The 57,671-nt window shown below is 47.3% G+C and carries 51 protein-coding genes, 1 pseudogene and 1 other annotated feature (2 of these 53 cut by a window edge); of the genes and pseudogenes, 44 read left to right on the forward strand and 8 right to left on the reverse strand.

From position 1 onward, the window contains the following. On the forward strand, positions 1 to 95 hold the 3' portion of the coding sequence (locus C7R56_RS01545; RefSeq protein WP_107994870.1) for an ABC transporter ATP-binding protein. Its footprint begins 820 nt before the window's first position; 95 of the gene's 915 nt are visible here — the last part of the coding sequence; the start codon falls outside the window, past its left edge; its stop codon occupies positions 93 to 95. Beyond that, the gene (locus tag C7R56_RS01550) at positions 92 to 946 is read left to right on the forward strand and encodes an ABC transporter permease (RefSeq protein ID WP_107994871.1); all 855 of its coding nucleotides are present in this window, start codon (positions 92 to 94) and stop codon (positions 944 to 946) included. The genes C7R56_RS01545 and C7R56_RS01550 overlap by 4 nt, the downstream gene beginning before the upstream one ends. 47 nt (positions 947 to 993) lie before the next feature. On the opposite strand, the gene C7R56_RS01555 is transcribed toward C7R56_RS01550, so the two are convergent. Then, positions 994 to 1,995 (reverse strand): nucleoid-associated protein, encoded by a 1,002-nt coding sequence (locus tag C7R56_RS01555; RefSeq protein WP_107994872.1) that lies wholly within the window; start codon positions 1,993 to 1,995, stop codon positions 994 to 996. 144 nt (positions 1,996 to 2,139) lie between these two features. Between C7R56_RS01555 and C7R56_RS01560 the strand changes: the two genes are divergently transcribed. Together C7R56_RS01560 and pyk are read left to right on the forward strand one after the other, a co-directional pair. Beyond that, a complete protein-coding gene (locus tag C7R56_RS01560) occupies positions 2,140 to 3,069 on the forward strand; it encodes a DMT family transporter (RefSeq protein ID WP_107994873.1) in 930 nt (309 codons plus the stop codon). 145 nt (positions 3,070 to 3,214) lie between these two features. Continuing rightward, positions 3,215 to 4,636 (forward strand): annotated as a pseudogene (pyk, locus tag C7R56_RS01565) (pyruvate kinase); the annotation flags it as partial. 104 nt (positions 4,637 to 4,740) lie between these two features. On the opposite strand, the gene argH reads toward pyk, so the two are convergent. Further along, the gene (gene argH / locus C7R56_RS01570) at positions 4,741 to 6,132 is read right to left on the reverse strand and encodes an argininosuccinate lyase (protein ID WP_107994875.1); all 1,392 of its coding nucleotides are present in this window, start codon (positions 6,130 to 6,132) and stop codon (positions 4,741 to 4,743) included. A 619-nt stretch (positions 6,133 to 6,751) separates the two neighbouring features. On the opposite strand from argH, the gene C7R56_RS01575 reads away from it, so the two are divergent. Then, positions 6,752 to 7,501, forward strand: coding sequence for a gamma-glutamyl-gamma-aminobutyrate hydrolase family protein (locus tag C7R56_RS01575; protein ID WP_086987268.1), 750 nt, complete (start codon positions 6,752 to 6,754; stop codon positions 7,499 to 7,501). Positions 7,502 to 7,646: 145 nt separating this feature from the next. After that, complete coding sequence (locus tag C7R56_RS01580) at positions 7,647 to 8,195, forward strand: CDP-alcohol phosphatidyltransferase family protein (RefSeq protein ID WP_107994876.1); 549 nt, start codon at positions 7,647 to 7,649, stop codon at positions 8,193 to 8,195. A 39-nt stretch (positions 8,196 to 8,234) separates the two neighbouring features. Here the strand turns inward: C7R56_RS01580 and C7R56_RS01585 are convergent, their stop codons facing one another. Further along, on the reverse strand, positions 8,235 to 9,404 hold the full coding sequence (locus C7R56_RS01585) for a pyridoxal phosphate-dependent aminotransferase (protein WP_107994877.1): 1,170 nt from the start codon (positions 9,402 to 9,404) through the stop codon (positions 8,235 to 8,237). 287 nt (positions 9,405 to 9,691) lie between these two features. On the opposite strand from C7R56_RS01585, the gene C7R56_RS01590 reads away from it, so the two are divergent. Continuing rightward, on the forward strand, positions 9,692 to 10,336 hold the full coding sequence (locus C7R56_RS01590) for a hypothetical protein (protein WP_107994878.1): 645 nt from the start codon (positions 9,692 to 9,694) through the stop codon (positions 10,334 to 10,336). Positions 10,337 to 10,648: 312 nt separating this feature from the next. After that, positions 10,649 to 12,346 carry a dihydroxy-acid dehydratase gene (gene ilvD, locus C7R56_RS01595; protein ID WP_107995075.1) on the forward strand — a complete coding sequence of 566 codons (1,698 nt, stop codon included), beginning with the start codon at positions 10,649 to 10,651 and terminating at the stop codon, positions 12,344 to 12,346. A 58-nt stretch (positions 12,347 to 12,404) separates the two neighbouring features. Here ilvD and C7R56_RS01600 read toward each other — a convergent pair whose 3' ends face one another. Next, a complete protein-coding gene (locus C7R56_RS01600; RefSeq protein WP_107994879.1) occupies positions 12,405 to 13,826 on the reverse strand; it encodes an MFS transporter in 1,422 nt (473 codons plus the stop codon). A 460-nt stretch (positions 13,827 to 14,286) separates the two neighbouring features. Between C7R56_RS01600 and C7R56_RS01605 the strand changes: the two genes are divergently transcribed. The 14 genes from C7R56_RS01605 to C7R56_RS01670 all read left to right on the forward strand — a co-directional run bounded on the left by C7R56_RS01605 (position 14,287) and on the right by C7R56_RS01670 (position 28,754). After that, a complete protein-coding gene (locus C7R56_RS01605; protein WP_107994880.1) occupies positions 14,287 to 15,060 on the forward strand; it encodes an IclR family transcriptional regulator in 774 nt (257 codons plus the stop codon). A gap of 256 nt (positions 15,061 to 15,316) precedes the next feature. Next, positions 15,317 to 15,964, forward strand: a complete 648-nt coding sequence (locus C7R56_RS01610) for a bifunctional 2-keto-4-hydroxyglutarate aldolase/2-keto-3-deoxy-6-phosphogluconate aldolase (protein ID WP_107994881.1) — start codon at positions 15,317 to 15,319, stop codon at positions 15,962 to 15,964. A gap of 43 nt (positions 15,965 to 16,007) precedes the next feature. Next, positions 16,008 to 17,423 (forward strand): glucuronate isomerase, encoded by a 1,416-nt coding sequence (uxaC, locus tag C7R56_RS01615; RefSeq protein WP_107994882.1) that lies wholly within the window; start codon positions 16,008 to 16,010, stop codon positions 17,421 to 17,423. Between the two features lie 33 nt (positions 17,424 to 17,456). Then, the gene (gene uxuA, locus C7R56_RS01620) at positions 17,457 to 18,512 is read left to right on the forward strand and encodes a mannonate dehydratase (RefSeq protein WP_106448980.1); all 1,056 of its coding nucleotides are present in this window, start codon (positions 17,457 to 17,459) and stop codon (positions 18,510 to 18,512) included. A gap of 18 nt (positions 18,513 to 18,530) precedes the next feature. Next, complete coding sequence (locus tag C7R56_RS01625) at positions 18,531 to 19,376, forward strand: SDR family oxidoreductase (RefSeq protein WP_106448979.1); 846 nt, start codon at positions 18,531 to 18,533, stop codon at positions 19,374 to 19,376. 99 nt (positions 19,377 to 19,475) lie between these two features. Beyond that, a complete protein-coding gene (locus tag C7R56_RS01630) occupies positions 19,476 to 20,324 on the forward strand; it encodes an HAD family hydrolase (protein WP_107994883.1) in 849 nt (282 codons plus the stop codon). A 54-nt stretch (positions 20,325 to 20,378) separates the two neighbouring features. Then, the gene (locus C7R56_RS01635) at positions 20,379 to 22,121 is read left to right on the forward strand and encodes a glycoside hydrolase family 3 protein (protein ID WP_107994884.1); all 1,743 of its coding nucleotides are present in this window, start codon (positions 20,379 to 20,381) and stop codon (positions 22,119 to 22,121) included. A 474-nt stretch (positions 22,122 to 22,595) separates the two neighbouring features. Next, on the forward strand, positions 22,596 to 23,459 hold the full coding sequence (locus C7R56_RS01640) for an AraC family transcriptional regulator (RefSeq protein WP_107994885.1): 864 nt from the start codon (positions 22,596 to 22,598) through the stop codon (positions 23,457 to 23,459). 5 nt (positions 23,460 to 23,464) lie between these two features. After that, the gene (locus C7R56_RS01645; protein WP_107994886.1) at positions 23,465 to 24,640 is read left to right on the forward strand and encodes a Gfo/Idh/MocA family protein; all 1,176 of its coding nucleotides are present in this window, start codon (positions 23,465 to 23,467) and stop codon (positions 24,638 to 24,640) included. A gap of 19 nt (positions 24,641 to 24,659) precedes the next feature. Further along, positions 24,660 to 25,673 carry a Gfo/Idh/MocA family protein gene (locus C7R56_RS01650; protein WP_107994887.1) on the forward strand — a complete coding sequence of 338 codons (1,014 nt, stop codon included), beginning with the start codon at positions 24,660 to 24,662 and terminating at the stop codon, positions 25,671 to 25,673. Further along, complete coding sequence (locus C7R56_RS01655; protein WP_107994888.1) at positions 25,666 to 26,529, forward strand: sugar phosphate isomerase/epimerase family protein; 864 nt, start codon at positions 25,666 to 25,668, stop codon at positions 26,527 to 26,529. The genes C7R56_RS01650 and C7R56_RS01655 overlap by 8 nt, the downstream gene beginning before the upstream one ends. A gap of 78 nt (positions 26,530 to 26,607) precedes the next feature. Beyond that, positions 26,608 to 27,690, forward strand: coding sequence for a Gfo/Idh/MocA family protein (locus C7R56_RS01660; RefSeq protein WP_107994889.1), 1,083 nt, complete (start codon positions 26,608 to 26,610; stop codon positions 27,688 to 27,690). Positions 27,691 to 27,840: 150 nt separating this feature from the next. Then, positions 27,841 to 28,545: an NAD(P)H-dependent oxidoreductase gene (locus C7R56_RS01665; protein WP_107994890.1), complete on the forward strand. Its 705-nt coding sequence runs from the start codon at positions 27,841 to 27,843 to the stop codon at positions 28,543 to 28,545. Positions 28,546 to 28,571: 26 nt separating this feature from the next. Beyond that, positions 28,572 to 28,754, forward strand: a complete 183-nt coding sequence (locus C7R56_RS01670) for a hypothetical protein (RefSeq protein WP_107994891.1) — start codon at positions 28,572 to 28,574, stop codon at positions 28,752 to 28,754. 60 nt (positions 28,755 to 28,814) lie between these two features. On the opposite strand, the gene C7R56_RS01675 is transcribed toward C7R56_RS01670, so the two are convergent. Both C7R56_RS01675 and tyrS read right to left on the reverse strand, forming a co-directional pair. Next, complete coding sequence (locus C7R56_RS01675; protein ID WP_107994892.1) at positions 28,815 to 29,354, reverse strand: GNAT family N-acetyltransferase; 540 nt, start codon at positions 29,352 to 29,354, stop codon at positions 28,815 to 28,817. 1 nt (position 29,355) lies between these two features. Further along, on the reverse strand, positions 29,356 to 30,618 hold the full coding sequence (tyrS, locus tag C7R56_RS01680; RefSeq protein ID WP_107994893.1) for a tyrosine--tRNA ligase: 1,263 nt from the start codon (positions 30,616 to 30,618) through the stop codon (positions 29,356 to 29,358). A 70-nt stretch (positions 30,619 to 30,688) separates the two neighbouring features. Then, positions 30,689 to 30,904: a binding site (T-box leader), on the reverse strand. Positions 30,905 to 31,223: 319 nt separating this feature from the next. Between tyrS and C7R56_RS01685 the strand changes: the two genes are divergently transcribed. From C7R56_RS01685 to purR, 12 genes are all read left to right on the forward strand, one after another. After that, positions 31,224 to 32,561, forward strand: a complete 1,338-nt coding sequence (locus tag C7R56_RS01685) for a C40 family peptidase (RefSeq protein ID WP_107994894.1) — start codon at positions 31,224 to 31,226, stop codon at positions 32,559 to 32,561. Between the two features lie 451 nt (positions 32,562 to 33,012). After that, positions 33,013 to 33,780, forward strand: a complete 768-nt coding sequence (locus tag C7R56_RS01690; protein WP_107994895.1) for a MerR family transcriptional regulator — start codon at positions 33,013 to 33,015, stop codon at positions 33,778 to 33,780. A 189-nt stretch (positions 33,781 to 33,969) separates the two neighbouring features. Next, positions 33,970 to 35,988: a methionine--tRNA ligase gene (gene metG, locus C7R56_RS01695; protein WP_107994896.1), complete on the forward strand. Its 2,019-nt coding sequence runs from the start codon at positions 33,970 to 33,972 to the stop codon at positions 35,986 to 35,988. A gap of 114 nt (positions 35,989 to 36,102) precedes the next feature. After that, positions 36,103 to 36,885, forward strand: coding sequence for a TatD family hydrolase (locus tag C7R56_RS01700; protein ID WP_107994897.1), 783 nt, complete (start codon positions 36,103 to 36,105; stop codon positions 36,883 to 36,885). Beyond that, positions 36,882 to 37,481, forward strand: a complete 600-nt coding sequence (gene rnmV, locus C7R56_RS01705; RefSeq protein ID WP_107994898.1) for a ribonuclease M5 — start codon at positions 36,882 to 36,884, stop codon at positions 37,479 to 37,481. The genes C7R56_RS01700 and rnmV overlap by 4 nt, the downstream gene beginning before the upstream one ends. Continuing rightward, on the forward strand, positions 37,478 to 38,377 hold the full coding sequence (rsmA, locus tag C7R56_RS01710; protein WP_107994899.1) for a 16S rRNA (adenine(1518)-N(6)/adenine(1519)-N(6))-dimethyltransferase RsmA: 900 nt from the start codon (positions 37,478 to 37,480) through the stop codon (positions 38,375 to 38,377). Before rnmV ends, rsmA begins: the two co-directional genes overlap by 4 nt. A 264-nt stretch (positions 38,378 to 38,641) precedes the next feature. After that, positions 38,642 to 38,899 (forward strand): Veg family protein, encoded by a 258-nt coding sequence (locus C7R56_RS01715; RefSeq protein WP_086987295.1) that lies wholly within the window; start codon positions 38,642 to 38,644, stop codon positions 38,897 to 38,899. 194 nt (positions 38,900 to 39,093) lie between these two features. Next, a complete protein-coding gene (gene ispE / locus C7R56_RS01720; RefSeq protein ID WP_107994900.1) occupies positions 39,094 to 39,954 on the forward strand; it encodes a 4-(cytidine 5'-diphospho)-2-C-methyl-D-erythritol kinase in 861 nt (286 codons plus the stop codon). Positions 39,955 to 40,099: 145 nt separating this feature from the next. Continuing rightward, complete coding sequence (locus tag C7R56_RS01725; protein WP_107994901.1) at positions 40,100 to 41,053, forward strand: metal ABC transporter solute-binding protein, Zn/Mn family; 954 nt, start codon at positions 40,100 to 40,102, stop codon at positions 41,051 to 41,053. An 18-nt stretch (positions 41,054 to 41,071) separates the two neighbouring features. Further along, a complete protein-coding gene (locus C7R56_RS01730; protein ID WP_107994902.1) occupies positions 41,072 to 41,779 on the forward strand; it encodes a metal ABC transporter ATP-binding protein in 708 nt (235 codons plus the stop codon). Then, a complete protein-coding gene (locus tag C7R56_RS01735) occupies positions 41,725 to 42,534 on the forward strand; it encodes a metal ABC transporter permease (protein ID WP_107994903.1) in 810 nt (269 codons plus the stop codon). The genes C7R56_RS01730 and C7R56_RS01735 overlap by 55 nt, the downstream gene beginning before the upstream one ends. 158 nt (positions 42,535 to 42,692) lie before the next feature. Then, on the forward strand, positions 42,693 to 43,520 hold the full coding sequence (gene purR, locus C7R56_RS01740) for a pur operon repressor (protein WP_107994904.1): 828 nt from the start codon (positions 42,693 to 42,695) through the stop codon (positions 43,518 to 43,520). Positions 43,521 to 43,626: 106 nt separating this feature from the next. On the opposite strand, the gene C7R56_RS01745 is transcribed toward purR, so the two are convergent. Further along, positions 43,627 to 44,160 (reverse strand): cupin domain-containing protein, encoded by a 534-nt coding sequence (locus C7R56_RS01745; protein WP_107994905.1) that lies wholly within the window; start codon positions 44,158 to 44,160, stop codon positions 43,627 to 43,629. A gap of 206 nt (positions 44,161 to 44,366) precedes the next feature. On the opposite strand from C7R56_RS01745, the gene glmU reads away from it, so the two are divergent. Both glmU and C7R56_RS01755 read left to right on the forward strand, forming a co-directional pair. Beyond that, positions 44,367 to 45,743 (forward strand): bifunctional UDP-N-acetylglucosamine diphosphorylase/glucosamine-1-phosphate N-acetyltransferase GlmU, encoded by a 1,377-nt coding sequence (glmU, locus tag C7R56_RS01750; RefSeq protein ID WP_107994906.1) that lies wholly within the window; start codon positions 44,367 to 44,369, stop codon positions 45,741 to 45,743. Between the two features lie 96 nt (positions 45,744 to 45,839). After that, the gene (locus tag C7R56_RS01755) at positions 45,840 to 46,820 is read left to right on the forward strand and encodes a ribose-phosphate diphosphokinase (protein WP_107994907.1); all 981 of its coding nucleotides are present in this window, start codon (positions 45,840 to 45,842) and stop codon (positions 46,818 to 46,820) included. Positions 46,821 to 47,074: 254 nt separating this feature from the next. On the opposite strand, the gene C7R56_RS01760 is transcribed toward C7R56_RS01755, so the two are convergent. After that, complete coding sequence (locus C7R56_RS01760; RefSeq protein WP_107994908.1) at positions 47,075 to 48,052, reverse strand: L-lactate dehydrogenase; 978 nt, start codon at positions 48,050 to 48,052, stop codon at positions 47,075 to 47,077. Between the two features lie 387 nt (positions 48,053 to 48,439). Here C7R56_RS01760 and pth point away from each other — a divergent pair, with 387 nt between their 5' ends. The 8 genes from pth to tilS form a co-directional block, all read left to right on the forward strand. Next, positions 48,440 to 49,009, forward strand: a complete 570-nt coding sequence (gene pth / locus C7R56_RS01765; RefSeq protein ID WP_107994909.1) for an aminoacyl-tRNA hydrolase — start codon at positions 48,440 to 48,442, stop codon at positions 49,007 to 49,009. 113 nt (positions 49,010 to 49,122) lie between these two features. Beyond that, complete coding sequence (mfd, locus tag C7R56_RS01770) at positions 49,123 to 52,668, forward strand: transcription-repair coupling factor (protein ID WP_107994910.1); 3,546 nt, start codon at positions 49,123 to 49,125, stop codon at positions 52,666 to 52,668. Next, on the forward strand, positions 52,658 to 54,280 hold the full coding sequence (locus C7R56_RS01775; RefSeq protein ID WP_107994911.1) for a putative polysaccharide biosynthesis protein: 1,623 nt from the start codon (positions 52,658 to 52,660) through the stop codon (positions 54,278 to 54,280). Before mfd ends, C7R56_RS01775 begins: the two co-directional genes overlap by 11 nt. A gap of 25 nt (positions 54,281 to 54,305) precedes the next feature. After that, positions 54,306 to 55,364 carry a MazG nucleotide pyrophosphohydrolase domain-containing protein gene (locus tag C7R56_RS01780; protein WP_107994912.1) on the forward strand — a complete coding sequence of 353 codons (1,059 nt, stop codon included), beginning with the start codon at positions 54,306 to 54,308 and terminating at the stop codon, positions 55,362 to 55,364. After that, a complete protein-coding gene (locus C7R56_RS01785) occupies positions 55,351 to 55,629 on the forward strand; it encodes an RNA-binding S4 domain-containing protein (RefSeq protein WP_086942198.1) in 279 nt (92 codons plus the stop codon). Before C7R56_RS01780 ends, C7R56_RS01785 begins: the two co-directional genes overlap by 14 nt. Before the next feature lie 107 nt (positions 55,630 to 55,736). Further along, on the forward strand, positions 55,737 to 56,171 hold the full coding sequence (locus C7R56_RS01790) for an FtsB family cell division protein (protein WP_199902959.1): 435 nt from the start codon (positions 55,737 to 55,739) through the stop codon (positions 56,169 to 56,171). An 87-nt stretch (positions 56,172 to 56,258) separates the two neighbouring features. After that, positions 56,259 to 56,738 (forward strand): S1 domain-containing RNA-binding protein, encoded by a 480-nt coding sequence (locus C7R56_RS01795; protein WP_086987310.1) that lies wholly within the window; start codon positions 56,259 to 56,261, stop codon positions 56,736 to 56,738. A gap of 88 nt (positions 56,739 to 56,826) precedes the next feature. Next, on the forward strand, positions 56,827 to 57,671 hold the 5' portion of the coding sequence (gene tilS / locus C7R56_RS01800; RefSeq protein ID WP_107994913.1) for a tRNA lysidine(34) synthetase TilS. Its footprint extends 553 nt past the window's final position; 845 of the gene's 1,398 nt are visible here — the first part of the coding sequence; the start codon lies at positions 56,827 to 56,829; its stop codon lies beyond the right edge, outside the window.

Genomic DNA, 57,671 nt, shown 5'->3' on the forward strand with positions numbered 1-57,671 from the left:
AACAATGCAAACCATACCTGACATACTTTGAGGTGGTGGCGGGTTCCATGGACGATGCCTTTATTGCGATCACAGGAAAGCAGGTGCAGGAATGATACCGATCATTGGCCGCAACATCAAAATATTTTTCAGGGATAAGGCGAATGTCTTCTTCTCCTTGTTGGCAGTGCTGATCATCATCGGACTCTATGTCTTTTTCTTGGGTAAAAATTTAACGAGCTCTCTGGGGGATACAGTAGGCGCGCAGTATGTCATGGACAGCTGGATCATGTCCGGTGTCATCTCGGTTTCCGGAGTGACGACAACGATGGGGGCATTCGCAGTCATGATCGATGACCGGGCCAATAAAATATTGAAGGACTTCACGGTCTCGCCGATCCGTTCGAGCAGATTGGCGGCAGGATACATCCTGAGTTCGGTGGTTGTTGGGTTCATCATGAGTATCGTTACGTTCGTATTGGCCGAAGCTTATATCTTCCTGAACGGTGGGGAATTGCTGGCTCCGCTTGCCATGCTGAAGATGATCGGCTTGATCCTACTCACCGTGTTGACAAGCAGTGCAATGGTCTATTTCCTGACTTCCTTCTTCCAAAGCCAAAACGCTTTCGCGACCGCCAGCACGATCCTAGGCACAATCATCGGATTCCTTGCCGGTGTCTATGTGCCGATCGGACAGTTCTCGGACAGTGTGCAGACGATCATCAAACTGTTCCCGATGACCTATTCGGCTTCCTTGATGAGGCAAGTGATGATGGAGGATCCTTTGGAAATCTCGTTCGAAGGGGTTCCGGCTGAAGGTTTGGATGCCTTTAATCTGATGATGGGGCATACCATCCGCTTCGGGGAAACTACTGTGACGCCATTCACCAGCATCCTCATCCTAATCGGCACCGCGCTGTTGCTCTACGGCCTGTCCATCCTGAACATCTCCAGAAAAGCGAAATAAGCAAAGAACCGATGGCGCTCAATGCGAGGCCATCGGTTCTTTGGTGTTTAGAACAGATTTTTGATTTTTTCAATATTTTTGATGATAACGGATGTTGTGCCGTCGGGATTGTTGATGAATTCCACGACATCCGGATCTTTGTAAAGCTCCAGCGGGATGCTGATTTCGATACCGTTATCGAGCCGGAATTTTTGTTTGGAATATTTCGGTCCGGCGATTGCCGCTTCCGCTGGGGAGCGATCGACATAGCCCAATTCCTCGACCTGTTCGAAATATTTCTGTTTTTTGGCGAAATTATCGCCGAACAAGGCTTCAGCTATTTTTTCGTTATCGATGAGGTTGTCTTCCTGCATGCTCGTGACGATGGCTTCCTTCGTTTCTGCCAATACCTGGAATTCTTCATCGTTGAAGGCTTTGCTTGTTTTTTGGACCGCCTTTTTGATGATCGAGATGTTCTCCTTCAGGCTCGGCTTTGGCGTGTCCTCGAGGAACATTTCCGTGAAGTAGTTCACCTTTTCGCCCAGTTCCGCGATTATGTGTTTTTTCTCGATGACATGGTATACCATCTGCTCCAGGTTCACCACAAGGCCTTCCTGGATTGCTTGCCGTTGCGAAGGCAGAATGGCACGGTTCAGGATGATTTGGTTGGTCAAAACGTCCCCTTCATACGAAACAAAGTGCGTATAGCTGTCTGAGTAATTCAATTTGAATACCCCAAGGCAAGGCACTTCGTCCAATTCAAAATGCGCGATCAGCAGATCAGCGGGCGGGATTTCGGGATTCAATTTGGTTACGTTGAAGAATTTTTCCGACAAGGCTTTCGTGCCTTCGACGAAATCACTTTGGCAATTCTTGAACAGGGCAGTCATCGGATTGTCCTCTTCCAAAATCCCGTCCTTCATGCTGTCGGAATCTTCGACCTTTGCGACCATCGCTTCGATGTATTCGATCATCATGCGTTCTGATGTATCCAATCCGGCATAGGAAAAAATCGGTTCATTCGTGTTGATGTCCAAAATGTGTAAAATAGCTTCTTTAATGCGTATCAAGTTTGTCGACCTCCGTTTTTCTTCACGTATATCAGTATCCCACAAAATCGCCTTTCGGACAAAGCAAAAATATCAGCTTTCTATTTGTCCAACCATCACATATAATGATGTTATTTGAAATAATTAAAGTAATGGAGGGATGAAATGTCTCAATATAAATCCGGCGTGCTGTTCACCGTCGTAGGGGCTCTGCTGTGGGGGATTTCGGGAACCAGCGGGCAGTTTTTGCTGCAGCAGCGCGGGTTGACCTCCGGCTGGCTGGTTGCTGTCAGGATGCTGATGGCCGGCCTCATCTTGTTGGTGCTGTGCTACAAAAAAGAAAAGAGCGCCATCTTTCGGGTCTGGAAAGAGAAGCGGGACTGCAGGGATTTGTTCCTGTTCGCGGCTTTGGGCCTGTCCTTTTGCCAATACACGTATTTTGCGACCATCAGCCATTCGAATGCGGGAACGGCTACAGTCCTGCAATTTTTGGCTCCGGTCCTGATTATGATTTACCTTTCTGTCAAGAACAGAAAATTACCGAGGTCAGCTGAATTAACAGCCATCATTTTTGCCGTCGCCGGTATTTTCCTGTTGGCCACACATGGCCGGTTTGACAGTCTGGCCATATCGCAGGAAGCATTGATGTACGGGCTCTTGTCGGCTGTGTCCGTTGTCATCTACAATCTGCAGCCTGCCCGACTGATCAAAACCTATGGGACGCTGCTCGCCTTGGGATGGGGGATGCTGATCGGGGGCGTTCTGCTTTCGGTCTTGTACCAGCCTTGGCGGATCGTCGGAACCTGGGATTTTGCAGCATTTGCTGCATTGCTGGTCATCATTCTGTTTGGGACGGTCATTTCCTTCAGTCTCTATTTGGAAGGCGTGCATCGCATCGGCGCAACAGTCGGAAGCCTGTTGTCATCGGCCGAACCGCTTTCTGCAACGTTCCTTTCCGTTTTTTGGCTCGGGACCAGTCTTCATTGGACGGATCTGCTCGGTATTGCTTTGATCCTGTCGACTGTATTCTTGTTGACGCTGAAATCAAAAACCTTAAAATCAAGCGATGCTATCCAAATCGAACCGAATATTTGAATTTTTCAAGAACGTGGCGCCGAAAAGCAACACGTTTTTGTCTTTTGACAGCGTCATAATTTCTAAACCAGAGCATTTGTTCTATAATGAAGACAGGTAAATGTCAGGTTATGAGGATGGTCAAATCAGAAATGAGGGGCTAATAGTGAAAAAAACGAAGATAGTCTGCACAATCGGACCAGCCAGCGATTCCGTCGATGTGCTGGTAAGGATGATGAACAGCGGCATGAATGTGGCGCGGCTGAATTTTTCGCACGGCGCACATGATACGCATATGGTCAGTCTGAATAATGTCAGGGAAGCTGCACGCTTGGCGAACAAAAACATAGGCATCATGATGGATATCCAAGGACAAAAAATCCGGACAAATAAAATGACTGATGACGCAGTTACGTTGGTTTCCGGGGAGTCGGTAATCATCAGTATGGAACCCGTACTAGGAACAAAAGAAAAATTCTCTGTCACCTATCCGGAGCTGATCAATGATGTGACGATTGGCATGCATATTTTAATCGATGACGGATTATTGGTTCTGGAAGTTACGGATATCAATTATGAATCCAAAGAAATCATAGCCATAGTCCAAGTGGACGGCATCCTGAAGAATTCAAAAGGCATTAATGTGCCTGAAGCCAAGTTCAGTATGCCGGGTCTGACGGAAAAGGATGCTGCGGATATCCGCTTCGGTGTCCAGCAGGGAGTGGACTTCATTGCCGCCAGCTTTGTCCGCAGGGCCAGTGATATCCTGGAGATTATCGAAATCCTTGAAGAAATGGACGCGACGCACACGCAAATAATCGCCAAAATCGAAAACCAGGAAGGCGTCCAGAACGCCGAAGAAATACTCAAAGTGTGCAGCGGCTTGATGGTGGCGCGCGGCGATTTGGGTGTGGAAATAAACGGTGCCGATGTGCCGATCGTCCAAAAAGATCTGATCCGGAAATGCAATTTGGCCGGCAAACAAGTCATCACCGCCACGCAGATGTTGGACTCCATGCAATGGAACCCACGGCCGACAAGGGCAGAAGCGAGCGACGTCGCGAATGCTATATTTGATGGAACAGATGCAGTCATGCTTTCGGGCGAATCGGCTGTCGGCCAGTACCCAGTCGAAACCGTAGCGATGATGGCGCGGATTGCGGAAAGGACGGAAGAAGCTTTGGAGGCAAATGGCGGTAACCTGTCCACATTGGCCTTGTTCGATAAGGCATCCGTTACCGAAGCAATCAGCCAGGCTGCTGCACGCACGGTCATGAACTTGGGTATCAAAACGATTGTAGCGGCAACCAGTTCCGGGCACACGGCCCGCATGATTTCCAAATACCGGCCGAAATCGAACATTTTGGCGGCAACCTACAGTGAAAGGGTTCAGAGAGGGCTGACGCTTGTCTGGGGAGTTCAGTCTTTCGTCATCGAAGAGCCTGAAAATGTTGATGATATGCTTAGCAAGGTAACCGCATTGGCGAAGGAAAAGGGATTTGCTCAACCTGGAGACGCCATTGTCATCACTGCCGGGACACCGATTAAAGAAAGCGGCACAACCAATCTGATGAAGATCGAACGCATCCCCGAGTGAATGCACTGAACTGAGCAGAACGTTTTTTGAAGGGACTAAAAAATGCGGGACCACCAAAAACTGGTGGTCCCGCATTTTTATGTTATTTTTGGTGATCAGGAAATAATCTGGTAGTCTTCCAATTTTGTTTTGACCGACTCGATGTGCTCTTTCACGCGTTCCGGTGCCGGTCCGCCGGCTACATTTCTGCGGATGACGCATTCTTTCAGGTCAACCTTCTTGTAGATTGTTTCGTCAAAAGCGTCCGAGTGTTTTTTGTACATCTCCAACGGGAAGTTTTCCAGCGTCAGGTTCTGTTCCTCGCACTCCTTCAGGATATTTCCGGTGATCTGGTAAGCGTCACGGAAAGGGATGCCTTTTTCGACAAGGAAGTCGGCACAGTCGGTGGCGTTCAGATAACCTTTTTGCGAAGCCTTCAGCATGGCTGATTCAATCACGTCCATATCGTTCAGCATTGCAGGCAGGATCTCCAGACAGAATGTGACCGTGTCGATCGCTTCGAACAGCAATTCCTTCTCTTCCTGCATATCTTTGTTGTAGGCAAGCGGCAAGCCTTTCATCAAAGTCAATACGCCAATCAAATCGCCGAAGACGCGGCCGGATTTACCGCGCAGCAATTCCGCGATGTCCGGATTTTTCTTCTGCGGCATGATGCTGGATCCGGAAGAGAATGTATCCCGGATTTTCACAAAGCCAAATTCTTGCGATGACCAGAGGATGACTTCTTCAGCCAGACGGGAAATGTGGACCATGATAATCGACATATCCGCCAACATTTCCATGGAATGGTCGCGATCGGATACGCCATCCAGACTGTTCCGGGAAAAATCCTTGAAGCCGAGTGCCTCAGCAGTGAAGGCGCGGTCCAAAGGAAGAGTGGTAGTCGCAAGCGCGGCGCTGCCCAGCGGCAAATAATGCAGCACCCGTTCTTGGGCATCATCCAGACGGGATTTGTCCCTCAAGAACATCTCCGTGTAAGCCATCAGATGATGGGCAAAAGTGATGGGTTGTGCACGTTGCAGATGCGTGTAACCAGGCATAATCGTTTCCAGATGCTGTTCGGCTTTTTCGCTCAAGGCGAGGGCAACATTGGCGGTAAGGCTGGAAAGATGCTCCAAGGCAGAAACGGAATACAACTTCAAAGCAGTCGCTACTTGATCATTGCGGCTTCTTCCCGTGTGGACTTTCTTGCCGATAGCGCCAAGACGACGCGTCAATTCCGCTTCCAGGAAACTGTGGATATCTTCCTCCGAAAAATCGATGGTGAGATCGCCATCCTGCAGCTCATCATTCATTTTGCCCAGTTCATTGACGAGGGCATCCGCTTCTTCGCGGGGAATGATTTCGGTTTTGCCCAACATTTTTGCATGAGCGATACTTCCGGCGATATCCGCATAGACCAGACGGGCATCAGCATCGATGGATGAATTGAATTCAAATGCCTTTTCATTCATGGAACCGTGATAATTATTTGACCAAATTGCCATAATTTCCTCCTTGGCAGGGTGTTTGTCTTGCAGTGGATGACCACACTCGACGCCCTGGCTCTTTACGATAGTATTTTATTACGCTTCATTATTGATTGCTGCTTTTTTCTTTTTGCTTCTGTCAATTGTACAATTGTTTCGAATGCGAGTTCAATCCCTTTTTGCAATTGCGTATAATCTGTCCGTTTTTAATACTACTCTTTCTCCCAAAAAATATGCCGATGCAACCATTCTCATTCTTTTTTAATTTTATTTTCTATATTGAATCCTAGAGCAAAAGTGTTCAAAAAGCAAGAAAAATCAAGGATATTCATGGAAAATAGAGAATAAAAATGAGATGCTGCAATGAGAAACGCCACAACTCGTCATTGACAGAGGCATGACAGCACGTTACAATAGCATTAATTTATTTTTAAATGTGAATTTGGTGAAAAAGTTTATCGAATAGCAATAATAGGGGTGGAGGAATGAGAATGATGGACAGCTGCCTGGACATGTATATGTGTTGCGGTAAAGTTAAGCTTGTGCATCGTGCGCTCGTTTGGACAGCCTTTTTGGGAAGTGTCTGCAGATCATGACCGCACTTCATTAGAAAAAAATGTGACGGGAGGAATAAGGGATGAAACCGATTATAGGAATTGGAGGCAACCATTTGAGCGCTGAACTCGGCAATCAGATGGAAAAAACCTACACACCGCAAGGCTTTATCGATGGTGTACAAGTAGCAGGAGGGATTCCGCTCGTGATTCCCATCAGCGATCCCATGGATGCAGAGCATTACATCAATGCTGTGGACGGATTGATTTTGGCAGGCGGGCAGGACGTATCCCCCATCCTTTATGATGAGGAGCCGACTCATCGCTTGGGTGTCACGCATCCGGCGAGGGACGCTTTCGAAATCGCTTTAGCGAGAGAGGCTTACAATCAGTGCAAACCGATTTTTGCGGTATGCCGTGGGATGCAGCTAATCAATGTCGCTTTTGGCGGCAGCCTGCATCAGGATATCAGCCAGCTGGAAGAGTATGATGTCCAACATGACCAAAAAACGAACATCCAGTATGCTTCCCATTCGATTGCGATTGCACCGAATAATTTCTTACGTTCCTTTTTAGGGGAGAAACATCTTGTCAATTCTTTCCATCACCAAGGCGTCAAGGAATTGGCGGAGCCATTTGAGGCAATCGCGTGGAGCTCAGACGGGTTGATCGAAGCCTTCCAAGCAAAAGAAAGAAGCCAAAACATCTTCGCGGTGCAGTGGCATCCGGAATTCATGCTGGCCTCTTCCCAGAAGATGCAATATTTCTTCGATGAGATTGTCTTCCTGGCGGGGACAGGCATCCATTATCAAGACAACGTCATGCATTATTGAAAATCGTTCAGAAATCTGCTGCCATCCGGCTGCTTGGTTTCTGAATTTTTTTGCGCGTGTGACTCTGCTAAAAATAGCTAAAGGATGCGGTATAGATTAAAATATATATAAGAAGAACGCCAATGGTAGCTGGGAGGCCAAATTTATGAAACGTGTACCGAACATCCTGACGCTGATACGCCTATTTTTGATCCCTTTTTATTTGATGGTCTTCTATTCCGATGTGGCGCACCCGGTCCGTTGGGCGATGATCATTTTTCTGGTCGCCAGTCTTACCGACATCATCGATGGCTATATCGCCAGGAAATATGATGCCATCACGAAATTCGGGCAGGTGGCTGATCCGTTTGCGGATAAAGTGATGCAGATTTCTGTTCTGTACACCTTGATGGACATCGGGTATATAGAAAACTGGTTTTTCCTGATCGTATTGATAAAAGACAGCCTGCAGATACTGCTGGGCGTGGCTTTGCTGAATGTCGAGCCGAAGATCATCGTGCCGGCGAATGTATTCGGAAAAGCGACGACTGTCCTGCTTTTTGTCACGATCCTGCTTTCCTTGTTCCGTCTGCCTGGGTTGATCTACCTGCAGCTGTTCGTCGGGGGATTGGCTGTCATCACCTTCTCCCAATATGCCTACCATGTCTGGCAAGCATGGAAAAAAAATAAGTCAGCCAAAATTGATAACCAATGATCCAAAAAAAACGACGAGGAGACTCGTCGTTTTTTTGTTCTATAAATGCGGATAAGCTTTTATGATATAGGCTTTGATGCGGTCAACGGCTTCCTGCAGGACTTCTTCCGATTCGGCGAACGGAATCCTCAAGTAGCCTTCGCCCATTTTCCCGAAAGCGGAGCCCGGTGTCAGCGCCACATGGGTTTCCGTTAAGATTTCCATCGCAAAATCATAGGAGGACTTGCCGAATGACTTGATGTTCGGGAAGGCATAGAAGGCACCTTCCGTACTCAGACAATGGAAGCCCGGGATTTGGTTCAAGCCATCGACGATAATGTGGCGGCGACGGTCATATTGTTCCAGAAAATAACGGACATCATCCTGCGGTCCTGTGATTGCAGCGATTGCGGCTTCCTGGATGAATGGAGGGACACAGAATCCGATACCTTCCCTGAACTCAGCCATCCGATCGATGGCCTCCGTATTGCCGACGACATAACCGATCCGCCAGCCCGTCATCGCGTAAGTTTTGGATAAGCTGTTCACGACGAAATGATTTTCCTTGGCCCCAGGTATCTGGAACAGGCTGAAATGTTTCTTCCCATCGTAAATGAGGCTTTCATAGACCTCATCAGACAGAATCGCAATCTGATGGCGATCGGCCAATGCCACGATGGCTTCCATATCGCACTGATCAAGGATCGAACCCATCGGATTATTCGGCGTATTCAGAATGATCAGGCGTGTTTTGTCGGTCAGGACCTGTGCGATGTCGGAAGCCTGCATCTTGAATGAATTTGCTTCGTAGACGGGCACAGGGACAACTTTGGCTCCCAAAAGCATGATCTGGCCGAGATAATTCGGATAGCTCGGGTCGGCTATGACCACCTCGTCGCCTGGATTGAGGATCGCCATCATCACGTGCAGAATGGCTTCCGTTCCGCCAAAAGTTGCCATGACTTCATTCGGATCGAAGGGGATGCCGATCTGGTCCGTATATTTATTCGCTACGGCTTGTTGGAAAGCGAACTCACCGACATTGGGACCGTAGTGCGTATGATTGGCGGCGATGGCGTCCTGCGCGGCTTTTTTTATGCTTTCCGGTGTTTCGAAATTCGGTTCGCCCATCGTCAGCATCAGCGTGTCATCAAATTGGGCCGCCAACTTCGCCATCTTTCGGATGCTGGATGCCGGATAGTTTTTGGATAGTTCAGACCAATGGTACATGTGTGTGTGCTCCTTTTAATCAACTTTTCTTCTATTTTTCTACTATCTTATCAGATATTCTTCGACTATCCTAGTATCGGGAGCGGGGAGACGAATGAAACAAAAAAGAAGGTAAAGATAATTTTCTGAAAAGTTGCATTCAGCTTAAATGTTTTTGGTATAATGAAAGGATGGGTACAAAAACAGAACGACTTTTCATTTGCTGCAACGGGATGGCCTATTTTAAGAGTAAACTCAAGAATAGGTGTGGAAGGCGGATTTTGTAATAACAAATTAGGAGCATCAGGATGTCAGATCAGAAGATTTATTTATTATTGACGGATACAGGATCGCTATTGACTCGGATCATCAAACTGTTCACGAGAAAAAAATATAACCATGTGTCCTTGGCGTTTGATGCAGAACTGGCGGATACCTTCAGTTTCGGCCGCAAAACAGCCAATAACCCTTTTATCGGTGGGTTCATACAAGAAGATGTGACATCCGATTTCTATAGCCGGGCAAAATGCGCGGTTTATGAGTTGACCGTGTCAGAGGAACAGGCGGCTGTGATGAGAGCCTATGTTTCTTCATTCGAGAAGGACAAAGAACAATACCATTATAATCTGCTGGGACTATTGCCGGCTCTATTCAATATGGAATGGAACAGAGAAAATTATTATTTTTGTTCCCATTTTATTTCGACTGTATTAGTGGAGGGGGACGTGCTGCAAGCCAACAAACCCGTGGCACTGATGAGGCCGACAGATGTTTTGGAAGCATTGCCGTTTGTGCCCTTGTATGAAGGAATCCTTTGTCATTTCAATGAGCTGTCCCTGCGTGAGGGCGAGCATGGTTTGGCGTACGCAACGGAAATGATCATCGATTCCATCGATGCGGATAGTGCGGATCTCTGCTTTCCGGAAAACTTTTCGCCTGTTCCTGTCCTTTAGTCGTAAGGATGCATGGAGACAGTTGATTGGATTATGAAAGAAAAATAAAAGCATTGACTTATTTCTAATTTAGATTTAATATTTAAAGAAAGATAATGAAAGGAGTTGCAGTATGATGAGAAAAATGAACGCACACAGTACGCCAACTTGCCATGCTGTAAACACATTATTAGTCATTATTATGCCCTAGGATTCAAACTATTCAATTAGTTGAGTCCTATTCTTAGTGAATCAGGGCTCGACGTAAGCTGGAGCCCTATGTCACATGAGGGCTTCTTTTTTATAAATACAATGGAAAAAGGGGAGACAGCAATGCGTAGTGATAAAATCAAAAAGGGAATAGATAAAGCGCCACATCGTTCCTTGTTGCGAGCGACCGGACAAATCAGGGAAGAAGGGGACATGGACAAACCGTTCATAGCTGTCTGCAATTCCTATACAGATATCGTGCCTGGTCACGTGCATTTGAGAGAATTAGGCGATATCGCCAAAGAAGCGATCCGTGAAGCCGGCGGGATTCCTTTTGAGTTCAACACTATCGGTGTCGATGACGGGATCGCGATGGGACACATCGGGATGCGTTACTCATTGCCATCACGCGAAATCATTGCCGATGCCGCTGAAACGGTCATCAACGCACACTGGTTCGACGGTGTCTTCTACATCCCGAACTGCGATAAAATTACACCGGGTATGCTGTTGGCTGCTGTCCGCACCAACGTTCCGGCGATTTTCTGTTCGGGCGGCCCGATGAAGGCTGGACTTTCCGCTACTGGACAGGCTCTGACATTGTCATCCATGTTCGAAGCGGTCGGCACTTTCAAAGATGGCAAAATGACCGAGGAAGAATTCTTCGATATGGAAGCCAACGCTTGCCCAACATGCGGCTCTTGTGCAGGGATGTTCACCGCAAACTCGATGAACTGTTTGATGGAAGTATTGGGATTGGCATTGCCATACAACGGTACTGCTTTGGCAGTCAGCGACGAGAGAAGAGAACTGATCCGCGAAGCGGCCTTCAAATTGATGGACTTGGTCAAAAAAGACATCAAACCGCTTGACATCATCACTGCTGATGCAATCGATGATGCCTTCGCCTTGGATATGGCGATGGGCGGCTCGACGAATACGGTGCTGCATACATTGGCTTTGGCGAAAGAAGCCGGAATCGACTATGACATGAACCGCATCAACGAGATTGCGGAAACAACGCCGTACCTGTCAAAAATCGCACCATCATCTGTTTACTCCATGCATGACGTGCATGAGGCGGGCGGTGTGCCGGCGATCATGAATGAGTTGATCAAACACGGCAACCTGCATCCGGACCGTATCACTGTCACCAGCAAGACAATCCGTGAAAATGTCGCAGATCACGAAATCAAGAATGAAGCAGTCATCCATAAATACGAAAATGCCTATTCTCCGGTCGGAGGCTTGTCCATCCTGAACGGGAATATCGCTCCTTTCGGCGGTGTTATCAAAGTAGGCGGCGTGGATGCCGACATCAAAAAATTCGTCGGAAAAGCGATCTGCTTCAGCAGCCATGATGAAGCGGTGGAAGCAATCGATAACCGCACAGTCAAAAAAGGCCATGTTGTCGTCATCCGCTATGAAGGCCCTAAAGGCGGACCCGGAATGCCGGAAATGCTGGCGCCAACATCTTCCATCGTGGGACGCGGCTTAGGCCGTGACGTTGCCCTGATCACGGACGGCCGTTTCTCCGGTGCCACTCGCGGTATCGCAATCGGACACATCTCTCCTGAAGCAGCTTCAGGCGGCCCAATCGGCTTGATTGAAGACGGCGATGAGATCGTCATCGATCTTGAGCACCGTACGATCAACGTAAGCGTCGCTGATGAAGTGCTGGAAGAAAGAAAGAAAAAACAGACGCGCTTTGTGTCGAAAGTGAAGACAGGCTGGTTGGCACGTTACGCCGCTTTGGTTACATCAGCCAATACCGGCGGCGTTCTGAAGACACCCGAAGAATTCTTTGCAGAACACGAATAAAAAAAAAATCCCAACCGGAAGTAATGATCCGGTTGGGATTTTTTTTGTCGTGGATGGGTTATTCTTCGTCGCGGCCTAAAGCGACTTGCATCTCTGCAACTGTTTTTCTGTCCAAGTTGAAGATGAACTTGAAGCAGATGAAGATCAGGATATAGCCAATCAATGGGAATAGGGCAGCCATATCCCGGATGGCCAGTGAGTTTTCGGCGGTCCAAGTCACCGGATTCTTGACATCCAATGTAGGAATCAGGATGGCGATGGCTGCAGGGATGAATGATTGGCCGAAACCTTGTGCGACTTTACGCAGCATGGAATAGGTTGCGTAGACCGAACCTTCATTACGGATGCCGGTCTTCCATTCTTGAAAATCGATCGCATCAGCAACCATACCCCACGTGTAAATCGTCAAACCGAATGCGAAGCTGTTTGCGATGATCTGCATCGCGATCCAAAGAATCGGGTTTGTGATTTCGACCAAGTAAAGGAAGGCATAAACTGCGATGGAGCCAATCAATGGCCAAGTGGATAATTCCTTTTTGCCTAGTTTTCCGACCAATACGCCACCGATAGCAGTACCCACGAACAATGGGATAACTTGCGTGAGGATGGAGTAAGAACTCAAGGTTCCGTCCCCGAAGTACATCTGGTAAGTCAATTGGTGCAATTGGTTCCCACCCATGATGAACAGGATCTGCGCGATGGAAGCAAGAGCGATACCCAGAATTGCGCGGTTGCGGAAGAAGTCTCTTAATGTCTTGAAATAGTTGAATTTCACTTCTTCGCCTTCAACCTCTACGTGTTGGATGCGTTCTTCCGTATTCAGATAAAGAAGCGCAAAGGCTATGATGGAAACCACACCCAAAATGACAGCAATCGGAAACATTCTTTCGCCGCGGAAAATACTGGCTGTTTGGCCGTTTTTTGTGACCTGTTCGTAAGCGAACATCGGAATCAGGATGCCTAGAGGAACACCGGCGATGATGTATCCCCAAGAACGTGCATTGGATAGAGCAGCGCGTTGTGAAGGTTTGGAAGTCATAACAGAGCTTAAGGCGCCGTAAGGTACGTTAACGACTGTATAGGTGACATCCCATAATATGTAGCCACCGATACACAAGCCAAGTTTGGCAGGATAGCTCCAATCGGCTGCGTCGATGAACATGACGGTTGCTGCCAATGCTAAGAAAGGAGCCCCGCGGAGAATCCATTGCTTGAATTTTTCGCCTTTTTTGTTTGCACCCATACGGTCGACGATCGCGCCGATGATCGGATCATTGATGCCATCGAGGATTTTTGTGATCAGAATGACGATGGAATAGTGGGCCAATGAAATCCCGATGTACTGTGTGTAGAAGATGAACATGTAGCTGGAAATTAGCGTGAAACTCATATTGCAGCCGAAGTCGCCCATGAAATATCCGAGTAGGTCACGGAATCCGAATGGACGTTTTGTAGCGCCGGTTAACTGATTTTGAGCCATTTTTAAAACTTCCTCCCATAAAAGATTATTTTTGATAAGAAGAGTGAAAATAATAATAACGGAAATAATATATCACAATATGAAACCACTTTTCTTAATCTGATATGAGTATAGTGAGAAAACGCATTCAAGTCAAAGAAGATGAGGAGAAATGATCCAAAATAAAGACAGGCTTGTCAAATTTCTGACATAATCCTCAGCGTTTGCTTCCATAAGAAGACACAAAAGCTGTCCGTCGTGAATGTGTGTATCTGTGCCTGGATATAAATATTTATGGAAATATCACTCAGGGGGCTTATCATGGTTTATTTTGTTTGCTATAATATCACAATATGAAACGGTTTCCCGTTTAGTGAATCCAAACGCTGATTTTTGATTAGACAAGCATGGAAAATGGAATGGTATACAAAGATTTTATAAGGTTTGAGACTATATTTTGAAAAAAAGGATGATCAGAAAAATGGTGCAAAAAGAAGAAACAAACACAAGCCCGAAAGTGCAATCGATAGATCGGGCCTTATCGATTTTGGAAACATTGGCGGACTATCCGAGCCTCAGCCTGATGGAGTTGAGCGAAAAAGTCCACCTGCATAAAGCAACGACCCATCGTTTGGTGAACTCTTTGATGGAAAATGGCTATATCGACCGCAATCCTGATACCAAGCAATATCGTATTTCCTTGAAGATGTTCCATCTCGGGAACAAACGTGTCCACAACATCGACTTCTTGAATGTGGCCAAAAGCATGATCCGTCAGTTGTCGGATGATACGAAACAGACCGTGCATCTGGTTGTGGAAGACAATGATGAAGTTCTCTACATCGATAAGTATGGTGAGTCCCGCGGCGTGCGGATGCAATCAAAGATTGGTACGAAAGCGCCGCTTTATTGCACTGCCGTCGGGAAAGCACTTCTGAGCACCCGTCAAAATGCTGCCGTCCGTGAATATTGGGACAGTATCGTGCCGGAACAGAAGACCGGACGCACAATCACCACTTATGAAGATCTCGTCAATGAACTGGATGAAATCAGAAGAAATGGTTACGCCCTTGACGATGAGGAGTTTGAAGAGGGTATCGTTTGCATTGCTGCAGCGTTTTCTAGCGCAAGGGAAGTTGCCGCAGGAGCGATCAGCATCTCCTTGCCATTGTCCGACATGGTTGATAAAGACTTCTACACCGGAAAAATTTTGGAGTATTCCACAAAAATTTCACAGTTGCTCGGTCACTTTTGATCCGTTCCGATCTGAGGCCGACACGGCAGTAACTCCCCACGAACCGCATGATACATGCGTTTGTGGGGAGTTTTTTGTATATCCTGTTGTTTTTTTATGGAGCCATTCAAGGGTACGCCACAAATTTTTCACAATTGGCCGCTCATTTTTATATTTCTGATGGAATTTCGTTGACATAAAAGATGGTAAATTCTATAATGAACTCGAGTTATGATACTGAGTTCCACAATGCGAAACCATGAATGGAGGATGACAAATGAGCGTCAAGAGAGATACCCTGGCTCAATTACAAGAGAATTACCTGTTTGCAGTCGTGCGCGGAGCTTCCGAAGAGGCAGGTTATGAAATTTCAAAAGCAGCTTATCAAGGAGGCATCAAGAACATCGAGGTGACATTTTCGACACCGGGTGCTGAAAATGTTATGCGCAAGCTGTCTGATGAATTCGCAGGAACGGATATGGTTGTAGGTGCAGGTACGGTATTGGATGAAGTCGCTGCGAGAATTTCAATCATGAACGGAGCGAAATTTATCGTAAGCCCTTCCTTTAATGAAAAGATTTCAAGAATGTGCAACCTATACACTGTTCCATATTTGCCTGGATGCGGTTCTGTTACAGAAATTCAAATGGCTTTGGAAACTGGCTGCGAAGTGGTCAAGCTTTTCCCGGGTGGTTTGTTGGGTCCTGGATTCATCAAAGACGTTCATGGTCCTATTCCTTGGGTTGACGTGATGCCATCAGGTGGCGTAAGCATTGAGAACATGGACAAATGGATCGCAAATGGAGCTTGGTCGGTCGGTGTCGGCAGTGCCTTGACACGGAACCTTAAAGAAGGCGGCTACGTGAGTGTAGCGGCTGCAGCTAAAGAATTTGCCGATCGATTGGCAGAAATTAAAGCACAATAATCAGTAGTATTTCAAAATAAAGCTCGGAAGGGGATTTCTTCACATGTCATTTATTCATGACGACTTTATGTTACAGTCCGAAACTGCCAAAAAACTCTACCACGAATATGCGGAAAACATGCCTATCTTCGATTACCACTGCCATTTGGTCCCACAACAAATTGCTGAAGACTATGAATTCGAAAACATCACGGAATTATGGCTGGGCGGAGATCATTACAAATGGCGCGCGATGCGTGCGATGGGAATTCCGGAAGAAAAAATCACCGGCAATGCTTCTCCTGAAGAAAAATTTGAAGCTTGGGCCTACACTGCTGAAAATGCAGTAGGGAATCCTTTGTTCCATTGGACAGCCTTGGAATTGAAAAAGTATTTCCATATAGAAGAAACACTTACCAGTGCCAACTGGAAGGAAATCTATGCGGAATGCAACCGCGTGTTGAAAGAAGAAAAGCTGACAGCGCGTACGTTGATCAAGAATTCCAACGTCACCTTCATTTGCACGACAGACAACCCTACGGATACATTGGAATGGCACAAAGCAATCGCTGAAGACGAGACATTTGATGTGGCAGTCGTTCCTGGTTTCCGTCCGGATGAAGCTTTCGCTATCCAAGACGCAGCTAAATTTGCTGGTTTCATCGGAAAAATGCAAGAGGCAACCGGCAAAGAAATGGCTACATTCGCTGAGTTGCTGGAAGGAATGGAAGAGCGGATCCAATATTTTGCGGATCATGGTTCGAACGTTTCCGACCACGGCTTATCCCAAATCTACTATGCTGAAGCCACGGATGAAGAGATTGAAGCCATCTACGCCAAAGCGATCGCAGGAGACAGCATTTCGGAAGCGGAATATGCAAAATACCAAACACGCTTGTTGGTGGAACTAGGCAAAATCTATGCTGCCAAAGACTTCGTGATGCAATTGCACTTCGGCGCCATCCGCAACAACAACAAGCGCATGTTTGCTGAATTAGGCGCGGATGCGGGCTTCGATTCCATCCAGGATCAACCGAACGTGTCCTACGCTTTGAACAATCTTCTTGGTGCAATGGACCTGACGAATGAACTGCCTAAATTCATCGCCTATAACCTTGACCCTACTTATTTCGACTTAGTGGGAACGGCAATCACGAACTTCCAAGTGAACGATAAAGGCATCAAGAGCAAAGTCCAGATGGGTTCCGGTTGGTGGTTCAACGACACCAAGTACGGCATGCTGAAACAATTGAAATCCTTATCCGAAGCAGGGTTGTTGATGAATTTTGTCGGCATGCTGACGGATTCAAGAAGCTTCATCTCTTATACGCGTCATGAGTATTTCCGCCGCATCCTTTGTGATTTCATCGGTGATCTCGTGGAACGTGGAGAAATACCGAATGATGCCAAGTTACTTGAAAAGCTGATCACGAACATATGCTACAACAACGCTGTAGCATACTTTGATTTTAAAAAATAAAAAAAATAAAAAAAGAAGAGGAAGTGTATTGCAATGGAAATGTCATTCAGATGGTACGGTCATGAGGACCCTGTTACACTGAAAAATATCCGTCAAATCCCTGGTATGAAAGGAATCGTTACTGCAGTTTACGATATCCCGGTTGGTCAATCTTGGCCATTGGAAAGAATCGAAAAATTGAAAGCGGACGTTGAAGCTGAAGGCCTATACATCTCTGTTATTGAATCTGTTCCGGTTCACGAATCCATCAAATTGGGTCGTCCAGACCGTGATCAATACATCGATGCATACAAAGAAACCTTACGTAACTTAGGCAAAGCGGGAATTCCTGTTGTATGTTACAACTTTATGCCAATCTTTGACTGGACTCGTTCCAACTTGGCATACGAATTACCGGATGGTTCAAATGCGTTGATCTTCGATGAAGAAGAAGTAAACAAAATGGACCCACGTACGCTTTCTCTTCCAGGTTGGGACGAAAGCTACACTTCTGAAGAATTGAACGCTTTAATGGATGAATACAAAGAAGTTGACGAAGAAAAACTATGGGAAAACCTAGAATACTTCATCAAAGCAATCATGCCTACAGCTGAGGCAGCCGGCGTGAAGATGGCTATTCACCCTGATGATCCTCCATACAGCATCTTCGGATTGCCGCGTATCATCACTGGCGGAGAAGCATTGAACCGTTTCATCAAATTGTACGACAGCGAATACAACGGCGTTACCCTTTGCGTAGGTTCATTCGCTTCAGATCCTAAAAACGATGCAGTGGCTATCCTGAAAGATATGCTTGCTAAAAAACGTGTGAACTTCGTGCATGCACGTAACGTGAAATTGGTCGGCGGACGTTCATTCCAAGAATCTGCTCACTTGTCCGAAATGGGATCCATTGATATGTATGAAGTAGTAAAAGCTTGTGTGGAAGGCGGCTTTGAAGGTGCAATCCGTCCTGACCATGGCCGTATGATCTGGGGAGAAACTGGTAAACCAGGTTATGGTTTGTATGACCGTGCGCTAGGTGCAACTTACCTGAATGGTTTGGAAGAAGCAGTGAAGAAAAACTTAAAAGCTCAAAAACAACAATAAGAAAGAAGGAACATCACCATGACAAGCCCATTCGTACATGATTTTACCGATAAAGTAGTAGTAGTAACAGGTGCAGGCGGCGTTTTATGTTCTTACTTCGCGAAAGAATTCGCCAGAGCAGGCGCTAAAGTAGCCCTTTTGGACTTAAACTTGGATAACGCACAAGCATACGCTGACGAAATCGTAGCTGCAGGCGGCATCGCTAAAGCATTCAAAGCCAACGTATTGGAATTGCCAAGTCTGCAAGCAGCTAAAGAAGCTGTCGTAGCCGAATTAGGCGAAGTGGATATCTTGGTCAACGGAGCAGGCGGCAACAACGCGCGCGCAACAACCGACAACGAGTACCATGAAACTGATCTGCCTGAAGGAACAAAAACATTCTTCGACTTGGAACAAAGCGGCATCGAATTCGTCTTCAACTTGAACTTCTTGGGTACTGTATTGCCTACACAAGTTTTTGCTAAAGACATGGTTGGCCGTCCAGGCGCTAACATCATCAACATCTCAAGCATGAACGGTTTTACACCATTGACCAAAATCGTTGCTTATTCAGGCGCTAAAGCTGCTATCTCCAACTTGACTGAATGGTTGGCTGTCCACTTTGCGCACGTAGGTATCCGCGTCAATGCGATTGCTCCTGGTTTCTTGGTTTCAAAACAAAACCAAGCGCTATTGTTCAATGAAGATGGCACACCGACACCTCGTACAGGCAAAATCCTGAACGGCACACCAATGGGCCGTTTTGGCGAACCGCATGAATTGATCGGCGGCTTGCTGTTCTTGGCTGACGATAAAGCTGCAAGCTTTGTGAACGGCGTTGTATTGCCGATCGATGGCGGCTTCAACGCATATTCAGGCGTATAATTTTAGGTAATTGAATAGGGCAGATAGAACGAAATGTGTTGCACAGTTCTTCTCTATCTGTCTTTTTTTCACGTTGATATCAAGTTAGGAGAGAAAAATATGTCTACACACCCAACACAATTTACGAAACAAAAAAAATTCCTAGTATGTGTCGACTCCGACGGTTGCGCGATGGATACGATGAACGTGAAGCATGAACGTTTCTTCGGTCCTTTGGCAGCGGATGAGTATGGCATCAAAGATCGCGAAACTTTCTTGGCTGACTGGAACCGCATCAACCTGTTTTCCAGCACACGCGGTATCAATCGCTTCAAAGCATTGGTATTGACGTTGATTGAAGCGCAGGAAAAAGGCGAAGACATCGGCGATATTACGGCACTGACCGATTGGGCAAACAATGCGCCATCCTTATCGAATGCTTCCCTTGAAGCGGAGATCGCGAAAGCGACTTCTGCTGATTTGGAAAAAGCTTTGGTATGGAGCAAGAAAGTCAACGAAGGCATCGAAACCGAATTGGCGGGCGAAGACAAGCCTTTCCCTGGCGTTCTCGAAGGATTGACAAAAATCCATGGCCTGACGGATGTCGCAATCGTGAGCTCAGCCAACAGCGAAGCTTTGAACAGCGAATGGAACAGACACAATCTGATGCCGCAAGTTGACGTAGTCTACGGACAGGAAGTCGGCAGCAAAGCGGACGCAATCGCTGATCTGTTGACGAAAGGTTATGCAGCGGACGAAATTTTGATGGTCGGCGACGCACCTGGAGATGAACAAGCGGCAGCGGTGAATGGCGTATTCTATTATCCGATTCTTTTCGGAAAAGAAGAATTCTCTTGGGAACGCCTGAGCAATGAAGCGATCGAGAAATTCCTGAACAAAGAGTATGCAGGAGCATACCAGGAAAAAGTTCTTGGGGAATTCCATGCCTTATTGGCTCAATTCGATTAACAGCCATTCCAAGATTTGCAAGTTAGGAACATTACGTTAACAGGAGGAAAAAAAGTGCCAAAATTAGTTGATTTAAAAGCAAAACCGTACAATCTGAACGACAAACAGGTCGGTTGGGTAAACGAAACGATCGCTGGTATGACGGATGAGGAAAAAGTGGGACAACTGTTCACGAATCTTTTCTTCTTCGGTAACGATGCCTTCTCAGGGAACGACTTCACAAACAAAGAAATCATCGAAAAATTCCATATCGGAGCTGCACGCTATCACGGCAATTCAAAAGAAGATATCCAAGATTTATTGAATGATTTGCAATCCATGTCCAAAATCCCTCTATTGGTGGCTGCCAACTGCGATGCAGGCGGAAACGGTGCTTGTGGTGAGGGTACGTACATCGCTTCTGGCGCACAGTGTGAAGCTGCAGGCGACCCGCAAGTTTCTTATCATGCAGGCTTGGTTTCTGCCCGTGAAGAAAAAGCTTTAGGCGTCAACGTCAACTTCGACCCATGTGTGGACATCCTTTACAACTGGAGAAACACAATTGTCAATACACGTGCTTATGGTACGGATGCAGAAACAGTCATCAAATACACAAATGCGTATTTGGATGGATTGACTGCTGAGAATGGCGAAAACATGGAAGACGGCGTTATCCAATGCATCAAGCACTTCCCAGGAGACGGAACAGAAGAACGCGACCAACATCTGGTGTTGGGAATCAATGAATTGAGCCCTGAAGAATGGCGCGCTTCATTCGGTAAAGTTTACCAAAACCACATCGATCGCGGTGTTGAAATGATCATGGCTGGACACATTGCAGTCCCTGCTTTGCAAAAAGAATTGAACCCTGCTTTGGAAGACAAAGACATTATGCCGGCAACGTTAGCGGAAGAATTGATCCAAGATGAATTGAAGGGCGAACTGAACTTCAATGGCCTTGTCATCACCGATGCAACGCACATGCTGGGCATGACATCGGCTATGCGCCGCGAAGACTACGTTCCAAAAGCAATCGCTGCTGGTTGCGATATGTTCCTGTTCTTCAACAACATCGAAGAGGACTTCGGTTTCATGTTGAAAGGCTACCAAAACGGCGTCATCACGGAAGAACGTTTGACTGATGCTTTGCGTCGTATCTTGGGCTTGAAAGCTAAATTGCATTTGCCTGAAAAACAAGCAAACGGCACATTGTTGCGTACGCGCGAAGACTTGAACGTCATCGGCTGTGAAGAACATCTGCAATGGAGAGCGGAAGCGGCTGATAAAGGGATTTCTTTGATCAAAGATACCCAAAACAACTTGCCGATCAACCCTGTTGATCACAAACGCATCCGCTTGTACATTTTGGAAGGCGAAAAGGGCGGAATCAACGATGCCGGTTCAGCAACGCAACAACTTTTCGTTGATGAATTGACAAGCCGCGGCTATGAAGTGACCGTCAACGAACGCGGCTCCCGCGTAAAAGGCGCCACTTTGAAATACCGTGATGAAGTGGATTTCGCTTTGGAAGTTTCTGACATCGTCGGCTACGGCGCTCAAAACAACTACCGTATCCAATGGAGCACGGCCATGGCCAACGAAGTTCCTTGGTTTGTTTGGGAAGTTCCGCATGCATTCGTATCATTGAATTTCACGACACATCTGCATGATGCGACAATGGTGAAAACATTCATCAATGCTTATCACAATAACCAAGAAACAATCAAACAAGTCGTGGACAAACTAGAAGGCAAATCCGAATTCAAAGGCGGCCACAACGACCTGGTTTGGACAGATAAATGGCAAGCAAAATTATAGGAGGATACGATGAATCCCGGGTAGAAACCGAGCACTAAGAGGACAACCACAAAGCGGACGTTTTTTGTCCGTGTGTGGTTGTCAGCTTAGGCGCAGGTTTCTGGGATTCAGAGTTCAACTAAAACAGAGTGTGATGATTCGCGTTTAGATACCCGGAAGTTGGAGTGAACAGTGGATGTCCACCTCTCTTGTGGACATCCACTGTTTGCGAAACGGGAGCGGTATCTGCGAATCAGAACCGTTCTACAGGATACGATGATTCGCATTCAGTGACTATCCAACCAATGTGCCATTTTGTTCACAAATCACCCAAAACACTGCTGCACCAAGTGAAGTCGAGAAAATTTTTTCTCGACTTTGTTTTTTCGAACAACAATAAGCACTCTCAGTCAATTATTTTAAAAATGTAAGCATTTCAGGACATTGAATTGTAACCGCTATTATTTTATACTCTAAAGTGTCAAAGAGAGGGAGGTGACACGTATCATTGAAAAATTGTTGATCGGATATCACGTCAAAGGACAAGCCTATGCCCTTGACTTCCATACACATCCGCAATATGAAATTTTCCTGTTCCACGGCGGAAATTGCCGATTCCTGGTCGGCAATAAAATCTATTACCTTCAGCCCGGCGACTTGCTGATGATGGATGGGATGACGGTTCACCGTGCCTACGTAATCGGCGACAAGGATGCCTATGAACGCAGCATTGTCCATTTCGATGCCGATTGGATTGCACCTTTACTGAATGACCTGAACATTGACTATCTTTTGCGATTCTTTACTGAAAATCGCAATGGTCTCATTCGGACTTTCCGAAAGAAGGATGAACTCCTATTGGAAAATGCTATCCGGGAAATGAATCATTTGCAGCAATTGGACCAATCCTATGCAAATGAAGCGAAACGCAAACTGGCTTTAATCCAGTTGCTTCTGATGATAGATTCTTCAACGGATAAGATTGTAGAAAAAGGACAAGCCTATGTCGATGAAAAGACACAGATAGCGGAAAAGGTTTCGGAATACATTTTCAGGCATTACCGTGATTCGTTCAATATCGATGATATCGCCCAAGCCCTTAATTTGAGCAAATCCTATTTGTCCCATGCTTTCAAAGAAATCACAGGAAACACTATCATGGCTTATGCGATGGGATATCGGCTATCACAAGCGTGCACGGCATTATTGATGGAGCCATCCAAATCCATCAAAACGATTTCCGGCGAATGCGGTTTTGAAAGCGATGCCCATTTCAGCAGATATTTCAAACAGAACATCGGCAGTACACCCAGTAATTACAGAAAAAACAATAGAATCAGCATACAAAAAGGAGAATGATGAGAATGACAGAAAAAGTGAAATTAGGAATTATTGGTTATGGTGCAGAAGGCGGCATGTACGCAGGGTTCTTCAAGAACAACGATGAGCGACTGAACGACAACATCGAGTTGGCAGCAATCTGCGACAACGATCCGGCTAAAAAAGCGAAAATCGCCGAAGATTTCCCTGGAATGCCTTTCTTCGACAACTACCTGGATCTTTTGGAATCGGGTATTGTAAACGCAATCGTAACGACAGTCCCGCACTATGACCACTGCATGATGGGCATCGCGGCACTTGAACGCGGCATCCATTTGTTGGGCGAAAAGCCGGCAGGTGTTTATACGAAAGATGTGGAACGATTGATCGAAACATCGAAGAAATACCCGGAAACGACTTTTGCGATCTTCTTCAACCAACGCACAAACCCGCTTTACCGCAGAGTGAAACAATTGATGGATGAAAAAGCGATCGGCGAGTTGCAGCGCGCCACTTGGATCATCACAACTTGGTGGAGACCGCAAGGCTACTACAACCAGAGCGCATGGCGTGCAACTTGGGGCGGAGAAGGCGGCGGCGTACTTGTGAACCAAGCTCCTCACCAATTGGATCTGCTGCAATGGATCTGCGGAAAGCCTGAAAAAGTCTACGCGAAGCTTCAATATGGTGCTGGACGTAACATCGTCGTCGAAAATGAAGTGAACGCACTCTTGGACTTCGGCAACGGCGCTACCGGTTCATTCATCACCTGCACAAACGACATTGTCGGGACGGACCGCTTCGAAATCTTTGGGACGAAAGGGAAAATAATCGTCGAAGATTCGAAGAAACTGATCGTGAAACAATTGACCGCTCCTGAAGCTGAACTGTCCGAAAACATGGACATGCAGGATGTCATGAAACTCTTCATGGGACAAATCAAGATGGAAGATTACGTAAAAATCACCGAAGAAGAGTTTGTTACTCCACAAGGTCTGCAGCACATTTCTGTGTTGAATAATTTTGCCGATCATATCGGAAAAGGGGAGCCTTTATTGGCCAACGGCGAAGAAGGTATCAATGGTGTTACTCTGGCGAATGCGATGCACCTGTCCTCTTGGTTGGATAAAGAAGTGGACTACAATGTGGACGGCGACCTGTATTTGGCAGAGCTGAACAAACGCATCGCTGAAGAAGGAAAATTCGAACAAAGAAAATAAGAAAGTGACGTGATCAGAGATGTTAAGAGCGGCAATAATCGGATTAGGGGATGTATCGCCTGTCCACAAATATGCTATCGATGCCAGCGACAACGGTGAATTGGTTGCGGTCTGCGACGTAAATGAAGCCTTGAAGAGCAAATATCCTGATGTGCCTTTTTACACAGACGTAGAAACGATGTTGGAAAAAGAGGGATTGGATGTTGTACATATCTGCCTGCCGCACTATCTGCATTATCCGATCACGAAACTCTGTATTGAAAAAGACGTGCACGTTTTCCAGGAAAAGCCCTTAGCCTTGGATTATGAAGAAGGCTTGAAGACGCTCGCCTTGGCAGATGGAAGCAACAAGAAAATCGGCGTGTGTTTCCAGAATCGCTACAACGAAACGTTTTTGGAACTGGGAAAATTGCTCGCGGACGAGAACGTCGGGGCAGTGACAGCGGTGAAAGGACTGGTGGCATGGCATCGGCCTGAAACCTATTACACCACCAAACCATGGCGCGGTCAGATGGAATTTGCCGGCGGTGGATCGATCATCAATCAGGCCATCCACACGCTTGATCTGATGCAGGTCCTGGGCGGGGAAATCGACCGCTGCAAAGCCAGCCTGTCGAACATCACGGACTATGACATCGAAGTTGAGGACACTGCCGTCGCGAATTTCACATTCAAAAACGGCGCCCGCGGTTTCTATATGTCGACCAATGCCTATGTCGAGAATTCCAGCGTAGAATTGCAGGTCATCACCGAAAAGGCAAAATTCACGATCAAGGACAACTGTTTGTATCGTTCGAACAGTTCCGGAGAAAAAGAACTGCACCTGCAGGACACGCCGTTGCAAGGGACGAAATTTTACTACGGTCCGAGCCATTCTGCCCTGATCCAGCGTTTCTACAACGCGATCGAAGCGGACACGGATGATTATGTGACGGTCCGGGATGCCTTGCCGGCCATGCTGATGATCGATGCGATGAAATTATCATCAAAAGAAAAGCGTACAATCGAAATGGAGGAAATTATACATGTCTAAAGTTAAGATAGGTGTACAAGCGTCAACAATCAAGAAAAGTTTTGAAGAAGTAGGGCCTTACGAAACGTTGAAGAAATTGCATGAAATCGGATACAACTCGATCGAAATCTCTCAGGTGGCGACAACGCCCGAGAATATCGCCCAAATCCAAAAAGCGACGGCCGATTTTGGAATGGAAATAGCATCGATGACTGCTGCTTTGAAGCCGCAGATGCCGGGCGGCGAATCTTTGACGACCGACTACGACAAAATTGTGGCTGACTGCAAAGCGGTCGGTACGGATCTGTTGCGCATCGGCATCTTGCCTTTCGATGCGATGGCCAGCTTGGACAAAGTGCTGGAATTCTGCAAGGATGCGAACGAAGTGACCCACAAGCTGAAAGAAGATGGCATCACTTTGTACTACCATAATCATCACATCGAATTCCGCAAATACGACGGCAAATTCCTGTTGGACATCATCCGCGAAAAAGCGCCGTTGTTAGGCTTTGAATTGGATGTCCACTGGGTGCAGCGCGGCGGAGCCAATCCGCTTGAAGTCATTAAGGACTACAAAGGCAAAGTGGAACTGATCCATCTGAAGGACTACCGCATTGCAGCGATTCCGGATGAAGCTTTTGATGCGCTATACAAAGGCGAGCATGCGAAATTCATGGCTGCTTTCACGGATGTCATCCAATTCGCTGAATTGGGGACAGGCAGTCTGCCTTTGAAGGACATCATCGAAGAAAGCATCGCTTCCGGCGTGCGCTACCTTTTGGTCGAACAGGATGACACGTACGGTGTGGATCCGTTCGAAAGCCTGAAAATATCCCGTGATTATCTGTTGGAATTGGGTTACGGAAACCTGTTCTGATCAATCGGATGAAGAAGTTCGGAGGAAATTCTCTTCGGACTTCTTCCTATATAAATGAAAACTATGGAGGTCTTGCGAGTGGGAAATAAAGATGGAATGAATTATGCCCCGAAAGGGAAAGTCAATCGGGTAGTGGAACCGGGAGCATTCAATGTCGGCGTAACGGCATTGGACCACGGGCACATCAATGGCATGACGAACGGCCTGATCGAAGCCGGCGCCACAATCAAATATGTGTACGATTCGGATGCGGGAAAGGTAGCGAATTACTTGGAATCTTTCCCGGATGTTGCGGTCGCCGATTCATTGGAGCAGATCCTGGAAGATCCGGAAATCCAATTGGTCGCGGCGGCGGCAGTGCCTAATTTGCGCAGTGCTTTAGGAAACCGCGTCATGCGGGCAGGAAAAGACTACTTCACGGACAAGACAGGCTTCACGACACTTGAACAACTGGAAGAGACCAAAAAAGTCGTAGCAGAGACCGGGAAAAAATATTGGGTCTACTTCAGCGAACGCCTGCACGTGGAAGGAGCTGTATTTGCCGGCCAACTGATCGAAGAGGGCAGGATCGGCCGCGTCATCCAAGTGACCGGATTCGGACCGCACCGTCTCGACAAGGAGAAACGTCCGGATTGGTTCTTCAAAAAAGAACAGTACGGCGGCATTTTGGCCGACATCGGCAGCCACCAGATCGAGCAGTTCCTTCACTATACGGGTAATACCGATGCGAAAGTGCTGCACAGCAAAGTCGGGAACTACAACAATCCGACTACGCCCGAGTTGGAGGACTATGGTGATGCCACGCTCGTCGGCGATAATGGCGCAACCTTCATCTTCAAAGTCGATTGGTTCACGCCGGACGGACTCGGAACATGGGGTGACGGACGCACGTTCATCACAGGGACCGAAGGAACAATCGAAATCCGCAAATATATCAACGTGGCGACCGAACAGACTGGCGATCACCTCTTCCTGGTGACGAAGGATGGCGAGGAGCATTACTCATTGGCGGGCGAAGTCGGGTTCCCGTTCTTCGGCGAAATGATCTTGGACTGCATCAACCGCACCGAAAATGCGATGACGCAGGAACATATCTTCAAGGCGCAGGAATTATGCCTGAAGGCGCAGGACCAAGCACTGATCATTACCGCAAACCTATAATACAATATCCCTTCCTTTGCATCCGGATTAAGCGGATGGTGAGGGAAGGGATTTTTGTTGGTTTTGGACAGGATGAGCGTGCAACTTGAACTCTGGCCGGCAGCTTGTTATGATTCGGATGAAGAACTATTGAGTGAATGAGGTGAAAGGATGCAAACAGTGATCATAGTCAGCCACCCGACGCTGGCTGATTCCAACGCGCAAAGGTTTCTGTGGGAAAGTCTTCCGGCTGAAGGGGTGACTTGGCACCATCTCGAATCGGTTTATCCGGATGGACAGATCGATCGGGAGGCCGAGCAACAGCAATTGCTCCAGTATGACCGTATAATCTTCCAATTCCCGTTCTATTGGTACAGCTCGCCTGCTTTGTTGAAGCAATGGCAGGATGTCGTCCTGACTGAAGGTTTCGCCTACGGAGCTGACGGAAGCAGGCTGTCGGGGAAAGAATTCGGCCTCGTTCTGGCCCTTGGTGTGAATGAACGCGAATACCAAGCGGGGGGCAGGGAAGGCTTCACGATTTCGGAACTGACCCGGCCGTTTCAGGCGATGGCAAGGAAATGCGGCATGGTGTACTTGCCGACGCTCGTCGTTTCGAAGTTCGATTATCTGAGCGACAGCAAGAAGAAAGAATTGCTGATCGCTTATCAGCAATACCTGACCAAAGACAATGACGCCAGTCTCAAGACTTCAGAAAATTGGTTCAAACTCCAACTGCAGTCGCTCGGGAAAGCGGGACTTTCCGAAGCGGATCAGCAACTGGTGGAGCATCTGCTTACCGTTTTGGAGGACAACCGCGAGCACTTGGATGATCTGGCGTGGACGTTGGCGCAAATGGAAGGCAATCAGCTGGGATAAAGGCAAAGGCAAAGCGGGGGGTGACAATGGAGACTGAAAATTGGGTGCAGAAACAACTGGACCATTTAGTGGAAGCAAGCAAGGATTACCGGCAAAAAGCGCTTTTTCAGGAAACGAAGAAGCTTTTCCAGGAGCAGCATCAACGGATGGAACAGATGGAGGGCGAACTGGACGGGCGGATGTGGAGCCCGAAAGAGTGGTCGAATTAGGAAGCGCAAAAAAATAGAGGACAGCTGAGGAAGTGTTCAGCTGTCCTCTATTTGTGTTGTCTATCGTTTTGGTGCGAGGGGATATTGGTAGACGTAGTCGTCCATTACGAAGCCGCCTCCGATGGGGGCAACGATGGATTCCGTGCGCACAAAACCGTATTTTTCATAGAAAGCGATCGAACCTTCATTGTATTTGTTGACGGTAAGCTCCAGGACTTTTTTCTGTTCCCTGATGGCCAGATCGACCATTTTCTGCAGGATCTGATAGGCGTAGCCTTGTCCGCGGGCTTCCTGTAGCAGGTAGAGCTTGCTGATGAACAGCTTGTCGTCCTGTAATTGGATAGCCAAGTAACCGGCGGATTGGCCCTCGCTTTTGATGAGGAAATAATCCAATTTGCCTGTTTCGATATCCTCTTCCAGGTTTGCTCTGGATTGGATGTTCTCCAACATATAGGTTACCTGCGCTGGTCCCAGGATCGGCAGATAGTACTCATGCCAGATGATGTCAGCCAAGCGGGACAGTTCGTTGATTTGCTCCATGTTCTCGACCGGTTCCAACCGGAGTGCGGCTTCGCGCGAAAAGAGTTGTGGGGTTGTCATATCAAGCCACCAATTTAACCAGGAAATATTTCTTTTTGCCGCGACGTACTAAGATGAAGCGGCCTTCGAAAGAATTTTCGGCAGTGATGACGAATGCCAGATCCGTGACTTTGTCGCCATTGATCGAGATGGCGCCGTTTTGGATGTCTTCGCGTGATTGACGGCGTGATGGTTCGATGCCGAGATCGACCAGCCAAGTGACCAATTCCTGTTCCTTCAGGTCGGATTCGAAAGTCGGCATATTTTTGAAGCCTTCAGCGATTTCATCGGCAGTCAATTCCTTCACTTCGCCGGTAAACAGGGCTTCGGTGATCTTGAGAGCGTCCGCCAAGGCCTGTTCGCTGTGGACGAAGCGCGTCATTTCCGATGCCAATATTTTTTGGGCTTCGCGTTTGTGCGGCTCTGTTTCCACTTTTTCAGTCAGCGCATCAATTTCTTCCTTCGAAAGGAAAGTGAAGTATTTTAAGTATTTGATGACATCACGGTCGTCCTGGTTCACCCAGAATTGGTAGAATTCGTAAGGTGTTGTTTTCTTAGGGTCCAACCAGACAGCACCGCCGGCAGTCTTGCCGAATTTCGTTCCGTCCGCCTTCAGCATCAACGGAATCGTCAAACCGAAAGCTTTTGCTTCCGCGCCTTCTTTTTTGCGTATCAGATCCAAACCGGCAGTGATATTGCCCCATTGATCCTGGCCGCCGATCTGAAGGTTGACGCCTTCATTCTGGAAAAGATGCAGGAAGTCCATGGACTGTAGAATTTGGTATGTGAATTCCGTGAAGGAAATGCCGGTATCCAGACGACTGGCTACGATATCTTTTGCCAACATCGTATTGATGTTGAAATTTTTGCCGAAGTCGCGCAGGAAATCCAACAGCGTCAAATCTTTGGTCCAATCATAGTTATTGACTAGACGGATGTCAGCTGAACTGTCGGACAAGAATAGTTTCTTCATTTGAGAGGTCAAAGCATTTGCATTCTCGACGACCTGATCCATCGATTGCAGGACACGCTCTTCGCTCTTTCCGCTTGGGTCTCCGATCGATCCGGTCGCTCCGCCGATCAGGATGACTGGCCTGTGTCCGGCCAATTGGAATCTCTTCAATACGATGAAGGGAATCAGATGTCCGATATGCAGGCTGTCACCGGTAGGGTCAACGCCGCAATAGAGGCCAATCTGCTCATCCTCCGTTAATTTGCGTAGACCTGCTGCATCCGTTTGTTGGTTGATGGCGCCGCGCCATTCTAATTCATCGATGATATTCATGTGCTTCATTCCTTTTCTCATAAATTTATATGCAAAAAAATCCCTGTCCAGACAAGAAAATACTTGTTTGAACAGGGACGATAGTTACCGTGTTACCACCCAGCTTGCAGAATCATCCCGAAATCGGAAAGACTTTGCCACTCTGACATGTATCGTATGCCGACCGCTTATGCGCATAAGAAAGCTCCAAAGTGTAATTCGAATCCAGGCTTGCATCAGCTTCCACCAACCGCTGACTCTCTGAAGGACAAAATCCCGATTCTACTGTCTTTTTCATCGCTTTTTATTGTATTGGTTAATTGCCGTAAGTATAGCGCAGTAAAACTTTAAATGTCAACAGTGACAATGAAAAAAGTAATGTTGCTGAAATGTTACAAAAGGGGGAGGTGCATGAAATATTACTGATGGCGCTGATTTGGACACATTAGGGGAATCGTTTTACAGAATTGTTACAGTTAGGATACAACTTGACGAAACCGAGTTAAACGAAAAAAAACTATGTTATGATTCATTATGTTGATGAATCTTAAGGAAAACTATAAAAAGTTAAAAGATATATAAGAATTATAACTAACTACAATCGAATGTAAGTGGAGGAATTAGACTTGAAGAAGAAATTAGTGGCTATCGCATTAGCAGGTACGATCCTTGCAACAAGTATAGTAACGCCTTTTACAGCGCAAGCAGATGAAATCTTAACCAAAATCCAACAGCAAGAAACAAAAATTTCTGAATTGGACAGCAAACAAAGTACGGTAGAAGAAAACTTGTCTGCAATCACTGCAGAAGTTGATGCAGCCGAAAAAAGAGCAGAGACTTTATTGGCAAACCGCGTAAAGACACAAGATGAGATTGTTGCTTTACAAGAAGATATTGCCGAATTGCAAGTTGTCATCGCGCAACGCGAAGAGCAATTGGATGAACAAGCAAGATCTGTTCAAGTGAACGGTTCAAACGAAAACTACTTGAACTTCATCGTATCATCAGAATCCTTCACGGATTTAGTATCCCGCATCGATGTTGTATCAAAAATGGTTTCTGCCAATAAAGAATTGGTAGAACAGCAAGTTGCGGATCAAAAAGCTGTTGAAGACAAGAAAAATAAAACAGAAGATAACTTAAACGAAATCAATGCAATGGCCATGGAGTTGGAACAACTTAAAGGCGATCTGCAAGTGAAGAGAATCGAACAAGAAAGCGCAGTTGCCGCTTTGGCTGCTGAAAAAGCAACAGCTGAATCCGACCGTGAAATGTTCTTGGCACAAAAAGAAGAAGCTGATCAACGTGCTGCCGCAGAGGCTGCTTCCATTGCCGCCGCTGAAGCTGCCGCAGCTACTGTAGCTGCAACAGTCGCACAAGCAAGTTCAGAAGAATCTTCTGCTGCTGCTTCATCCGTCGACATTGCATCAAGCACGGTTGCAAGTTCCGAGTCAGCAACAACTGCTAGCTCAGCTCCTGCTCAAACAGTTGCCGCTGCACCAGTTGTTGAGAGTGCACCAGTTGTGTCTGCTCCTGCAGCAGCTGCACCAGTCGTCAGCGCACCCGTTGTGGCTGCGCCAGTCGTGACTGCACCGGCATTATCAGCACCAACAGGCGATGTTGTTTCCATTGCTGCACAATACATCGGGGTTCCTTATGTATGGGGTGGAAAAACACCATCAGGCTTTGACTGCTCAGGCTTCACTTCTTATGTTTTCAGACAGGCATACGGCATCGAAATCGGTGGCTACACAGTTCCTCAAGAAAACTCAGGTACGCAGATTGCTGTATCAGCCGCACAAGCGGGAGATTTGATTTTCTGGGGTTCAAGAGGCGCGACTTATCACGTAGCTATCTACGTAGGCGGCGGACAATACATCCACGCTCCAGCACCAGGCCAAACCGTTACTTATTCTTCTTACAACCTTTCCGGCGCATCATTTGCCGTACGTGTTGCAAGATAATCCGAAATTCACGACAGTCCTCCGGGGCTGTCTTTTTTTGCATAATGTAGGAAAGAATAAAATTTCTGTACTCAAAAGTGCATCACCATAGGTGTTTCACAGGATAGCAAAATGTTTCATGCGTCCCAAATTGTTGGCTAGCTTCACGGGTTAGCCCTTCGGAAAGGGTAAAGGAACCTCTTGTCTCTGCGAGCCAAGACATACTGTTCGACTAACCTGCTGACGCAGGAAGTCTCTCAGCAATTGCGCTCTGCGATGCTCATTTGCATGGGACTCTTAGGGGTTCATCCCTTAGAGTCCCAGTATAAGGTGACCGTAGGGAACGTTGCGAGGCCAGATTTCCTAAATTTCTTTCAGGGCTGAACGAACCCGTTCAGCTTTTCTTGTACAGGAATCTGTTGACCTTGACGCAACGTCAAGGTGTATGATGAAATCATCGGAGGGGATAGGTATGGAATACACGATCCAAAAATTGAGCCGGCTGGCCGGCGTAAGCACGCGGACGCTGCGCTTCTATGATGAAATCGGCTTGCTGAAGCCCAAACGCACCAGTTCCTCGGGCTACCGCATCTACGGTGAAGCGGAGGTAGACAGGCTGCAGCAGATCCTGTTCTTCAAGCAGCTGTCCTTTGCGCTTGATGAGATCAAAGCAGCGATGGATGACCCAGCCTATGACGCGGAACGATCGTTGGTCGCGCATAAACAGGCGTTGTTGGAGAAAAAGGCAGAAATCGAATTGCTGATCAAAACGGTCGAGGCTACGCTGGATGAAAAAAGAGGAGGAAAAAAGATGAGCGACAAAGAAAAATTTGAAGGCTTGAAAAGGGAACTGCTCGACGAGAACGAAAGCCGCTACGGGCAAGAGAACCGCGAAAAATACGGCGAAAAGACCATTAAGGCTTCAAACAAAAAATTTGCGGGAATGAGCGAAGCGGATTTTGACGCGATGCAGGAGCTGGCCGTGCGCCTGCAGGAGCTGCTGACCGAAGCGATGGCTACAGGGGATGCCGGCGGAGAGGCTGCCCTTGCGGTTGCTGCGCTGCATAAACAGTGGCTGAGCTACACTTGGCCGACGTACTCCACGGAAGCGCACCGCGGGCTGGCCCAGATGTATGTCGATGACGAACGGTTCACGGCATACTACGACAAAGCATCGGGCGAAGGGGCCGCCGCCTTTTTGCGGGATGCGATCCACAACTATACTGAAAAAGCTGAATGATGCTGGAAAGGCCGGGAGCGGAACGTTGCTTTCGGTTTTTTTGTGCGTGGATCCGGAGTTGTAGGCGATGGCGGGAGGTTGCTGCTTGTTTCGAATTTCGCGCCCCAACCCTTGACTTTTGTGGTAGAATGGTACGGTAAGTTGCGTACATTCGCAAATAACTTAGAATTCAGGGAGGCGCACTCATTCGTGGCTAAAGAAAAAAATACATTTTATATCACTACTCCAATCTATTATCCGAGCGGTAAGCTCCACATCGGTAATGCGTATTCCACAATCGCATGCGATGTAATGGCGCGCTATAAAAAACTGATGGGATTCGATGTGTTCTACCTGACCGGTTCAGATGAGCATGGGCAAAAAATCGAGAACAAAGCTGCAGAATTGGGCATCACACCGAAAGAATATGTCGACGGCATGGCCCAGGATATGCAGGATCTGTGGAAACGTCTGGACATTTCCAACAACAAGTTCATCCGCACGACTGATGATGATCATGTGCAGGCTGTTCAGCAGATTTTCGAACAATTATTGGCACAAGGTGACATCTATCTTGGCGAATACGAAGGCTGGTATTCCGTTTCCGACGAAGAGTTCTTCACGGAAACCCAATTGGCTGAAGTTTACCGCGATGCCGACGGAAAAATCATCGGCGGGGTTGCTCCGAGCGGCCATGAAGTCGAATTGGTGAAAGAGGAGTCCTACTTCTTCCGCATGAGCAAATACGCGGATCGCCTGTTGGCTTATTACGATGCGCATCCTGATTTCATCCAACCGGAATCACGCAAAAACGAGATGGTCAACAATTTCATCAAACCAGGCCTTGAGGATCTGGCTGTATCACGGACGACCTTTACCTGGGGGATTCCCGTAAAGAGCAATCCGAAGCACGTGGTCTATGTTTGGATTGATGCATTGGCGAACTACATCACTGCCTTGGGTTATGGTTCGGCTGATGACTCGCTTTACCAAAAATATTGGCCGGCTGATGTGCACATGGTCGGAAAAGAAATCGTCCGCTTCCACACCATCTATTGGCCGATTATGCTGATGGCACTGGATCTACCGCTTCCGAAGAAAATTTTCGGACACGGTTGGTTGTTGATGAAGGAAGGCAAAATGTCCAAATCCAAAGGCAATGTTGTGTATCCGGATATGTTGGTGGACCGCTTCGGGTTGGATGCTTTGCGCTACTATCTGATGCGCGAAGTGACCTTCGGCAGCGACGGCATCTTCACGCCGGAAGACTACGTGAACCGGATCAATTATGATCTGGCGAACGACCTGGGCAACTTGCTGAACAGAACAATCGCCATGATCAATAAATATTTCGGAGGGAACATCCCAGCGGCGCTTGCAGCGGAAACGGCTTTTGATGCGGAGCTCAAAGCGATGGCGGCGGAAGTGACCGAGAATTACCAGAAGGAAATGGACAACATGCAGTTCAGTTCTGCCTTGTCCGAAACATGGCGCCTCATTTCACGCGCGAACAAATACATCGATGAGACGGCTCCATGGGTCTTGGCGAAGGACGAGTCCAAGCAAGCGGAGTTGGGAAGCGTCATGTCGCATTTGGCGGAAACGTTGCGCGTCGTCGGCATTCTCCTGTCTCCTTTCATGACGCAAGCACCTTTCAGGATGTATGAACAACTTGGATTGGACTTCGAAAAACAAGGCGCTTGGGAAAATGTAGCCTTCGGAACATTCCCGGCGGACGTGAAGGTAGTCGAAAAAGGCACACCGATCTTCCCTCGTCTCGTTACGGAAGAAGAAGTCGCCTACATCAAGGAACAAATGGGCGGAACAACCCCAGTGGAAGAGGAAACAGTCGCGGCCGAGTGGGATCCGACGACTACCGTACTGACTTCTGAAAAAGAAAAACAGATCAAATATGAAGACTTCGATAAAGTCGAGCTGAAGGTTGCTGAAGTCATCGATTGCCAGAAGGTCGAAGGCGCGGACAAATTGCTGAAATTCCGTCTAGATGCGGGTGACGAAGGTCATCGCCAAATCCTGTCCGGTATTGCACAATGGTATCCGGATCCTGCGTATTTCATCGGCAAAAAAGTCATCATCGTCGCTAACCTGAAAGCGCGCAAGATGAAGGGTGAAATCAGCCAAGGAATGATCCTTTCTGCTGAAAAGGATGGCGTGCTTCAAGTCATACTTGCACCAGAATCGGCAGCGAATGGTTCGACAGTGGCATAAAGGTTTTTGTGATTCAAGGAGCCTGGGACAGTTGTCCTGGACTCCTTTGTCCATTTTAGATGCAGAAGAATCAGGGCAGGCAACGGCCTTCCCGCAGGAACCGGAAAGGAATCTATGGATAAACTATTATTTGATACACACACGCATCTGAATGTGGACGCTTTTGCGGATGATGCGGACGCGGCCATCGAAAGGGCCCATGAAGCCGGTGTCGGAAGATTTGCGGTCGTGGGATTCGATGCGGACACAATAAAAAAATCGCTCGAATTGAGCGCAAAATATCCCGAAATCTACAGCATCATCGGCTGGCACCCCACTGAAGCAGCGACCTATACTGCGGCAGTGGAAGACAGCCTGATGGTCTTGCTTGAAGAGAAAAAAGTTGTTGCCATGGGCGAAATGGGCCTGGACTATCACTGGGACACTGCGCCGCACGATGTCCAAGCGAAAGTGTTCAGAAGGCAAATCGCGATCGCGAAAGAATTGGAACTGCCGATCAGCATCCATATGCGTGATGCCATCGAAGACACGTACCGCATTTTGAAGGAAGAGGATGTGCGCGACATAGGCGGCATCATGCACAGCTTCAGCGGTGACGTGGACTACATGAAGAAGTTTTTGGATTTGGGCATGCACATTTCAATCAGCGGCGTCGTCACCTTCAAAAAGGCGACGGAAGTCCATGAAGTGGCCAAAGCTGTGCCAATCGAGAGACTTTTGGTCGAAACCGATGCGCCTTACCTGGCTCCCGTTCCTTTCCGCGGAAAGCGAAATGAGCCGGCCTATGTACGCTATGTAGCCGAAAAGATTGCTGAAATACGCGGCCAGACATTCGAACAGATCGCGCTGCAGACAACCAAGAACGCAAATACATTGTTTGGGTTGGATGACAGATGAAAATAGAAGAGATCATAGTGGTTGAGGGGAAAGACGATACGAGACGGATCAAGCTGGCGGTTGAGGCTGATACGATCGAAACGAACGGATCGGCAATCAACGAAGAAACCTTGCAGCTGATTGCCCACGCGCAAGCGACACGCGGCGTCATCGTCTTCACCGATCCGGATTATCCGGGTGGGAAGATCCGGGCAACAATTGTGGAACGGATCCCTGGTGTCAAGCATGCGTTCTTGCGCAAGGATGATGCGCAATCCCCGAAAGGCGGAAGCCTTGGAATCGAGCATGCTTCTCCGGAAATCATCAGGGAAGCGCTGAAGAACATCTACACGCAAAGGCAAGCAGAAACGAGCGACATCGACAGGAAATTCCTGGATGAATGGCACCTGGTCGGACACGCTGACTCAGGCCGTTACCGGGAGTTGCTGGGGGATGCGCTTGGGATTGGCCATACGAACGGGAAACAGTTGTTGAAACGCCTGCGTATGTTCCAATTGGAAAAAGAAGCTGTTAACGCAGCGATGACGACCATTTTGAAAGAACTGGATGAAAAGGATAGCCTGACCGCTTTGCGGCAGGAGGAGGAAAATAAATGAGCGGATTAGAATACCATAAGGATATAGCAACACCGAGCAGAACGAACGCCATCTTAAAAAAATACCATTTGACCATGAAGAAAAGCTTGGGCCAAAACTTTTTGGTGGACCCGAATATATTGACGAAGATGGTTGCTGCAGCGGGCATAGATGAAAACACCAATGTCATCGAGATCGGGCCCGGTATCGGAGCCTTGACGGAACGACTTGCCAGAGAAGCCAAAAAAGTAGTGGCGTTTGAGGTGGACAGACGCTTGGCGCCGATCCTGAAGACGGAACTTGCGGAATACGATAATATCGAAATTATTTTTCAGGATATTCTGGAAGCAAATGTTCCGCAAGTCATCGAAGAGCATTTTGAACCGGCCGAACGATTAGTGGTGGCAGCGAATCTGCCTTACTATATCACGACGCCGATCATCATGAATTTCATAGAGACTGATTTGCCGATCGACACGTTTGTGATGATGATGCAAAAAGAGGTCGCGCAGCGTATGACAGCCAAACCTGGAACGAAAGCATTTGGTTCATTGACGATTGCGATCGACTACTATACTGAAGCCGAGATTGCCTTCATCGTTCCGAAAACCGTTTTTGTGCCGCAACCGAATGTCGATTCGGCAATTCTGAAGCTGCAGCGCAGAGCGGAACCTAAAGTCAAGGTTACGGATGAGGCGTTCTTCTTTGATTTGGTGCGCGCCGGGTTCAATCAACGCAGAAAAACACTCTGGAACAATCTGCAATCCCGCTACGGCAAAACGGATGAGGTCAAGGCAGCTTTGACAGCCGGACTTGAAGAAGCCGGCATCGAGCCTTCAAAACGGGGAGAAGCCCTGAGCATCGAACAATTTGCGGACTTGGCGAATGCCTTGGTCAAATATTTGGACGTTCAATAAACTATCAAAAGATGACCTGATATTTTCGCATCTTGAGGCACGATCGGTACGGAGGCATCACCTTCCGGATCCCGTTGCGATGGGAAGGTGATGCCTTCAAGCTGCAATTTTCCGATCAGCAGTTTTACTAAAAATAGGTAAAAAAAGTTGATAAGATTTCTTTAAAAATTTAATCGTTTCATAGTTGCGTGCATACGTCCTCTGTGATATACTTGTAAATTAAATTTATCTGTGTTATACTGTGACTCAGTGAGGTGAAACAGAATGCCGGATAATTTGAGTCAGATTAAGGAACAACTGGAATGTCACTTAGGGCAGAAAGTTATGCTGACTGCGCAAGCAGGACGCAAACGCAAGACAGAACGAAAAGGTATTTTACGGGAAACGTATCATGCTGTATTTGTGGTTGATCTAGACCAAAACGAAAATGCATTTGAACGTGTATCATACAGTTATGCAGATGTTTTAACCGAAGCTGTAGAGATCTTATTTTACGATGAAGAAAAATGCCTGTACGCTTAAATTATGTAAGAACTTATTCCAAATAAATCAAACAGACATCGAAATGTCTGTTTTTTTTTATGGAAAAATCGCTGATGCAGGCGAGAATGCTCATTCGGAAACTAATTCTTGTTTATTGACATATATTTCTTTTAAAAACAGCACGCTTAAGCTAGTATTGTAAGTATAAGAACAGTGGAGAGGAGCGTGGAGCGATGGAATGGATTGAACGTGCACCGGCAAAAATAAATTTGGCGTTAGATGTATTGTATAAGCGGGATGACCTTTATCATGAACTCGAAATGGTGATGGCTTCAGTCGACCTCGCGGACCATCTTACGTTTACTCCTCTCGAAAAAGATGAAATCAGAATCTACACGAACAAAGTGTTTTTGCCAGTGGATACGCGGAATCATGTCTATCAAGCAGTGAAGCTCCTCAAAGACCGTTGTGGGATAAAGAAGGGAATCAAAATCGAAATCGACAAGAAAATCCCTGTAGCTGCCGGATTGGGTGGCGGCAGCACAGATGCCGCTGCAGCTTTGCGTGCGCTGAACAAGATCTGGGACCTGCAACTTTCAGTTGAGGAGCTGATTGTGATCGGCAACCAAGTTGGCTCGGATGTTCCCTATAGCATAGTGGGCGGCACAGCCTTCGTATCAGGCCGAGGGGAAATCGTCCGCAAACTGCGGCCGATGCCATCCTGTTGGGTGATTTTGGCGAAACCGCGCCTGAGCGTCTCGACGAAAACCATTTTCCGACTGCTGGATGTCGAGCAACTACAGCACAAGCCGACTTCCCGCATCGTAGCGCAAGCCATCGAGGAGGGTGACTACGAGCGGATGTGCCAGAACGTAGGCAATGCTTTGGAACAAGTGACCTTCAATAAGCATCCGGAACTGCGCCAATTGAAGGACCGGATGGAGAAGTACGGCCTTGACGGCGTGACGATGAGCGGCAGCGGCCCCACCATCATCGGGTTCAGCAGAAACACCTCGCGCATCAAAAGAGCCTACAACAGTCTGCGCGGATTCTGCGAAGAAGTATACATGGTCCGGCTGCTGAATGAAGATTGAACAGAAAACCGTGAACCCCTCTGAAGGGTTTGCGGTTTTTGCTTGTGAAATGGAAGCGGAATGGTTGACGCGTTGCATCCAATTGTGATAAAGTGTCTATCGGGACTTAAACAGTAATCATTACGTTTTGGAGGAATAATAAATTATGCTAAATAGATTGAAACTGACAGGCATTTTGTCTGCAGCAGCCCTTGTTCTGGTTGGTTGCGGAACGAGCGGAAGCAATGAATCGGCCGTTTCCGAGGATGGGATAAAGGTTGTCACAACCTTCTATCCGATGTACGACTTTGCGAAAAATGTGGTGGGCGACAATGGTGAAGTTTCCGTTTTGTTGGATGCCGGACAAGAATCGCATGGCTATGAGCCGACCCCGCAGGATATCGCGGCCATCGCTGACGCTGATGTGTTCGTCTACAACAGCGATGAAATGGAAACGTGGGTACCCAGTGTGCTGAAATCCATTGAATCGAGCGATGTGATCGTCGTCGAAGCTGCCGAGAATATCGCGCTTTTTGAATTGGAAGAGGCTGCGGCTGCCGAAGAAGAGCACAGTGATGAAGAAGGCGAAACTGCCCACAGCGTCGATCCACATGTCTGGTTGGACCCGGTGTATGCACAAGAGGAAGTCAACGCCATTTTGACCGGAGTCCTTGAAGCGGATGAAGCCAATAAAGAGAGTTACGAAGCAAATGCAACTGCCTTTAACGAAAAATTGGCGGAACTGGATGCGGCTTATCAGACTGCCTTTGAGGCTGCCGAAAACCGCACATTCGTCGTCCAGCACGCTGCGTTTGGCTATATCGCCCGTCGCTACGAACTGACTGAAGTGGCGGTCTCCGACGTGTCATCCGATGCGGAACCGAATCCTGCCAAACTGGCTGAACTACAGCAATTTATGATCGATAATCAAATCACTACCGTTTATTACTCGGACAGTGCATCCTCAAAAACAGCGCAAACCTTGGCTGAAGCAACAGGTGCCTCTCTGGAAGTGTTGAGCCCGCTTGAAGGGATAACCGATGAAGACCAGGAAGCGGGTAAAGATTACCTGAGTGTGATGGAAGAAAATTTGACAGCTTTGAAAAAAGTGATCCAATAAGAGAAGAGGGGAATTCAAGTGGACTATATCGATGTACAGCATCTGTCGTTCTATTACGATGATGAACCTGTCCTTCAGGATATCACATTCCAAGTGCACGAAGGGGAATTCGTCATCCTTACAGGCGAAAACGGCGCGGCGAAATCCACTTTATTGAAGAGCATCCTGGGACTATTGAATCCCCGTGAGGGCAGCGCGACGATTTCGAAGGTGAACCATCGTGGGGAAAAGCTTACGATCGGTTATGCACCGCAGCAAATTTCGTCGTTCAATATCGGCTTTCCGAGTAGGGTACTTGAGTTTGTGGAGTCGGGCAGGTACCAAAAAGGCAAATGGTTCAAAAAATTGGATGAAGAAGATAATACCCATGTAAAAAAAGCCTTAGAATCAGTGGGCATGTGGGAAATGCGCAACAAAAAAATCGGTGAACTTTCCGGTGGCCAAAAACAACGCATCGCTTTGGCCCGCATTTTTGCAACCGATCCGGACTTGTTTGTGCTCGATGAGCCGACAACCGGAATGGACAAGGAATCACGCGAGCGATTCTATCGCTTGCTGAAACACAATTCACAAGTCCACAACAAAGCAATCATCATGGTTACGCATGAGCACGAAGATATCAAAGAGTTCATGGATACCCATATTCAGTTGGTCAGAAAGGAGGATTCGCCGTGGAGATGTTTCTCTATGGATTTATGCAAAGAGCCTTCCAAGCATCAACATTAATCGCAATCATGGCACCCATTTTGGGGCTGCTGCTGATTTTGCGCCGTCAATCATTGATGGCGGACACGCTGTCGCATGTTTCCCTGGCCGGAGTTGCTTTAGGTATGCTTCTTAACATTAATCCGACGCTCACCACATTAGCAATCGTCATTTTGGCAGCAATCGGAATCGAATATTTGCGCGTCATCTTCAAAGGCTATTCGGAAATATCCATCGCGATTCTGATGGCTACGGGGATGGCGGTAGCATTGGTGCTGATGAGCTTCGTTTCCGGGAAGCAGAACGCCAGTGTTGAACAGTATCTGTTCGGATCGATCATCACGATAAATGACGAGCAGATCCTTATTTTGTTGGCTTTGGCAGTCATTGTTGTGCTGTTGTATCTTATTTTCCGTAAACCGTTATATGTGTTGACCTTTGATGAGGACACGGCTCATACAGCAGGCTTGCCGGTCCGAATGATGTCGCTGTTGGTTTCTGTCATCACAGGGGTCGCCATCAGTGTGGTGATGCCGATTACCGGGTCGCTGTTGGTTTCTTCAATCATGATTCTGCCGGCAGCTATCTCGATGAGGTTGGTGCATACCTTCAACGGTGTCATCCTGCTTGGGATAGGCATCGGTTTGACGGGAATGTACGGTGGACTGTTCGCATCCTATCAGTACGGGACGCCTCCCGGAGCCACTATCACATTGGTTTTCGTGGCCATGTTCATTTTGACGAGCATCTATAAGGTCATCGCCGAAAAGAAGTAGAATCTTAACAATAAGATATATGGACAAGAGCGGAACATTGCTCTTGTTTTTTTTGCTGAAATTCGATTAAAAACGAACGATCACCAATTAAAAGCTTCCATTTTTCAGAAATCAACTATATAATAGGGAAAAGAACGCAATATGAGGAGAGATTTGGATTGAAAATAAAGCGCAGTGAACGGTTGGTCGATATGACCCGTTACTTACTAGAAAGACCACATCGGTTGATTTCATTGACCTATTTCGCTAAACGTTATGAATCAGCGAAATCATCCATCAGTGAAGACTTATCCATCATCAAGAAAACATTTGAAGATCGGGGAACAGGGATTGTCGAAACGCTTCCGGGTGCAGCAGGCGGCGTGAAATATATTCCGACAATCACCAAAGAAAATGCCCGCGAAATTATAGAAGAAATGTGCGAAATCATGAACAGTAAAGATCGTCTGCTGCCAGGGGGATACGTTTATCTTTCCGACATGCTCGGCAATCCGGAAATCCTGCAGAAAATCGGCCGTGTTATCGCGGCTCAATACGTCGACAAAAAAGTCGATGCAGTCATGACTGTCGCCACTAAGGGAGTTCCGATCGCGCAAGCAGTCGCCACTTATCTAAACGTGCCGTTCGTCATCGTGCGCCGTGATTCGAAAATTACCGAAGGCTCCACAGTGAGTATCAATTACGTTTCAGGTTCATCCGATCGTGTTGAAAAAATGGAACTGTCCAAGCGCAGTTTGCCGCGCGGTTCAAAAGTTCTCATCGTCGATGATTTCCTGAAAGGCGGCGGCACCATCAACGGTATGCGCAGCATGATTTCCGAATTCGAATCGGAGACAGTCGGCGTGACGGTATTCGCTGAAGCTGGCTACAATTCCAAGCGTGAAGTGTTCGATTATACGTCACTGATCCGCGTAAACAATATCGACCTGAAAGATCATTCCATCAGCGTGGGCTTGGGCAATTATTTCGATTCACGCACCGATTGATCCTAAGCATGAAAAAAGAGTTGGCCCCTAAACGCAAGTTTAGGGGCCGGCTCTTTGGTGTGTTGGCAAGAAAAAAGTACGAATCCCTAAGAGGGGTTGGGGTAGTTCAGACTTGTTCATTCCTGAAAGAATCCGCTGGAAGTTTTTTGTAGGCCAGTTTTTCTAGAATGTTGCTGCAAGCCGGATAGACTTTCAGCAACGCATCATGAGGCAGCAGTTCAAAATCACGGTAATCGAATCCTGGGGAAACCATGCAGCTCACGAGCGCGTAGTCTCCTGATGGTCCTTCGATACTGCTCCCGAAGATGACCCCTTTCGGAACCGTAAATTGGAAAAGTTCGCCTTTTTCGGGATGGCGACCCATTTTCACCGCCTCGTAGCGGCCGTCGGGATGCAACAGGTGGATCGTCAACGGGCTGCCTTCATGGAAATACCAAGCCTCATCGGATTTCAATCGGTGAAAATGGGAAGGGTTGTCTGCAGTCAGCAAGAAGAGGATATTGCTGTAGAGATAGCGTTCCCTCCGATCCTCGGTAACGATCAGTTCGGGGGAATGGCCGGTTTCACGAAAATAGCCGCCTTCCGCATGTGGCTGAAGCAACAGTTCGTGTATCCAAAATGATGCGGTCGGTTTTATCATTGAAATCAATCCTTTCGATGTGTCTTTCTGTCTACAAGTATATCCAAAATACCGGTCAATAAGAAACAATGTATCCGTATTCTTCGTATTTCCATTAGAAAATGAAAAGAAGTCTGTATTTATGCACGACATCATATTGAAAAATGCACGTTTTTAGGCTAAGATAATTTAGTTGAAGGAATAAAATGAAAAGATAGGAGTTGCTTATGGCTAATCGTTTTGCAATCATACTTGCCGCTGGTCAAGGAACGCGCATGAAAAGTAAGCTTTATAAAGTACTACATGCAGTTTGCGGAAAACCAATGGTAGAGCACGTCGTGGATCAAGTAGAGGCTGCTGGAATTGAGAAGGTAGTGACAATTGTAGGGCACGGTGCGGATACTGTTAAAGGATGCTTGGGTAATCGTTCGGAATATGTATTGCAGGCGCAACAATTGGGAACAGGTCACGCTGTCCTGCAAGCGCAAGCTGTGCTGGAGAACGAAGAGGGCACTACGTTGGTCATCTGCGGAGATACGCCGCTCCTGACTGCAGACACGTTGGAATCCTTGCTGCAATACCATGAAGAGAAAAAAGCGAAAGCAACTATCCTGACAGCGCATGCTGCTGATCCAACAGGCTATGGCCGTATCATCAGAAATGCGTCAGATAATGTAGAAAAAATTGTGGAACAAAAAGACGCTTCTCCGGAAGAAGTGCAGGTGCATGAAATCAATACCGGTACGTATGCTTTCGATAACAAGTTCTTGTTTGCCGCGCTGCAATCAGTAGGCAACAACAACGCGCAAGGTGAGTACTACTTACCGGATGTCATCGAAATCCTGAAGAACCAAGGCGAAATCGTGACGGCTTATCAGATGAGCGACATGGGAGAAGCTTTGGGTGTGAATGATCGTGTGGCGTTGTCGGAAGCTTCCGTATACATGAAGAGACGCATCAATGAAAAGCACATGCGCAATGGCGTTACCTTGATCGACCCGGATAGTACTTACATCGAATCTGATGTGATCATCGGAAGCGATACAGTCATTGAACCAAACGTGTTCCTGAAAGGGAAAACAATCATCGGTGAAGATTGTTTCATTGGATCAGGCTCAGAACTGAGCAATACAACAATTGGTGACCGTGTCCAGATCAGAAGTTCAAATCTTGAGGACTCTGTGATGGAATCGGACAGCAACATCGGCCCGTTCAGCCACTTGAGACCGAACAGCCACATCGGAAAACGCGTCCACATCGGAAATTTTGTGGAAGTGAAGAATGCGGTATTGAATGAGGACACAAAAGTCGGACACTTGACTTATGTGGGAGATGCGGATCTCGGTAAAAACATCAACGTCGGTTGTGGTACTGTATTCGTGAATTATGATGGCAAACACAAACACCGTTCCAGCATTGGTGACAATACGTTCATCGGCTGCAACGTGAACATTGTGGCGCCTGTCAACGTCGAGGCCAATACATTCCTGGCTGCAGGTTCGACCATCACAAAAGATGTACCTGAAGGCGCGATGGGCATCGCCCGCAGCCGCCAGGAGAACAAACCCGGCTATTGGGAAAAATTACCGCCAGCCAAAAAATAAAGCAAAACCTTATACATGTATGGTAGAATGATTTTGAAAATATAATATCAGTATGTGTTTAATTTGGTAAAAACAAAAGATTAACGGAGGATTATCATGACAGAACATTACAAAGATCCAAAACTTAAGATTTTTTCCTTAAGTTCAAATCGCCCTTTGGCTGAGAAAATTGCGGCTGACGTTGGTGTGGAGTTAGGGACCCTTTCTTCATCTCAATTCAGCGACGGTGAAATCAAAATCAACATCGACGAAAGTATCCGCGGTTGCCACGTTTACGTCATCCAATCGACAAGTTCTCCGGTAAACGACCACTTGATGGAACTTTTGATCATGATTGATGCTTTGAAGCGCGCAAGTGCCAAAACGATCAATATCGTATTGCCTTATTATGGCTATGCACGCCAAGACCGCAAAGCACAATCACGTGAGCCGATCACAGCGAAATTGGTGGCGAACATGATCACCAATGCCGGTGCTGACAGACTGTTGACACTTGATATGCATGCTCCTCAAATCCAAGGTTTCTTCGATATCCCGGTTGATCATTTGTTGGGAGCTCCGTTATTGGCAAGCTACTTCTTGGATCATGAAGTCTTGCGTGATGACGTGGTAGTTGTTTCGCCTGATCACGGTGGCGTGACAAGAGCCCGCAAACTGGCTGAATTCATCAAAGCGCCAATTGCCATCATCGACAAGAGAAGACCGAAAGCGAATGTTGCCGAAGTCATGAACATCATCGGTAATGTCGAAGGCAAAAAATGTATCTTGATTGACGACATGATCGATACTGCAGGCACAATCACATTGGCTGCCCAAGCATTGCAAGATGCCGGCGCATTGGATGTCTATGCTTGCTGCACACATGCTGTATTGTCAGGTCCAGCCATGGACCGCATTAACAACTCCGTAATCAAAGAATTGATCGTTACTGATTCGATTAATATCCCTGCTGACAAAGTCAGCGATAAGATTGTAGTGGTATCCGTATCACAATTGATTGCCGAAGCAATCAAACGTATCCACGAAAATCGCTCAGTAAGCCCATTGTTCCAAGAAAAATTTGTAATCATCGAATAAGAATCTGATGCTTGAAAAAAGGTCCTCCCTTGGAGGGCTTTTTTGTTTGGGCGAGGGCTGTGGTTCGGCATGAATGGGGCGTTGCGCGGGCTAGTGTGTCATAGGGAGGCCGGAAAAGATGAATAACTCAAAAGAATTCATGTTTTCGAGCCCCCAAGCCCCCAAACCACAATACCAAAACCCGTAACAAACCAAAACAAAAAAACACCCGTCGTCCCCAAAATGGGCTGACGGGTGTTTGAAATCGGATACGATTATTTTGCGTCTGCTTCCAGGCTGGCGAATCCTTCTTTCAACACTTTTTTCAATGTGTTAGCGGACAGATCCATTTTTTCCTGTTCTGCATCAGATAAAGGAATTTCTATGATGTTGCGGATACCGGTACGGTTGATGACTGCCGGCACGCCGATAAAGATATCTTTGTGGTTGTATTCTCCATCCAGATAGACGGATAAAGGCATGATCGCATTTTCGTCATTCAGAATCGCTTTTGTGATACGGGCTAAAGCTACAGCGATACCGTAGAAAGTCGCTCCTTTTTTCTCGATGATTTCATATGCAGCATCGCGCACTTTGAAGAAGACATCGACTAAAGCTTTTTCATCGACAGCGGAAGTTTGTTTCACCCATTCATAAATCTGCAGGCCACCAACGTTAGCGTGGGACCAGACAGGGAATTCGGTGTCGCCGTGTTCCCCTAAGATATAGGCATGAACATTACGTGTATCAACACCTACAAGCGCAGCGATGCTTTGGCGGAAGCGAGCGCTGTCCAGAGAAGTACCGGAACCGATGACGCGGTTAGCAGGAAGTCCTGAGAATTTCCAAGTTGCATAAGTGAGGACATCCACTGGATTGGATGCTACCAAGAAAATGCCGTCGAAACCGCTAGCCATGATTTCTCCGATGATTGACTTGAAGATACGCAAGTTCTTGCTTACTAGATCGAGACGTGTTTCACCAGGTTTTTGAGCAGCTCCTGCAGTTAATACAACGATATCAGCGTCGTGGCAATCTGCGTATGATGCTGCATAGATTTTTTTGGGTGAGGTATAAGCTAGAGCATGGGAAAGATCGATGGCGTCTCCCTCTGTTTTCGCTTTGTTGATATCAATGATACCCAACTCATGACCAATATTTTGTGTAACCAATGCAAACGCATAACTTGACCCTACAGCGCCGTCACCGACTAAAATAATTTTTTGTCCTGTATTTCCACTCAATTCTGCCATTATAATGCTCCTCTCGCTATTTGCTGATTCTATTATAACACTAAACAGAGGTGATTACTCTTTGGGCCTATCCCACTCGGCAAAGATTTTCAGAACCAGCGATGATTGCGCGAAAGTGATAGACAGTGAACAACCTGTGAAATATTATATAAATATATTATAAAATAAAACACTGCTGTTTTCAATGGGCAATTGCGATTTTGTTCACAATAATTTTAGCGGGCCCCAATTCGATTTCTTACGATTATCCGATGAATGTGGTATACTATTCAAAAGCAAACTGTGCGGATGACATCCGTGCGGCCTTTTTTGGCGTAAAAGAGAAGGAAAGCATGCGCTTCTCCTCTTGCGAACATAACTATGACTGGAAACAATAGGGGAATATAAATGAAAATGATCGTTGGATTAGGAAACCCAGGTCCTAAGTATACCGACACGAAGCACAATGTCGGCTTTATTGCATTGGATGAATGGGCTTTTCAGAATAAAGAGAAATACAATAAAAATAAATTTGAAGCGTTGTATATAGAAACGACCATAAATGGTGAAAAAGTTTTATTCGTCAAACCGCTGACTTTCATGAATGATTCGGGAAGAGCGGTAAGACCATTGATGGACTACTACAGCATCCCGATCGAAAATCTGGTTGTCGTGTACGATGACATGGATATGCCGGTAGGCAAAATAAGGCTTCGCCAAAAAGGTGGAGCTGGCGGACATAATGGCATCAAAAGTTTGATACAGCACTTAGGGACACAGGATTTCAACCGGATCCGCATCGGAGTCGGAAGGCCCCAACATAGTATGACGGTCATTCAGCATGTGCTGAGCCCTTTTCCGAAGGATGACCACGCCGAAATGTTGCATTCCGTAAAAGAAAGTGTGGATGCTATCGACCATTTCATCAAAGGGAATAATTTTTTGGAGACAATGAATCAATTCAATAAAAAAGGTTAGGTTCAGCTTTAGCTGGACCTCTTTTGTGTCTGCCGCACAGCCTGCATAGGTGAATCAAGATGAAAGCGATAACCGTTTTTCTGCAGAACATACCATGAACGAGGAGAATATTCATGAAAGAAATAGAAAAATATTTGAAGAATACGAAAAATATACAGACAGTGTTATCTGAAATCAATTCAGAATTACCGCAATTGGTGGCTGGGCTTTCCGGATCAGGCCGCAACCTGTTGACGAATATCCTGTTTGAAGAATTGCAGAAGCCGGTCATCGTCTTGACCCCCAATCTGCTCCAAGCGACGCAAGTATATGAGGACATCAGTCAAATGGCGCCGGATGTCCCCATCCATATCTTCCCTGTGGAGGAATCGGTCGCGGCGGAACTGGCTTTTTCATCACCTGAATACCGCAGTCAAAGGGTCGAAACATTGGATTTTCTGAAGAACGGCAAAAAAGGGATCGTCGTGATCCCGGCTGCCGGATTTAAAAAAATCCTCTCTCCGGCTTCAATTTGGGAAGCGCATTGCCTTGATTTTACCATCGGCATGGAGTTGGATCTGGACAGCCTGCCTGAAAAATTGGTCGCAATGGGCTATACCCGTGAACGGATGGTTGCCAGCCCGGGCGAGTTCAGCATCCGCGGAGGCATCATCGACATCTATGCCCTGAACGAGGAGAACCCCTTGCGAATGGAACTGTTCGATACCGAAATCGATACATTGCGCTACTTTGATGCCTATACTCAAAAGTCCAGCGCATCCATCGAAACCGTCCGAATTTTGCCGGCGCATGACACGATCTTCACGAAAGAGGAGATAGCCAAGCAGGCCAGCGCGGTAGAGAAAAAGGCTGAAAAGGCCATCAAAGCCATAAAAAATCAAGAAGTAAAAGAAAGCCTGGAACGCGTATTCTCCGAGCTGACGGACAATATGAAGCGCGGCGAACTATCCAGGGATCCGCAACTGTACACGAGTTTGGTCTATCCGGAACAGCCTACGGTTTTGGACTATATCGCCGAAGACGCGCTGCTGATCGTGGACGATTACAGCCGCATCCTTGAGGTGGAAAGGACAATCGAAAGTGAATCTTCGGAATGGAAAATGGCCAAAGTGTCGGAAGGCGTGTGCCTGCCTTCGCAGGATTTCAGCGCCGATATCCGCGAAGTGATCAAAAAATCCAAACAGCACCGCATCTATTATGCGCTGTTCCACAGAGGCTTCGGAAATATGCGGTTCCACGGAGTTTATCCTTTCCAATACCGCACGCTGAACAACTTCTTCAGTCAGATGCCGCAAGTCAAGTTGGAAATGGAGCGTTGGCTCAAGCAGCATATGACGGTATTCGTCATGGTCCCTTCCCTGGAACGTGCTGAAAAGGTGCAGCGGATATTCGCGGATTTCGGCATCCATAGCTACATCAAAAGCAAGGAACCTTTTATCGAGAATAAGGTGAACATCCTTGTCGGCGGAATGGCGAACGGTTTTGAATTGCCGCAGGAAAAAGTCGTGTTCGTCACTGAAAAAGAACTTTTCAACAAAGTCACGAAGAAGCAACCACGCCGCCAAAAAATGACAAATGCGGAGAGATTAAAGAGCTATACAGAACTGAATCCTGGTGACTATGTTGTCCATGTGAATCACGGGATTGGCCTCTACACAGGCATGGAAACCATCGAAGTTGGCGGCGTCCACCAAGATTACATGTCGATCGCATACCAGGAAGGCGCTAAATTATTCATTCCTGTAACACAAATCCATTTGATTCAAAAATATGTGTCTTCCGATGCCAAAACGCCTAAAATGCACAAGTTGGGCGGAACGGAATGGGCGAAAACGAAAAAGAAAGTCGCCTCGAAAATCGAAGATATCGCCGATGAATTGATCGAACTTTACGCCAACAGGGAATCTGAAAAGGGATATGCCTATCAACCTGATACGCCGGAGCAGCTCGAATTCGAAAATGCCTTCCCTTATACCGAAACCGACGATCAGCTGCGCAGTGCCGCTGAAATCAAGGCGGACATGGAGAACATCAAACCGATGGATCGCTTGCTGGTCGGTGATGTCGGATACGGCAAAACGGAAGTGGCAATGCGTGCCATCTTCAAGGCGGTGCAGGAAGGAAAGCAAGCAGCATTTCTTGTCCCTACGACCATCTTGGCGCAACAGCATTATGAATCGTTGACGCAACGGTTTGAAGAGTACCCATTTGAGATCGGTTTGTTGAGCCGTTTCCGCACGAAAAAACAGCAAGAGGAAACATTGGCGGGCATCCGGAAAGGCACGGTCGATATCGTCATCGGCACGCATCGGATCTTATCGAAGGACGTTACGTTTGCTGACTTGGGATTGTTGGTGGTCGATGAAGAGCAACGTTTCGGTGTGAAGCACAAAGAACGTTTAAAACAGATGAAAGCCTCGGTGGATGTCTTGACGTTGACCGCAACGCCGATCCCGCGTACCTTGCATATGTCGATGCTGGGGGTCAGGGATCTCTCTGTCATCGAAACACCGCCGGCAAACCGCTATCCTGTTCAGACGTATGTCATGGAACAAAATAACGGGGCCGTACGGGATGCGATCGAAAGGGAAATGGCCCGCGGAGGTCAAGCCTTCTATCTCTATAATCGGGTGGAAACAATCGAGAAGAAAGCCGAAGAGATCCGCGAGCTCGTCCCTGATGTCCGTGTCGCAGTGGCGCATGGCCAGATGACCGAAGTCCAGCTCGAGAATGTCATCATGGATTTTATCGAAGGTCGCTACGATGTGCTTGTCACCACTACCATCATCGAGACGGGTGTGGATATCCCGAACGTCAACACTCTCTTCATAGAAAATGCCGATCAGATGGGATTATCGCAGCTCTACCAACTGCGCGGACGTGTCGGTAGGACGAATCGGATTGCCTACGCTTATTTGATGTATCAGCCGAATAAAATGCTGACCGAAGTCAGCGAGAAAAGACTGCAGTCCATCAAGGAATTTACGGAACTGGGTGCAGGATTCAAAATCGCCATGCGCGACTTGTCGATCCGTGGAGCGGGGAACCTTCTGGGTGCGCAGCAACACGGCTTCATCGACTCGGTCGGATTCGATCTGTACTCCGAGATGCTGGGAGAGGCAGTTGCGGCCAAACGAGGCCTGAAAGCGAAAACGAAGCGTTCCATCGTTGAAATCGACTTGAGCATCGACGCGTACATACCTGCCGATTATATAGAGGATGAGCGCCAGAAAATCGACTTCTACAAACGTATCCAACGCATCGACGGTGTGGAAGATCATGATGAAATCAATGGGGATCTGATCGACCGCTTCGGCGATTATCCGCAAGAAGTGTCCGATCTGTTGGAGGTCGGCCTGATCAAAAATTATGCCGAGAAGAGCCAGATTGAAACGATCAAACGCCAAGGCGAGACGGTCGTCATCACCTTCTCGCAGGAGGCGACAGTCCGCTTGCAAGGGCCGGCAGTGTTTGAAGCCCTCAGCAAAATACCGTTGAAGGCGCAGGTCAATCTGAATAATGCCAAATTGGTCGTCAGCCTGGTCATCGGGAACTTACCGAACCGCCAATGGCTGAACCATCTCAATGCATTCGTCAAAGCCTGCGTTGCCGAAACAGACGAAACAGAAGAAACAGCGGGAGCGACAGATGGGAAATAATCGCTTGAAGCAGATGATGAAGGGTGCGTTGTTGCTGTCTCTGGCCGCTTTCATCAGCAAAGTTCTCAGCGCGGTGTACCGCGTTCCCTTTCAGAATATGGTGGGAAATACTGGCTTCTATGTCTATCAGCAAGTTTATCCTATCTATGGCATCGGCATGACGTTCGCGTTGTCAGGCTTTCCGGTATTCCTTTCCAAGATGATTGCGGAAACGCCGGACAGCGGGACCCGCAGGATGATGATGAAGCGCAGCCTGGTCATACTTGGCATTTTCGGCTTCATCCTCTTCCTGGGCATCTATGGCTTTTCCGGTCAACTGGCGAGGCTGATGGGGGATCCTGACTTGCAACCTATTTTGCAGTCGGTATCTTGGATGTTTTTGTGGATGCCGATACTGGCGACGTTGCGGGGGTACTTCCAAGGCAACTACCGCATGGAGCCGACTGCGATTTCGCAGGTGGCGGAGCAACTGGTGCGGGTTGGGGCAATCCTTTTCGCTGCTTATCTGTACACGAAAACAAAAGGCGACCTTTATGCGATGGGTGCAAATGCCATGAGCGGCGCGACTGTTGGTGCAGTGCTGGCCAGCCTGATTCTGTTGGTTGCTTATTACAAAGAAAGGCGGAATCATGATTCGCCAATCTTTGATGATCAGCAGGAAAACCAGGAGGCGCCCGCTGCACGATGGGGACGCCTGATCCGTCGCTATGCGACTGAAGGGGCGACGATTTGCCTGCTCAGCGCTATCCTGGTCCTGTTCCAGCTCATCGATTCGTTTACGCTTTACAACGGCTTGCTGGATGGCGGTACAACCAGCGAATTGGCAAAAAATGTCAAGGGGATCTATGACCGTGGCCAACCGCTTGTGCAACTGGGCATGGTTGTGGGAACCGGGTTTTCTGCCAGCTTCATTCCGATGATGAGCCAAGCGCATTCCCAAGGTCGCCAAGGCGAATTCACCCGATCCGCCGTGTCTTTGCTGCGGATGACAAGTGTCTTCTCCGCAGCAGCGGTGACGGGTTTACTGGCGATTCTGCCGAACGTCAACAACATGCTCTTCGGGGACCGGGAAGGCATCACGGTGTTGTCCGTGTATATTTTGGCCATTTTTGCGGCTTCTATCATGACCGCCTATCATTCCATCTTGCAAAGTCTGGGTCAATACAAGATTTCCTTGGTTGCCCTGGCAGCGGGTCTTGCGGTCAAGTTCTTCGGCAATCTGCTGTTGGTGGAACGGTTGGGGACGATGGGGGCAAGCATCGCCTTGATAGCCGGTCTGGCTGCTATGCTGTTGGTGCTTTGGCTGAACAGTGAGCGCGCCTTGCGGGAAGTGTGGTTCAGGGATCGCTTCTTCCTCAAACTTATGGCTGGCTGCGTTGTCCTCTTTGTTACGGTAGGGGCGTTGCGGGTTGGTCTGGAAAGGCATCTCTTCACGGATGGAGGCCGGCTGACGGATTCTGTGATAGCTGCAGTGACGGTTTGTGCTGGTGTGGGCGTATTCTTATGGTATATTCTAAAAGTGAGGCTCTTTACTTTGCGGGAGTGGCTAAGTATTCCGTTCGGAAAAAAACTGCTGCGCAAATTGCCGGATAAAACGAGCGACTTAAAATAGGAAAGATTTCCAGAAGGAGAAATATATGGGTAAAATTGAAATAATGGGGCTTGGAGCCGGTGATTTGGAACAACTGCCGTATGGCGTATACAGTCGCTTGCTGGCAGCTGAATTCGTTTATCTGCGGACCAAGGAGCACCCGGTCGTTGAGAATCTGAAGTCTGCAGGCGTGCAGTTTGAAAGTTTTGATAACATATATGAATCGAAGGACAATTTTGATGACGTATACCGTCAGATCGCAGATCAGTTATTGGAAAAAGCAAAAACGCAAAATCTGATTTATGCCGTGCCGGGACATCCATTGGTTGCGGAGGATTCCGTCAAGCACCTGCTGCAGAACGAGGCGGGGATCGAAGTCGAAATCGTCGGCGGGAAGAGTTTTATCGACGATTTCTTTCAGGCGGTGGCCATCGATCCGATCGAGGGCTTCCAATTGTTGGATGGATTGACCTTCCACCAGGACCAGCTGAGCTTAGGCAATCACCTGATCATCATGCAGGTTTTCAATGAATTTGTCGCCAGCGATGTGAAATTGAAGCTGATGGAAAAATATCCGGATGAGCACCAAGTGGCATTGGTCGATGCGGCAGGAACCAAGATGCAGAAAGTGACTTGGTGCCCGTTGTACGAGATGGACAGGCTTGAGGGTGTGCATAACTTGCTTTCTTTGTATGTTCCACCGCTTGATACAGATGAACGTACGAAAAGCTTTGAATTGACCCAGGCCTACATGGATGCCATCGTAGAAAAAGATGTTTGGGTGCAATCACAGACGCACGAAAGCCTGTTGCCCTATCTGAAGGAAGAATGCGAAGAAGTGGCGGAAGCGATCCAGAACGATGATATCGATAATCTGATCGAAGAGTTGGGCGATGTTCTGCTCCAAGTTTTCTATCACGCCTCTTTTGGCGAACGGGAAGGCTTTTTCACGATGGAAGATATCCTGGAAACATTGAACAAAAAATTGCGCAGACGCCATCCGCATGTTTTTGATGGGGTGAAGGCTGATACGATTGAAGAAATCGATAAGATGTGGCAAGCAATAAAAGCAAAAGAAAAGGGGAATTCCGATGAGACTAGATAAATTTTTGAAAGTATCCCGCTTGATCAAACGCAGATCAGTAGCCAAAGAAGTGGCGGACAAGGGGCGCATCCTGATCAACGGCAAGCAAGCAAAATCGAGTTCGACTGTCAAAGCCGGAGATGAAATGACGCTGCAATTCGGGAACAAAACCGTCGTTGTGCGCGTCGACAAAATTGTGGAAACGACCAAAAAGGATGAAGCGCAGGAAATGTATACCCTCATCAGCGAAACAGTTGCACCCAGAACGGAAGAAAATCGCTTCTGATGATGCGAAAGGCCATGGACAATCCGCGCTGTTTCTTCTATACTTTTATATGAGTAAAACTATTCGGAGATAATGTGGATGTGGAAGTTTTCAAGGAGGCGATCGGGGTGAAGGAAAAGACGAAGAAAACGACAGCTGACAACGTTACCGTGATGCAAAATGATTTTACCAAGGCGCAGCACAGTCAGAAACGTATATTTCAGAGGGAAAAGAAAGCCCATATGAGAAGATTGTCCCTGATTTTTTTCTTCGGCGCTGCCCTGATTTTGCCTTGCCTGTGGAAAACAGTCGGAAACTGGCTGGAAATCCGTAATCTCGATGCTGCCATTGCTGCGGCCCAAACAGAGAAAAAGCAGGCTAAGGACGAAAATACGCAATTGACCTATGAAGTCAAATTGTTGCAGGATGATGAATACATCGCCAAATTGGCGCGCGGTAAATATTATTTGAGTAAAGATGGTGAAATCATCTTCAGTTTGCCTGAAGATAATCAGACAAAAATGGCCGAGAAACAAGAGAATGCGGCAGATTCGGATTCATGAATCCATTGATGAGTAAAGATTCTATTTTTTTCTGCAAAATCCGTGTTATAATTAGCTGAGCAAAAATGAAGGAGGAACTTTTTTTTTATGTCAATTGAAGTTGGGAATAAAGTATCAGGAAAAGTTACAGGGATTACAAATTTTGGTGCATTCATTGATTTAGGTAGCGGTAAGACAGGATTAGTTCATATTAGTGAAATTTCTGATACTTTTGTAAAGGAAATAAAGGATGTTTTGAAGGTTGGCGATGAAGTGATCGTAAAGGTTATGTCCATTGCCGATGATGGGAAGATTGGCCTATCCATCCGTAAAGCTGTGGACAAGCCAGCAGGGGAAGTTACCAGACCCCAACGAGAAAGTAGACCTTATCAAAAAAGTACAACTCCTCGTCCAGAAGGTTCTTTTTCCAAAGGCAGAAAAGATTTCTCAGCCCATCAGGATAAAGGTCTTAAAAACGACTTTGACTCGTTGATGAGCAGCTTCTTGAAGGACAGCGAAGACCGTCTGACTTCCATCAAGCGCAATACGGAAGGCAAACGTGGCGGCCGTGGCGGCAGACGTGGATAGAAAATAGTGATTTCTAGAGGATGGGCAAAAGGGAAACCGATTGTCGCACCCTCTTTTTTGCTTTACTAGGAAAGAGAGCAGGGATGTTATGCAGGAATATATTCTGCGTCTATGCAAAGAGCTGGAACGCCAGCAACTTTGGGATAAAGAAAGCCGTTTGCTTTTGGCTGTATCAGGCGGTGCGGATTCCATGGCATTGCTGGGGCTTGTCCAGCAACTGCCGTCGGAATGGCAACCGCAGTTCGCGGTCGTGCATGTCCATCATCATCTCAGGGAAGAGTCAGATGAGGAATTCCGGATGGTCCAAGACTATTGTCAAAATAAAGGGATACCATTTTTTTCGGAACACTGGTCCGAAAAAAGCCACCCGAGTTCGAACCTGGAAATGGCAGCAAGAGAATTCCGCTATGCCTTCTTTACTAATATGATGGAAAAATGGTCAGCGACTCACTTGGCGACAGCTCACCATGCCGATGATCAGTTGGAGACGATTCTGATGCGTCTGGTGAGGGGGAGTACGCTGAAGGGTATCTCCGGAATCTCAATGACGCGCACTTTTGGCCCTGGGCAACTCGTCCGCCCGCTGCTGGCGTTTCAAAAAGACGAACTCTATCAGATTTGCGGAATGGCTGGAATTCCTTATCGGGAAGATAGCACCAATTCAGAGCTGACTTTCACGCGGAACAGATACCGGAACAGCATCATTCCGCTGCTGAAGGCGGAAAACAACCAAGCACCCAAGCATTTCGGCGATTTTTCGGAAGATCTGCAGGATGTATTGACTGTCGTTCAACCTCTTGTAGTCCAGTCGTTTCGTTCATTGTTCACCAAGGTTGAAGCGGACTGGGTATTGGATCTGGTCGCATGGAAAATGTGTGACGTTTCCTTGCAACGGCTCGTGCTTAGTCATTTTGTGACGGAGCAGATGATACC

It is taken from the genome of Trichococcus paludicola (assembly GCF_003052295.1).
GTDB lineage: Bacteria > Bacillota > Bacilli > Lactobacillales > Aerococcaceae > Trichococcus > Trichococcus paludicola.

Bases quoted from the DNA above. Each gene is read 5' to 3' on its own strand.
- C7R56_RS01650 (WP_107994887.1), top strand. From the start codon at position 24,660: ATGTTAAGAGCGGCAATAATCGGATTAGGGGATGTATCGCCTGTCCAC.
- C7R56_RS01795 (WP_086987310.1), top strand. From the start codon at position 56,259: ATGTCAATTGAAGTTGGGAATAAAGTATCAGGAAAAGTTACAGGGATT.
- mfd (WP_107994910.1), top strand. From the start codon at position 49,123: ATGAAAGAAATAGAAAAATATTTGAAGAATACGAAAAATATACAGACA.
- tyrS (WP_107994893.1), bottom strand. From the start codon at position 30,618: ATGAATATCATCGATGAATTAGAATGGCGCGGCGCCATCAACCAACAA.
- C7R56_RS01725 (WP_107994901.1), top strand. From the start codon at position 40,100: ATGCTAAATAGATTGAAACTGACAGGCATTTTGTCTGCAGCAGCCCTT.
- rnmV (WP_107994898.1), top strand. From the start codon at position 36,882: ATGAAAATAGAAGAGATCATAGTGGTTGAGGGGAAAGACGATACGAGA.
- argH (WP_107994875.1), bottom strand. From the start codon at position 6,132: ATGGCAATTTGGTCAAATAATTATCACGGTTCCATGAATGAAAAGGCA.
- C7R56_RS01780 (WP_107994912.1), top strand. From the start codon at position 54,306: ATGGGTAAAATTGAAATAATGGGGCTTGGAGCCGGTGATTTGGAACAA.
- C7R56_RS01590 (WP_107994878.1), top strand. From the start codon at position 9,692: ATGTCAGATCAGAAGATTTATTTATTATTGACGGATACAGGATCGCTA.
- C7R56_RS01665 (WP_107994890.1), top strand. From the start codon at position 27,841: ATGCAAACAGTGATCATAGTCAGCCACCCGACGCTGGCTGATTCCAAC.
- C7R56_RS01645 (WP_107994886.1), top strand. From the start codon at position 23,465: ATGACAGAAAAAGTGAAATTAGGAATTATTGGTTATGGTGCAGAAGGC.
- C7R56_RS01605 (WP_107994880.1), top strand. From the start codon at position 14,287: ATGGTGCAAAAAGAAGAAACAAACACAAGCCCGAAAGTGCAATCGATA.
- C7R56_RS01550 (WP_107994871.1), top strand. From the start codon at position 92: ATGATACCGATCATTGGCCGCAACATCAAAATATTTTTCAGGGATAAG.
- C7R56_RS01575 (WP_086987268.1), top strand. From the start codon at position 6,752: ATGAAACCGATTATAGGAATTGGAGGCAACCATTTGAGCGCTGAACTC.
- C7R56_RS01775 (WP_107994911.1), top strand. From the start codon at position 52,658: ATGGGAAATAATCGCTTGAAGCAGATGATGAAGGGTGCGTTGTTGCTG.
- C7R56_RS01585 (WP_107994877.1), bottom strand. From the start codon at position 9,404: ATGTACCATTGGTCTGAACTATCCAAAAACTATCCGGCATCCAGCATC.
- rsmA (WP_107994899.1), top strand. From the start codon at position 37,478: ATGAGCGGATTAGAATACCATAAGGATATAGCAACACCGAGCAGAACG.
- C7R56_RS01785 (WP_086942198.1), top strand. From the start codon at position 55,351: ATGAGACTAGATAAATTTTTGAAAGTATCCCGCTTGATCAAACGCAGA.
- C7R56_RS01690 (WP_107994895.1), top strand. From the start codon at position 33,013: ATGGAATACACGATCCAAAAATTGAGCCGGCTGGCCGGCGTAAGCACG.
- glmU (WP_107994906.1), top strand. From the start codon at position 44,367: ATGGCTAATCGTTTTGCAATCATACTTGCCGCTGGTCAAGGAACGCGC.
- C7R56_RS01700 (WP_107994897.1), top strand. From the start codon at position 36,103: ATGGATAAACTATTATTTGATACACACACGCATCTGAATGTGGACGCT.
- C7R56_RS01715 (WP_086987295.1), top strand. From the start codon at position 38,642: ATGCCGGATAATTTGAGTCAGATTAAGGAACAACTGGAATGTCACTTA.
- C7R56_RS01625 (WP_106448979.1), top strand. From the start codon at position 18,531: ATGACAAGCCCATTCGTACATGATTTTACCGATAAAGTAGTAGTAGTA.
- C7R56_RS01580 (WP_107994876.1), top strand. From the start codon at position 7,647: ATGAAACGTGTACCGAACATCCTGACGCTGATACGCCTATTTTTGATC.
- C7R56_RS01755 (WP_107994907.1), top strand. From the start codon at position 45,840: ATGACAGAACATTACAAAGATCCAAAACTTAAGATTTTTTCCTTAAGT.
- C7R56_RS01655 (WP_107994888.1), top strand. From the start codon at position 25,666: ATGTCTAAAGTTAAGATAGGTGTACAAGCGTCAACAATCAAGAAAAGT.
- ilvD (WP_107995075.1), top strand. From the start codon at position 10,649: ATGCGTAGTGATAAAATCAAAAAGGGAATAGATAAAGCGCCACATCGT.
- ispE (WP_107994900.1), top strand. From the start codon at position 39,094: ATGGAATGGATTGAACGTGCACCGGCAAAAATAAATTTGGCGTTAGAT.
- C7R56_RS01670 (WP_107994891.1), top strand. From the start codon at position 28,572: ATGGAGACTGAAAATTGGGTGCAGAAACAACTGGACCATTTAGTGGAA.
- C7R56_RS01560 (WP_107994873.1), top strand. From the start codon at position 2,140: ATGTCTCAATATAAATCCGGCGTGCTGTTCACCGTCGTAGGGGCTCTG.
- pth (WP_107994909.1), top strand. From the start codon at position 48,440: ATGAAAATGATCGTTGGATTAGGAAACCCAGGTCCTAAGTATACCGAC.
- C7R56_RS01600 (WP_107994879.1), bottom strand. From the start codon at position 13,826: ATGGCTCAAAATCAGTTAACCGGCGCTACAAAACGTCCATTCGGATTC.
- C7R56_RS01630 (WP_107994883.1), top strand. From the start codon at position 19,476: ATGTCTACACACCCAACACAATTTACGAAACAAAAAAAATTCCTAGTA.
- C7R56_RS01610 (WP_107994881.1), top strand. From the start codon at position 15,317: ATGAGCGTCAAGAGAGATACCCTGGCTCAATTACAAGAGAATTACCTG.
- uxuA (WP_106448980.1), top strand. From the start codon at position 17,457: ATGGAAATGTCATTCAGATGGTACGGTCATGAGGACCCTGTTACACTG.
- C7R56_RS01745 (WP_107994905.1), bottom strand. From the start codon at position 44,160: ATGATAAAACCGACCGCATCATTTTGGATACACGAACTGTTGCTTCAG.
- uxaC (WP_107994882.1), top strand. From the start codon at position 16,008: ATGTCATTTATTCATGACGACTTTATGTTACAGTCCGAAACTGCCAAA.
- C7R56_RS01675 (WP_107994892.1), bottom strand. From the start codon at position 29,354: ATGACAACCCCACAACTCTTTTCGCGCGAAGCCGCACTCCGGTTGGAA.
- C7R56_RS01760 (WP_107994908.1), bottom strand. From the start codon at position 48,052: ATGGCAGAATTGAGTGGAAATACAGGACAAAAAATTATTTTAGTCGGT.